At 60.3% G+C, this 49,126-nt stretch carries 47 protein-coding genes; 27 read left to right on the top strand and 20 right to left on the bottom strand.

The features are described 5' to 3' along the window. Positions 1-19: 19 nt before the first annotated feature. Positions 20-1,315, bottom strand: a complete 1,296-nt coding sequence (ispG, locus tag ACLP2E_RS21015) for a flavodoxin-dependent (E)-4-hydroxy-3-methylbut-2-enyl-diphosphate synthase (protein ID WP_442467007.1) — start codon at positions 1,313-1,315, stop codon at positions 20-22. 166 nt (positions 1,316-1,481) lie between these two features. Here ispG and ACLP2E_RS21010 point away from each other — a divergent pair, with 166 nt between their 5' ends. Both ACLP2E_RS21010 and ACLP2E_RS21005 read left to right on the top strand, forming a co-directional pair. Beyond that, entirely contained in the window at positions 1,482-2,267 is a 786-nt protein-coding gene (locus tag ACLP2E_RS21010) for a 3-hydroxybutyrate dehydrogenase (RefSeq protein ID WP_442462271.1), read from the top strand. A 73-nt stretch (positions 2,268-2,340) separates the two neighbouring features. Beyond that, the gene (locus ACLP2E_RS21005) at positions 2,341-3,366 is read left to right on the top strand and encodes a patatin-like phospholipase family protein (RefSeq protein WP_442467006.1); all 1,026 of its coding nucleotides are present in this window, start codon (positions 2,341-2,343) and stop codon (positions 3,364-3,366) included. On the opposite strand, the gene ACLP2E_RS21000 is transcribed toward ACLP2E_RS21005, so the two are convergent. Both ACLP2E_RS21000 and ACLP2E_RS20995 read right to left on the bottom strand, forming a co-directional pair. Beyond that, the gene (locus ACLP2E_RS21000) at positions 3,363-4,022 is read right to left on the bottom strand and encodes a class I SAM-dependent methyltransferase (protein ID WP_442462769.1); all 660 of its coding nucleotides are present in this window, start codon (positions 4,020-4,022) and stop codon (positions 3,363-3,365) included. The two genes, ACLP2E_RS21005 and ACLP2E_RS21000, sit on opposite strands and share 4 nt — an antisense overlap. After that, positions 4,019-5,710 (bottom strand): AMP-binding protein, encoded by a 1,692-nt coding sequence (locus ACLP2E_RS20995; RefSeq protein WP_442467005.1) that lies wholly within the window; start codon positions 5,708-5,710, stop codon positions 4,019-4,021. Before ACLP2E_RS20995 ends, ACLP2E_RS21000 begins: the two co-directional genes overlap by 4 nt. A gap of 177 nt (positions 5,711-5,887) precedes the next feature. Between ACLP2E_RS20995 and ACLP2E_RS20990 the strand changes: the two genes are divergently transcribed. The 5 genes from ACLP2E_RS20990 (at position 5,888) to trmD (ending at position 9,983) form a co-directional block, all read left to right on the top strand. Next, on the top strand, positions 5,888-6,283 hold the full coding sequence (locus ACLP2E_RS20990) for an MAPEG family protein (RefSeq protein WP_442462771.1): 396 nt from the start codon (positions 5,888-5,890) through the stop codon (positions 6,281-6,283). 300 nt (positions 6,284-6,583) lie between these two features. Beyond that, the gene (gene ffh, locus ACLP2E_RS20985) at positions 6,584-8,188 is read left to right on the top strand and encodes a signal recognition particle protein (RefSeq protein ID WP_442467004.1); all 1,605 of its coding nucleotides are present in this window, start codon (positions 6,584-6,586) and stop codon (positions 8,186-8,188) included. Positions 8,189-8,317: 129 nt separating this feature from the next. Continuing rightward, positions 8,318-8,674, top strand: a complete 357-nt coding sequence (gene rpsP / locus ACLP2E_RS20980; protein ID WP_442467003.1) for a 30S ribosomal protein S16 — start codon at positions 8,318-8,320, stop codon at positions 8,672-8,674. 76 nt (positions 8,675-8,750) lie between these two features. Continuing rightward, the gene (rimM, locus tag ACLP2E_RS20975; protein WP_442467002.1) at positions 8,751-9,287 is read left to right on the top strand and encodes a ribosome maturation factor RimM; all 537 of its coding nucleotides are present in this window, start codon (positions 8,751-8,753) and stop codon (positions 9,285-9,287) included. 3 nt (positions 9,288-9,290) lie between these two features. After that, positions 9,291-9,983, top strand: a complete 693-nt coding sequence (gene trmD / locus ACLP2E_RS20970) for a tRNA (guanosine(37)-N1)-methyltransferase TrmD (RefSeq protein WP_442467001.1) — start codon at positions 9,291-9,293, stop codon at positions 9,981-9,983. 206 nt (positions 9,984-10,189) lie between these two features. Here trmD and ACLP2E_RS20965 read toward each other — a convergent pair whose 3' ends face one another. Further along, positions 10,190-10,837, bottom strand: coding sequence for a septation protein A (locus ACLP2E_RS20965; RefSeq protein WP_442462776.1), 648 nt, complete (start codon positions 10,835-10,837; stop codon positions 10,190-10,192). A 12-nt stretch (positions 10,838-10,849) separates the two neighbouring features. Further along, entirely contained in the window at positions 10,850-11,995 is a 1,146-nt protein-coding gene (gene ftsY / locus ACLP2E_RS20960; RefSeq protein WP_442467009.1) for a signal recognition particle-docking protein FtsY, read from the bottom strand. A gap of 165 nt (positions 11,996-12,160) precedes the next feature. Here ftsY and ACLP2E_RS20955 point away from each other — a divergent pair, with 165 nt between their 5' ends. Both ACLP2E_RS20955 and ACLP2E_RS20950 read left to right on the top strand, forming a co-directional pair. Then, positions 12,161-12,937 carry an RluA family pseudouridine synthase gene (locus ACLP2E_RS20955; protein WP_442462777.1) on the top strand — a complete coding sequence of 259 codons (777 nt, stop codon included), beginning with the start codon at positions 12,161-12,163 and terminating at the stop codon, positions 12,935-12,937. An 81-nt stretch (positions 12,938-13,018) separates the two neighbouring features. Then, positions 13,019-14,053 (top strand): aspartate-semialdehyde dehydrogenase, encoded by a 1,035-nt coding sequence (locus ACLP2E_RS20950; protein WP_442462778.1) that lies wholly within the window; start codon positions 13,019-13,021, stop codon positions 14,051-14,053. Positions 14,054-14,141: 88 nt separating this feature from the next. On the opposite strand, the gene ACLP2E_RS20945 is transcribed toward ACLP2E_RS20950, so the two are convergent. Further along, positions 14,142-14,837, bottom strand: a complete 696-nt coding sequence (locus tag ACLP2E_RS20945; protein WP_442462779.1) for a carbonic anhydrase — start codon at positions 14,835-14,837, stop codon at positions 14,142-14,144. A gap of 246 nt (positions 14,838-15,083) precedes the next feature. Here ACLP2E_RS20945 and ACLP2E_RS20940 point away from each other — a divergent pair, with 246 nt between their 5' ends. The 9 genes from ACLP2E_RS20940 to ACLP2E_RS20900 all read left to right on the top strand — a co-directional run bounded on the left by ACLP2E_RS20940 (position 15,084) and on the right by ACLP2E_RS20900 (position 24,051). Continuing rightward, positions 15,084-15,965 (top strand): HpcH/HpaI aldolase/citrate lyase family protein, encoded by an 882-nt coding sequence (locus ACLP2E_RS20940; protein WP_442462780.1) that lies wholly within the window; start codon positions 15,084-15,086, stop codon positions 15,963-15,965. Positions 15,966-16,563: 598 nt separating this feature from the next. Next, positions 16,564-17,334, top strand: coding sequence for a hypothetical protein (locus tag ACLP2E_RS20935; RefSeq protein WP_442462781.1), 771 nt, complete (start codon positions 16,564-16,566; stop codon positions 17,332-17,334). Positions 17,335-17,408: 74 nt separating this feature from the next. After that, on the top strand, positions 17,409-18,941 hold the full coding sequence (locus ACLP2E_RS20930) for a heme biosynthesis HemY N-terminal domain-containing protein (RefSeq protein WP_442467000.1): 1,533 nt from the start codon (positions 17,409-17,411) through the stop codon (positions 18,939-18,941). A gap of 179 nt (positions 18,942-19,120) precedes the next feature. Further along, a complete protein-coding gene (gene rplS / locus ACLP2E_RS20925; protein WP_442462783.1) occupies positions 19,121-19,519 on the top strand; it encodes a 50S ribosomal protein L19 in 399 nt (132 codons plus the stop codon). A gap of 180 nt (positions 19,520-19,699) precedes the next feature. Then, the gene (gene leuC / locus ACLP2E_RS20920; RefSeq protein ID WP_442462784.1) at positions 19,700-21,118 is read left to right on the top strand and encodes a 3-isopropylmalate dehydratase large subunit; all 1,419 of its coding nucleotides are present in this window, start codon (positions 19,700-19,702) and stop codon (positions 21,116-21,118) included. Between the two features lie 19 nt (positions 21,119-21,137). After that, the gene (locus tag ACLP2E_RS20915) at positions 21,138-21,650 is read left to right on the top strand and encodes an OsmC family protein (protein WP_442462785.1); all 513 of its coding nucleotides are present in this window, start codon (positions 21,138-21,140) and stop codon (positions 21,648-21,650) included. A 29-nt stretch (positions 21,651-21,679) separates the two neighbouring features. Then, positions 21,680-22,105 carry a metallopeptidase family protein gene (locus ACLP2E_RS20910; protein WP_442462786.1) on the top strand — a complete coding sequence of 142 codons (426 nt, stop codon included), beginning with the start codon at positions 21,680-21,682 and terminating at the stop codon, positions 22,103-22,105. Positions 22,106-22,213: 108 nt separating this feature from the next. Continuing rightward, positions 22,214-22,819, top strand: coding sequence for a 3-isopropylmalate dehydratase small subunit (gene leuD / locus ACLP2E_RS20905; RefSeq protein ID WP_442462787.1), 606 nt, complete (start codon positions 22,214-22,216; stop codon positions 22,817-22,819). Between the two features lie 53 nt (positions 22,820-22,872). After that, on the top strand, positions 22,873-24,051 hold the full coding sequence (locus ACLP2E_RS20900; protein ID WP_442466999.1) for a lytic murein transglycosylase: 1,179 nt from the start codon (positions 22,873-22,875) through the stop codon (positions 24,049-24,051). A 3-nt stretch (positions 24,052-24,054) separates the two neighbouring features. Here the strand turns inward: ACLP2E_RS20900 and ACLP2E_RS20895 are convergent, their stop codons facing one another. The 4 genes from ACLP2E_RS20895 to ACLP2E_RS20880 all read right to left on the bottom strand — a co-directional run bounded on the left by ACLP2E_RS20895 (position 24,055) and on the right by ACLP2E_RS20880 (position 27,187). Continuing rightward, on the bottom strand, positions 24,055-24,663 hold the full coding sequence (locus tag ACLP2E_RS20895) for a TPM domain-containing protein (RefSeq protein ID WP_442462789.1): 609 nt from the start codon (positions 24,661-24,663) through the stop codon (positions 24,055-24,057). Then, the gene (locus ACLP2E_RS20890) at positions 24,663-25,487 is read right to left on the bottom strand and encodes a TPM domain-containing protein (protein ID WP_442466998.1); all 825 of its coding nucleotides are present in this window, start codon (positions 25,485-25,487) and stop codon (positions 24,663-24,665) included. The genes ACLP2E_RS20895 and ACLP2E_RS20890 overlap by 1 nt, the downstream gene beginning before the upstream one ends. Positions 25,488-25,506: 19 nt before the next feature. Continuing rightward, entirely contained in the window at positions 25,507-26,103 is a 597-nt protein-coding gene (locus ACLP2E_RS20885) for a LemA family protein (RefSeq protein ID WP_442462791.1), read from the bottom strand. Positions 26,104-26,206: 103 nt separating this feature from the next. Beyond that, positions 26,207-27,187: an NADPH:quinone oxidoreductase family protein gene (locus ACLP2E_RS20880; protein WP_442466997.1), complete on the bottom strand. Its 981-nt coding sequence runs from the start codon at positions 27,185-27,187 to the stop codon at positions 26,207-26,209. A 208-nt stretch (positions 27,188-27,395) separates the two neighbouring features. Between ACLP2E_RS20880 and ACLP2E_RS20875 the strand changes: the two genes are divergently transcribed. From ACLP2E_RS20875 to ACLP2E_RS20865, 3 genes are all read left to right on the top strand, one after another. After that, complete coding sequence (locus ACLP2E_RS20875; RefSeq protein ID WP_442462793.1) at positions 27,396-28,022, top strand: invasion associated locus B family protein; 627 nt, start codon at positions 27,396-27,398, stop codon at positions 28,020-28,022. A gap of 219 nt (positions 28,023-28,241) precedes the next feature. After that, the gene (gene acs / locus ACLP2E_RS20870) at positions 28,242-30,176 is read left to right on the top strand and encodes an acetate--CoA ligase (protein ID WP_442466996.1); all 1,935 of its coding nucleotides are present in this window, start codon (positions 28,242-28,244) and stop codon (positions 30,174-30,176) included. A gap of 207 nt (positions 30,177-30,383) precedes the next feature. Beyond that, positions 30,384-30,914 (top strand): L,D-transpeptidase, encoded by a 531-nt coding sequence (locus tag ACLP2E_RS20865; protein WP_442466995.1) that lies wholly within the window; start codon positions 30,384-30,386, stop codon positions 30,912-30,914. A gap of 80 nt (positions 30,915-30,994) precedes the next feature. Here ACLP2E_RS20865 and gluQRS read toward each other — a convergent pair whose 3' ends face one another. Together gluQRS and ACLP2E_RS20855 are read right to left on the bottom strand one after the other, a co-directional pair. Then, positions 30,995-31,903: a tRNA glutamyl-Q(34) synthetase GluQRS gene (gluQRS, locus tag ACLP2E_RS20860; RefSeq protein ID WP_442463935.1), complete on the bottom strand. Its 909-nt coding sequence runs from the start codon at positions 31,901-31,903 to the stop codon at positions 30,995-30,997. A 3-nt stretch (positions 31,904-31,906) separates the two neighbouring features. Next, positions 31,907-32,122: a DUF1674 domain-containing protein gene (locus ACLP2E_RS20855; RefSeq protein WP_442463936.1), complete on the bottom strand. Its 216-nt coding sequence runs from the start codon at positions 32,120-32,122 to the stop codon at positions 31,907-31,909. A gap of 166 nt (positions 32,123-32,288) precedes the next feature. Between ACLP2E_RS20855 and ACLP2E_RS20850 the strand changes: the two genes are divergently transcribed. The 3 genes from ACLP2E_RS20850 (at position 32,289) to purH (ending at position 37,296) form a co-directional block, all read left to right on the top strand. Next, on the top strand, positions 32,289-33,713 hold the full coding sequence (locus tag ACLP2E_RS20850) for an RsmB/NOP family class I SAM-dependent RNA methyltransferase (protein ID WP_442466994.1): 1,425 nt from the start codon (positions 32,289-32,291) through the stop codon (positions 33,711-33,713). Between the two features lie 84 nt (positions 33,714-33,797). Beyond that, positions 33,798-35,543: a heparinase II/III family protein gene (locus ACLP2E_RS20845; RefSeq protein WP_442466993.1), complete on the top strand. Its 1,746-nt coding sequence runs from the start codon at positions 33,798-33,800 to the stop codon at positions 35,541-35,543. Positions 35,544-35,706: 163 nt separating this feature from the next. After that, positions 35,707-37,296, top strand: coding sequence for a bifunctional phosphoribosylaminoimidazolecarboxamide formyltransferase/IMP cyclohydrolase (gene purH / locus ACLP2E_RS20840; protein WP_442463939.1), 1,590 nt, complete (start codon positions 35,707-35,709; stop codon positions 37,294-37,296). Positions 37,297-37,365: 69 nt separating this feature from the next. On the opposite strand, the gene ACLP2E_RS20835 is transcribed toward purH, so the two are convergent. The 4 genes from ACLP2E_RS20835 to ACLP2E_RS20820 all read right to left on the bottom strand — a co-directional run bounded on the left by ACLP2E_RS20835 (position 37,366) and on the right by ACLP2E_RS20820 (position 40,912). Beyond that, positions 37,366-38,373, bottom strand: a complete 1,008-nt coding sequence (locus tag ACLP2E_RS20835) for an adenosine kinase (RefSeq protein WP_442463940.1) — start codon at positions 38,371-38,373, stop codon at positions 37,366-37,368. A gap of 65 nt (positions 38,374-38,438) precedes the next feature. Beyond that, positions 38,439-38,858, bottom strand: a complete 420-nt coding sequence (locus ACLP2E_RS20830) for a Smr/MutS family protein (RefSeq protein WP_442463941.1) — start codon at positions 38,856-38,858, stop codon at positions 38,439-38,441. A 210-nt stretch (positions 38,859-39,068) separates the two neighbouring features. Next, on the bottom strand, positions 39,069-39,986 hold the full coding sequence (gene mltA, locus ACLP2E_RS20825; RefSeq protein ID WP_442463942.1) for a murein transglycosylase A: 918 nt from the start codon (positions 39,984-39,986) through the stop codon (positions 39,069-39,071). 278 nt (positions 39,987-40,264) lie between these two features. After that, complete coding sequence (locus ACLP2E_RS20820; RefSeq protein ID WP_442463943.1) at positions 40,265-40,912, bottom strand: Tim44/TimA family putative adaptor protein; 648 nt, start codon at positions 40,910-40,912, stop codon at positions 40,265-40,267. Positions 40,913-41,055: 143 nt separating this feature from the next. On the opposite strand from ACLP2E_RS20820, the gene ACLP2E_RS20815 reads away from it, so the two are divergent. Then, entirely contained in the window at positions 41,056-41,502 is a 447-nt protein-coding gene (locus ACLP2E_RS20815; RefSeq protein WP_442463944.1) for an FxsA family protein, read from the top strand. 207 nt (positions 41,503-41,709) lie between these two features. After that, on the top strand, positions 41,710-42,186 hold the full coding sequence (secB, locus tag ACLP2E_RS20810) for a protein-export chaperone SecB (RefSeq protein ID WP_442463945.1): 477 nt from the start codon (positions 41,710-41,712) through the stop codon (positions 42,184-42,186). Between the two features lie 65 nt (positions 42,187-42,251). Here secB and ACLP2E_RS20805 read toward each other — a convergent pair whose 3' ends face one another. The 3 genes from ACLP2E_RS20805 to ACLP2E_RS20795 form a co-directional block, all read right to left on the bottom strand. Beyond that, on the bottom strand, positions 42,252-43,199 hold the full coding sequence (locus ACLP2E_RS20805; protein ID WP_442463946.1) for a GNAT family N-acetyltransferase: 948 nt from the start codon (positions 43,197-43,199) through the stop codon (positions 42,252-42,254). A gap of 151 nt (positions 43,200-43,350) precedes the next feature. After that, positions 43,351-44,928 carry an ATP-binding protein gene (locus tag ACLP2E_RS20800; protein ID WP_442466992.1) on the bottom strand — a complete coding sequence of 526 codons (1,578 nt, stop codon included), beginning with the start codon at positions 44,926-44,928 and terminating at the stop codon, positions 43,351-43,353. A 248-nt stretch (positions 44,929-45,176) separates the two neighbouring features. After that, complete coding sequence (locus tag ACLP2E_RS20795; RefSeq protein ID WP_442467008.1) at positions 45,177-46,715, bottom strand: YifB family Mg chelatase-like AAA ATPase; 1,539 nt, start codon at positions 46,713-46,715, stop codon at positions 45,177-45,179. Between the two features lie 112 nt (positions 46,716-46,827). On the opposite strand from ACLP2E_RS20795, the gene ACLP2E_RS20790 reads away from it, so the two are divergent. Then, positions 46,828-47,760, top strand: a complete 933-nt coding sequence (locus tag ACLP2E_RS20790; protein ID WP_442463949.1) for an IS1595 family transposase — start codon at positions 46,828-46,830, stop codon at positions 47,758-47,760. Positions 47,761-47,896: 136 nt separating this feature from the next. On the opposite strand, the gene ACLP2E_RS20785 is transcribed toward ACLP2E_RS20790, so the two are convergent. Continuing rightward, positions 47,897-48,685, bottom strand: coding sequence for a DUF3800 domain-containing protein (locus ACLP2E_RS20785; RefSeq protein ID WP_442466991.1), 789 nt, complete (start codon positions 48,683-48,685; stop codon positions 47,897-47,899). Between the last annotated feature and the right edge of the window lie 441 nt (positions 48,686-49,126).

Raw genomic sequence — 49,126 nt, 5'->3', positions numbered from 1 at the left:
AGGAGGATAAGCTCGTCGCTCACTCCGCGGCGCTGGCGTTCTTGCCGCCAAAGCGCTGGGCGACATAATCCTCGACGATCTTCTCGAATTCCTTGGCGATGCCCTCGCCGCGAAGCGTCATCGCCTTATTGCCGTCGATGAACACCGGGGCGGCCGGCGTTTCGCCGGTTCCCGGCAGGGAAATGCCGATATCGGCATGTTTCGATTCGCCGGGACCGTTGACGATGCAGCCCATCACCGCGACGTTCAGCGTCTCGACGCCCGGATAGATCTTTTTCCAATCCGGCATCCGTTCGCGGATCAGTCCCTGAATATCGCGGGCCAGCTCCTGAAAGACGGTGGAAGTGGTGCGGCCGCAGCCGGGGCAGGCGGCGACCAGCGGCACGAAAGTGCGGAAGCCCATGGTCTGCAGGATTTCCTGCGCCACCTGGACTTCCACGGTGCGGTCGCCGCCGGGTTCTGGCGTTAGCGAGACGCGAATGGTGTCGCCGATGCCTTCCTGCAGCAAGATCCCGAGCGCGGCGGAGGAGGCGACGATGCCTTTCGAACCCATCCCGGCCTCGGTCAGGCCGAGATGGAGTGCGTAATCGGAGCGCCGCGCCACCATGCGATAGACCGAAATCAGGTCCTGCACGCCGGAAACCTTGGCGGAGAGGATAATGCGGTCGCGCTGCAGGCCGATTTCCTCGGCCCTTTCGGCGGAGAGAAGCGCCGAGCGGACCAGAGCCTCGCGCGTCACGGCGCGGGCGTCCACCGGATGCGCCGCCCTGGCGTTTTCGTCCATCAGGACGGTCAGCATTTCCTGGTCGAGCGAGCCCCAATTGGCGCCGATGCGCACCGCCTTGTTATGCTTGATCGCCAGTTCGACGATGGCGCCGAACTGCTTGTCCTTCTTTTCCTTGAAACCGACATTGCCGGGGTTGATGCGATATTTCGCCAAGGCTTCGGCGCAGGCGGGATGATCGGCCAGCAATTTGTGGCCGATATAATGAAAATCGCCGACCAGCGGCGTGAAAATGCCCACATTATCGAGCTTTTCGCGGATTTTCGGCACGGCGGCAGCGGCCTCGTCGCGGTCCACGGTGATGCGCACCAGTTCCGAACCGGCCTGGGCGAGGGCCGCGACTTGCTGCACCGTCGCTTCGACATCGGCGGTGTCGGTGTTGGTCATGCTCTGCACGACGACCGGCGCGTCGCCGCCGACGGTCACGGCGCCAAAACCTTCGCCGACGCGAACGCCGATGCTTTCGCGCCTCAATCGCGGCGCGGCGGCGATTTCGGTGTCGCAAAGCGGCGGAAAGCCAAGTTCGGTCATCGACCTTTTCCCATAAATGTCATAAATTCGGGCTCTTATATCAGAGGAATTTTGCAGACGCGAATTTGTTGCCGCTCCAACTTACTCCTATTGCCGAGCTGCAATTTCTCCTCCGCGCTCTATAGTCCCGCCGAAGCTCGCTTATGCCTTCAATCAGGAGATGATCATGTCGCTCGCCGCCAAAACCGCCGTCGTCACCGGTTCCACTTCGGGCATAGGCCTTGCCATCGCCCGTGCTTTCGCCAAGGAAGGCGCCAACATCGTGATCAATGGCTTTGGCGACGCCGCCGCCATCGAAGCCGAGCGCGCCGGCATCGAAAAGGATTTCGGCGTCAAGGCGATCTATGACGGCGCCGACATGTCCAAGCCGGCCGAAATCACCGCCATGATCGCCAACGCTGAAAAGACCTTCGGCTCCGTCGACCTTCTGGTCAACAATGCAGGCGTGCAGTTCGTTTCGCCGATCGAGGATTTTCCGCCGGAAAAATTCGAGCAGATCATCGCCATCAACCTCGCCTCGGCCTTCTATACCATCCGCGCCGCCGTTCCCGGGATGAAGGCGCGCAAATGGGGCCGGATCATCAATACCGCCTCGGCCCATTCGCTGGTCGCCTCGCCGTTCAAGTCGGCCTATGTCACCGCCAAGCACGGGCTGGCCGGGCTGACCAAGACGGTGGCGCTGGAACTCGCCACTTTCGGCATCACCGCCAATTGCATCTCGCCCGGCTATGTCTGGACGCCGTTGGTCGAAAAGCAGATTCCCGACACGATGAAGGCGCGCAACATGACCAAGGAGCAGGTCATGAATGACGTTCTGCTCGCCGCCCAGCCGACCAAGCAATTCGTCACCGTGGACGAACTCGCGGCTCTGGCCGTGTTCCTGGCTTCCGACTCCGCCAAGCAGATCACCGGCGCCAATATTTCGATGGACGGCGGCTGGACCGCAGCCTGATCTGCTCTAAGATCAGGCTCGCGGCGCGCGAAAGAATCGGACCCGGTTTTTTGCGCGCCGCTTGAGGAACGCCATGCCCGCCGCAAAAGAGACGCCGCACAAGAAGATCAATCTGGCGCTTCAGGGCGGCGGCGCGCACGGCGCCTTCACCTGGGGCGTGCTCGACAAGTTGCTGGAGGACGGACGCCTTCAGTTGGACGGAGTGAGCGGGACCAGCGCCGGGGCGATGAATGCGGTCAGTCTGGCCGAGGGGATGCGCAAGGAAGGGGTCGAGGGCGCCCGCGACCAGCTCGCAAAATTCTGGCGCGCGGCCAGTCTCGACGGCGGATTTGCGCCGGTGCAGCGCGATATCATGGAAGGCGTGCTGAATTTTTGGAACGCGACGCCGATCGCCACCATCTTCCAGCAGGCGGCGGGCATGCTCTCGCCCTACGAAATGAATCCGCTCAATATCAATCCGCTGCGAAATGTTCTCGCCGCCCAGGTCGATTTCGCCGCCCTGCGCGCCAGCGATCATCTGAAACTGTTCATCGCCGCCACCAATGTCGAATCGGGAAAAGTGCGGGTGTTCCACCGCCCGGAACTGACCATCGACATGGTCGTGGCTTCCGCCTGCCTGCCGACGGTTTTCCGGGCGGTGATGATTGACGGCGTTCCCTATTGGGACGGCGGCTTTATGGGCAATCCGGTACTCTTTCCCTTCTTCTACGAAACCGAGACGACCGACGTCGTCCTCGTCCAGATCAATCCGATCGAGCGCAAGGGCACGCCTGAATCGGTCGCCGAAATTTTGGGACGGATCGACGAAATCACGTTCAATTCGTCCTTGTTGCAGGAATTTCGCGCCATCGATTTCGTGGCGCGGCTGATCGCCGAAGGTCGCCTCGAGGGCACGAACTACAAATGCATTCGCCTGCACGTCATCGAAGCGCAGGACGAACTCAACAAATTCGGCGCGGCCAGCCGGATGCGGTCGGATTATGATTTCTTCGTACAATTGCGCGACATCGGCCGCCGCGCGGCGCAAAAATTTCTCGACGCGCATTTCAACGATGTCGGAGTGCGGGCGACGCTCGATCTGCGGGAGGCGTTGGTTTAACCTTCGCCCAAGAACCGCCAGACCTGGCTTTTCTTGATCTCGCAATCTTCCAGCGAACGGGTGACGGCGATGCGATATTCAGCGAGCGATTCCAGTTTTTCGCGCGCCAGATAAGCACGGCCGGGATCGCCGATCAGCACCAGCGCGCCCCGTCGCGCCAGGGTTTGCAGCCAGCCGGTCACGTCCTGCGCCATGTCGCGCTCATAGGAGACATCGCCCGCCAGCACCACGTCCCAGCCTTCGTCGTGGCCGATGAGGTTTTCCATTCGCGGCGCCAGAACGACGCCATTAGCCTCGGCGTTCAGAACCATGGCGGCGCCGGAAAAATCGTCGATGTCGCAGGCCTCGACCCTCGCCGCGCCCGCCTTGGCGGCGGCTATGGCGACGAGGCCGGAGCCCGAGGCGAAATCGAGCACGTTGCGGCCGGCGACGAGATGCGGATGATCGAGAATATAGCGGGCGAGCGCCTGGCCGCCGGCCCAGGCGAAGGCCCAGAAAGGCGGGGGCAGGCCGATTTCGCCGAGTTCGTCCTCGGTCTTCTGCCATAGTTCAGTCGCCTCGTCGGCGAGATGCAGCGAAATTTCAGGCGCGTGCGGAACCGCCAGAAGCCGCGTCTCGGCGCGGATGAAACCGGCCCGGTCCAGTATTTCGTTCACGAAGAAAGACTATCCTTCAAGCTCCGGCGCAAGATTTTGCCGACATTGGATTTGGGCAATTCGTCGCGGAAAATGAATTCGCGCGGCATTTTATAGCCGGTCAGCCTTTCGCGGCAAAAGGCGCGCAAGTCGTGTTCGGCAAGATCTTGCTCGCGCGGCACGATGAAGGCCACGACTTCCTCGCCGGTCGCCGCGAAGGGCCGGCCAATCACCGCCGCCTCCCGAACCTTGGGGTGTTCGACGAGAATTTCCTCGATTTCGTTGGGATAGACTTTGAAGCCAGACACGATGATCATGTCCTTCAGCCGGTCGACAATCTTGATCTGCCCGTCCGGCAGCATCACACCAGCGTCGCCGGTGCGGAAGAAACCGTCGGCGGTCATCGCCGCCTCGGTCGCCATTGGACGGTCCCAATAACCGGCCATGACCTGCGGCCCCCGTGCGCAGATCTCACCGGGCTCGCCCATTGGAACCGCCGCGCCGGAGGGGTCGCGGATCGAAATCTCGGTCGAGGAAACCGGATAGCCCACTGTGCCGGTGAATTCCTCGATGTCCGGGCGATTGACGCAAAGCACCGGCGAGGTTTCGGAAAGGCCATAGCCTTCGATAATCGGCTTGCCGGTCAATTGCCGCCATTTGCGCGCCACCGCGGGCTGCACCGCCATGCCCCCGGCGGCGAAGATGGCGACGGGGCCGTAATCGATGGTTCTCATGCCGGGATGATCGACCAGTGCGTTGTAAAGCGTGTTCACCCCGTTGAAGAAAGTGAAGTGGCTTTTCTGCAATGTCTTGACCAGTCCGTCGATATCGCGCGGATTGGCGATCAGCAGGCAGGATCCGCCCATCCGCAGCTGGAACCACAGGCAGGCGGTCATGGCGTAGATGTGATAGAGCGGCAGGGCGGTCACCGAGACCGAGGGTTGGTCCGACTTGAGCGTCGGCGCGAACCAGGCGATGTTCTGCTCGGCATTGGCTGCGATGTTACGATGAAGCAAAACGGCGCCCTTGGCCGTGCCGGTTGTGCCGCCGGTATATTGCAGCACCGCCAAGTCGTCACCGGATATCGCCACGGGCCGGGGCTTCAGGGCCTTGGCCTGCCGCCTCATTGCCGCGAAAGTCAGGGCGCCCGGAAGATCGGCCTTCGGAACCGCCTTTTTGATATGGCGCGAGACGAAATTGATGAGCAGACCCTTGGGTCCAAGCAGGTCGCCCGGCGCAACAAGAATGACGCGCTCGAGCTGCAGTTTTTCGCGTACGGCCGCGACTGTGGCGGCGAAATTTTCCAGCACGAACAGAAAACGCGGTGTCGCATCGAGGATCTGGCCCTCGAGTTCGCGCGACGTGTAGAGCGGATTGATGTTCACCGCTATGCCGCCCGCCTGTAGAATACCGAGCAGGATGGCGGGATAGGCCATGACATTGGGCGCCATGATCGCCGCGCGGTCGCCCTTGGCGAAACCATTGTTCTGCAGCCAGGCGGTGACGCGATCCGCCGCCGCGCCAAGTTCGGCATAGGTCATGCGCACGCCAAAACTTACCAGTGCGACGCGGGAGCCATAGAGATCGCGGCTGCGGCGCCAGAGATCGACCAGTGTCGAATTATTTTGCGGCTCGATTTCAGCCGGCACGCCGGGAGGATAATGGGCGATCCACGGCCGCGCAGCTTGAACCTGATCCGAAACGTTCATTCTTTCCTCCCGCCATCGGCCTTTTGGCCTGTTATTGGTTCACATATAAACTTTGATATCAATCCTTGGCAAGTTCATCCTGCTTGACGGCGCCGCCGACCACGGCGAAAGCTTGGCTTGTCCGTAACGATCCAGGCGGGCGTTGGTTCAAAGCGTCTCGTCCGACGAGGAGTCCCCATGTATTATTATACCGCGCTGGTCACTTTGGCCTCGGTGTTTTTCTATTCCTGGCTTGGGTTGAGCGTCGCAAAGGCGCGCGGCCAATACAGGATCGCTGCGCCGGCGACAACCGGCGATCCGGCGTTCGAGTGTATTTATCGCATCCAGATGAATACCTTGGAATGGATGGCGATCTATCTGCCCTGTCTCTGGCTGTTCGCGTATTTCGTCTCCGACGCCGGCGCCGCCGCCATCGGCTTGGTGTGGATCGTCGGGCGCTACCTTTACAAGCGCGGCTATGAGGAGGCGCCGCAAAAGCGTAGCTTGGGCTTTACGGTTCAAGGCTTGGCTGTGGTAGTGCTGTTTCTTGGAGTCCTGATCAATATTCTGGCGCGTCTGGCTCTGGGCGACTGAATTCAAACGAATTGACTCCAGGCGGCTGGAGGGCTAAAAGCGCCCACTCTCGTTAGAGACGAATTTCTGCGAAAGCTGACCCGCGCCGAATGCGGGAGGCCAACGCCCGGCAGCGCGATGCGCCCCCGGGCGCGTTTTGCTTTGCAGGATCGCTTTGCGAGAGGCCGCGTTTCACTGGCGGCTTCGGAAACCTGCCCGTACCCGAAAGGGGCGGCCTAGGAGCGAACGCGACGCCGAGCTGATGCGAGGAACTCGCAGACCACGACTTCGTGGTCTGCGAAAACAAAGAAGGATTTTTTCATGTTCGAGGGCCTTTCCGAAAAGCTCTCCGGCATATTCGACGGCCTGACGCGTCGCGGCGCCCTCAGCGAGGAGGACGTCAACGCCGCCATGCGCGAAGTGCGCCGCGCCCTGCTCGAAGCGGACGTCGCCCTCGACGTGGTGCGCTCCTTCGTCGACAAGGCGCGCGCCCGCGCCGTCGGCGCAGAAGTGGTGAAGTCGATCAAGCCCGGCCAGATGGTCGTGAAGATCGTCAATGACGTGCTGATCGAGACCCTCGGCTCCGACGCCGAGCCGATCGACCTCAACGCCGCCTCGCCGGTGGCGATCATGATGGTCGGCCTGCAGGGCGCGGGCAAGACCACGACCTCGGCGAAAATAGCCAAGCGCCTGAAGGATCGTTTCAACAAGCGGGTGCTGATGGCCTCGCTCGACGTGAAGCGTCCGGCGGCGCAGGAACAGCTTGCGGTGCTCGGCCGCCAGGTCGGCGTCGACACTTTGCCGATCGTCGCCGGGCAGACCCCGGTGCAGATCTCCCGCCGCGCCGAAGAGGCTGCGCGTCTGCAAGGCTATGACGTCGTGCTGTTCGATACCGCGGGCCGCACCCATATCGACGAGCCGCTGATGTTGGAGATGGCCGAGATCAAGGCCGCCGCCAAGCCGCATGAAATCCTGCTCGTCGCCGACGCCCTGACCGGTCAGGACGCGGTCAACCTGGCCAAGAATTTCGACGACCGCGTTGGCATCACCGGCATCGTCCTCACCCGCGTCGACGGCGACGGTCGCGGCGGCGCCGCCCTGTCGATGCGCGCTGTGACGGGAAAGCCGATCAAATTGATCGGCACCGGCGAAAAAATGGACGCGCTAGACGATTTCCACCCCCAGCGTATCGCCAACCGCATTCTCGGCATGGGCGACATTGTCGCCCTGGTCGAAAAGGCGGCAGAAACCATCGACGCCGAAAAGGCCATGCGCATCGCCGACAAGATGCGCAAGGGCAAGTTCGACCTTCAGGACATGGCCGATCAGCTGGCGCAGGTCGAAACCATGGGCGGCCTCGGCGGCATCATGGGCCTGCTGCCCGGCATGGGCAAGATCAAGGAACAGATGGCCGCCGCCAAGATCGACAACAACATGATCAAGCGCCAGCGCGCGATCATCTTGTCGATGACGCCGGCCGAGCGGCGCAACCCGGACATTCTCAAGGCGTCGCGCAAAAAGCGCATCGCCTCGGGTTCGGGGACCAAGGTGGAAGAGGTCAACCGGCTGCTCAAGCAGCACCGCACCACCGCCGACATGATGAAGGCGATGGGCGGCGCCAAACGCGGCCCCATGGCGCAAATGGCCCAGGCCTTTGGTCTTGGCGGCGGCATGCCGCAGCCTTCGCCGGAGGAAATCGCCGAATTGCAGAAGAAATTCGGCGGTGGCGCCGGAATGGGCCTGGGGATTCCGCAAAATCCGCCGGCGGGCGCCTTTCCGGTCAAGAAACCCGAACTTCCTGGCCTGCCCGGGCTCGGGTCCGGCAAGGCGGGCGGATTGCCCGGCTTCCCAGGCGGTCTGCCGGGGGGCTTGCCAGGTCTTGGCGGCGGACTGTCGGGGCTGAATCCATTCGGCAAGAAGAAATGAGTTTTTCGCTCCGTCGTCGTTGCGGCGGGGTTTGGGACAGCCGGAAGAGGGGCCGGCCGTTTGATCATCGAAACAGTGCCCGCCCCTCGGCGTAAAACTCCCGCAAGGGAAAGCAAAAAGGAAGAGAACATGTCGTTAAAGATTCGCCTGTCGCGCGGCGGCGCCAAGAAGCGCCCGTTCTACCGCGTGGTCGTCGCCGACGCCCGTTCCCCGCGCGATGGCCGCTTCATCGAAAAGCTCGGGACGTTCGATCCGCTCGCCCCGAAGGATTGCGAGACCCGCCTCGTCCTCGACGTGGAAAAGGCCAAGGAATGGCTGACCAAGGGCGCGCAGCCGACCGATCGTGTCGCTCGCCTGCTCGACGGCGTCGGCGCGATGAAGCGCGAGCCGCGCAATAATCCGGAAAAGGCGCTGCCGAAGAAGAAGGCGCAGGAACGCACCGCCGCGGCCGCCGCCGCCGCCGAGAAAGCCGCCGCCGCCGAATAAGCGCCTCGGAACGGAAAAATTGCGCGCCGCCGCTCCTTTGTGACGCGGCGGCGCTTTTCGCTTTTGGGAGACGCCGGTGGACGACGAGGTTCTGGTCGGGGTTTTTGGCGCGCCGCACGGCGTTCGCGGTGAAATGCGGGTGAAGTCTTACATGCAGGAGCCAATGAGCATCGCCTCTTACGGGGCCTTGCACGATTCGGCTGGCCGCGAATTTATCCTCGCCGCCGCCCGCCCGTTGAAAGACGACCTGCTGGTCGTGCGGGTCAAGGGCGTCGCCGATCGCGACGCCGCGCAAAAACTCACCAATGTCCAACTGTACCTTTCGCGCGAAAAACTGCCGCCGCCCGACGATGACGAGTATTATTGCCGCGACCTGATCGGCCTGCGCGCCGAAACCGGCGAAGGCCAATTGCTGGGAACCATCCTCGACGTGCTCAATTACGGCGCCGGCGACATATTGGAAGTGGCGCCGCCGGCCGGCGAAACCCTGCTGTTTCCCTTCACGCGCGCCGTCGTGCCGCGCGTCGACCTGGAGGCGGGAATAGTGATAGTCGAGCCGCCGTTCGTCGTCGACGACGAAAGCCCGTCCGAGCCTGAACAGCCGGAAGCCTGAGCCATGTGGGCGGCGAGCGTTTTCACCCTTTATCCGGAAATGTTTCCCGGACCGCTCGGCGCCTCCATGGCGGGAACGGCGCTGACCAACGGGCTATGGGCGCTAAAGACGCACAACATCCGCGATCACGGCCTCGGCCGCCATCGCGCCGTGGATGATACCCCGGCGGGCGGCGGCCCCGGCATGGTTTTACGCGCAGACGTTCTGGCCGCCAGCCTTGACGCCGCCACGCCACTGGGCGATCCGCGCCCTCGCCTCCTGATGTCGCCGCGCGGAAAACCCTTGACGCAGGAAATGGCGCGCGAATTTGCGAGCGGGCCGGGACTGGTCATCCTGTGCGGCCGTTTCGAGGGCGTGGACGAGCGGGTCATCGAAGGGCGCGGATTGCGCGAAATTTCAATCGGCGACTATATCCTGTCCGGCGGCGAAATCGCCGCCCTGACCCTGCTCGACGCCTGCGTGCGACTGCTGCCCGGGGTGATGGGCAAGCACGAATCCGGCGACGACGAGAGTTTCGAAGGCGGCCTGCTGGAATATCCGCATTACACCCGCCCGCGCGAATGGGAAGGCAGGCCAATCCCCGACATGCTGCTTTCAGGCGATCACGCCAAAATCGCGCGCTGGCGCCGCGAACAGGCGGAAGCGCTGACAAAAGAGCGCCGCCCGGATTTATGGAAGGCGCGCGAGGGCCAATGAGCCATCGGCCCTGAAAACGGTCGATGTGAAAGATGCATTGCCGGCGAAAATGGGCAGGTCGAACCGTTGTTCTTGTTTTGTGTCAGTCCACACGTGAAACATAACGAGAATGTCGCCTATCCGACGAACTGCAGCTCCACCACGCCATTTTCACTTTTTCACCTGCCGGAAATCCGCCCTTTCCGACGCGAGGAGAGGATTCGCTCTCAAAAATGCTCCCCTTCCGCCTCCGGCTTGATCTCATGTTTCAAGATCAGCGGCGTCTGCGAAAGAGCGAAAATCACCGTCAGCGGCATGATGCCAAAGCTTTTGAAGCCGGCCCAGAAATCCCAGCTTTGCGTCAGCCGCACGAATTCGTTGAGACCCGCCAGGACAAAGAAGAACAGGCCCCATCGAAAAGTCAGCTTTCGCCAGCCCTCCTCGTCGAGATGCATGACGCTGTCCAGCGCCACTGGCAGCAGCAGTTTGCCGAAAGCCAGCCCGCCGAGCAGAGTCGCGCCGAAGAGGCAGTTCACGATGGTCGGCTTGAGCTGAATAAAGGTCTTGTCCTGAAACACGAAGGTCAGGCCGCCAAAGAAGAGCACGGCGATCGCCGTAACCACCGGCATGATCGGCAAATGTTTGGTCAGCAGCCATGAGGCCGCCAGAGCGACGACCACGGCGGCCATCAGCACCGCCGTCGCGGTCAGCATGGTGACTTTTTCCGGCGGCAGGTTTTCCGGCAAAAAGCCCCCGACCAGCCAATTGAACAAAGCGGGTTTGGAATTGGCGAGGAAAAACAGGACCAACGGCCCCATTTCCAGCACCAGTTTCAGCAGCGGATTGACTTTTTTGCGTCCGTTGTCCGGAGTCATGAAAAATTCCTGTCAGGCGGTTTCGTCGTCGAAACCGGCGATGGCGCGGGCGAAATCGCGGGCGGTGAAAGGCTCGAGATCGTCGGCCTGTTCGCCGACGCCGATGAAATGGACCGGCAGGCCGAATTTTTCGGCGATGGCGACCAATATGCCGCCGCGCGCGGTGCCGTCGAGCTTGGTCATGACCAGGCCGGTGACGCCGGCGACCTTGCCAAAGATCTCGACCTGGTTCAAGGCGTTCTGGCCGACCGTGGCGTCGAGCACCAGCAGCACCGAATGAGGCGCCTCCGCATCGATCTTTTTCATCACCCGGACGATTTTTTCCAGTTCGGCCATGAGTTCGCTGCGATTTTGCAGCCGGCCCGCCGTATCCATCAGCAAGATGTCGATGTTTTGCTCCTGCGCCGCCTTGATCGCGTCGAAAGCGAGTCCGGCGGCGTCGGCGCCGGGTTCGCGGGCGATCACCGGGACGTTCATGCGGCCGCCCCAGATGCGCAGCTGTTCAACGGCGGCGGCGCGAAAAGTGTCGCCGGCGGCGAGCATCAGACTTTTGCCCTCAGCGGTGAATTTCGCCGTCAGCTTGCCGATGGTGGTGGTCTTCCCAGAGCCATTGACCCCCACGACCAGAATGACAAAGGGCTTTTTGCCGCCATTCACTTCGAGCGGCATGGCCACCGGGGTCAGAACGCGTTCGACTTCCTCAGCCAGAATGGCGCGCACTTCTTCCGGCGCGATCTGCTTGTCATAGCGGCCCTTGCCGACAAGCGCGGCGATCCGCGTCGCGGCGGTGACGCCGAGATCCGCGCGCACCAGCACATCCTCCAAATCCTCCAGCATGTCGGCGGACAATTTGCGCTTGGTGAAGATATCCGCGACGCCCTGACCGATGGAGGAAGACGAGCGGGCAAGCCCCTGCCGCAGGCGCGACCACCAGCTTGGCCTTGCCTCCGGCGGCTCCAGTTGAGGCTCCGGCGCCGGAGGCCCAACCGTCAACTCGACCGGGGGCGGCGCTTCAACGACAGGAGGAGGCGGCTCGACCGGCGCCGGCGCGATTTCCCGCTCCAGCGGCGCCGCTTGAGGCTTGGCCTCCAGCTGGACTTCCGGCTTGGGCTCCCAAAACTCCTCTTCGGCATGGCGAAGCTTGAACAAGCGGGCCATGAATCCGGCTTTTTCCGCCTTGTCTTTCGATTCTGCGTTCATTCGCCAAAAATCCGCTTTTTGTGATCGGGCAAGACGCCCTTCTCATAAGCTCGGGATTTTGCGATAAGCAGCCATGCCGCCTTTCGCCGAAAATCCATTCCGCCCCTCGATAGCCTTTCCCGCATGACGCCGGAAGAGATTTGTGCGCGTCTGCTTTATCGCGACGGTCTGATGCTGGTGCTCGACAAGCCCCCTGGCCTTGCCGTGCATCGCGGACCCAAGGGCGGCGAAAGCTTTGAAGATTCATTCGACCATCTGCGTTTTGGCCTGCCCCGCAGCCCTTCGCTGGCGCATCGGCTGGACAAGGACACCTCCGGATGCCTGGTGCTGGGGCGCCATCGCAAGGCGCTGGAAAAGCTGATGCTGCTTTTCAAGCAGGGCCGCATCGACAAGACCTATTGGGCCGTTGTCGAAGGCGGCCCCACTGAAGACGAAGGACTGATCGACCTTCCGCTGGGCCGGCTCGACGCCACGCGCGGCTGGTGGATGAAAGTCGATTCCAAGGGCCAGCCATCGCAAACGCGCTGGCGAGTGCTTGGCCGGGGGCGCGACGCCAATGGCGCGGAAATAACCTGGCTGGCGCTTGAGCCGCTCACTGGGCGGACGCATCAATTGCGGGTCCATTGCGCGGCTCTGGACTTTCCCATTCACGGCGATCCCATCTATGGCTCGTGCCGCGCGCCGGACGAAACACTGCACCTGCACGCGCGGGCGATCACCATTCCGCTGTCGAAAAACAAGCCGCCGATCGAGGTCGAGGCCTGCGTTCCGCCACACATGCGCACTTTGCTCGCTGCTTGCGGCTGGACCGAACGGCTGGATCACGACGTGATCTCGGCGCGGCGGCAACGCGAGGAAGCGCAGCTGAAAGGCGAAGCCCAGGCCAAAATCGAAAGTTAACCGAGCGATGCGGCGCAGAAGGCGCATTGCCCAAAGCGCAAGCTTGCTGTAGGCATTCGCCCTCAAATTGTGGAGAGCAGCATGGGTTTCAAGGTCGCTGTCGTCGGCGCCACGGGTAACGTGGGCCGCGAAATGCTGGATATTCTTGCCGAACGCCAGTTCCCGGCGGACGAGGTCGTGGCGCTAGCTTCGTCGCGCTCGATCGGCACAGAAGTGTCCTATGGCGACAAAATTCTCAAATGCCGGCACCTCGACACATATGATTTCTCCGATTGCGACATCGCCCTGATGTCGGCCGGCGGCGCCATTTCCAAGGAATGGTCGCCGCGCATCGCCGCGAAAAATTGCGTGGTGATCGATAATTCATCGGCCTGGCGCTATGATTCCGAAGTGCCGCTGATCGTGCCGGAAGTGAACGCCGATGCGCTGAAGGATTTCCGCAGGCGCAACATCATCGCCAATCCGAATTGCTCGACCGCCCAACTCGTCGTGGCGCTGAAGCCGCTTCACGATCATTTCGGAATCAAGCGGGTCGTCGTCTCTACCTATCAATCCGTCTCAGGCGCCGGCAAGGAGGGAATGGACGAGCTTTTCGCCCAGACCCGTGCAGTTTTTGTCTCCGATCAGGTCGAGAGCAAGAAATTCCCCAAGCGCATCGCCTTCAATCTCATCCCACATATCGACGTCTTCATGGAAGACGGCTTTACCAAGGAAGAGTGGAAGATGATGGCCGAGACCAAGAAAATTCTCGACCCCAAGATCAAGCTGACCGCCACTTGCGTACGTGTGCCGGTGTTCATCTCGCACTCGGAAAGCGTCAATATCGAATGCGAAAAGCCAATTACGGCGGAGGAAGCGCGAAAGATTTTGCGCGAGGCGCCTGGCATATTGGTGATCGACCGGCGCGAACCGGGCGGCTACATCACCCCGCACGAAGCGGCGGGCGAGGACGCCACCTATATTTCGCGCATTCGCGAAGACGCCACCGTCGAGAACGGGCTCGCCTTCTGGTGCGTCTCCGACAATCTCCGCAAGGGCGCGGCGCTCAATGCAGTGCAGATCGCGGAGGCGCTGATCAACCGCAAATTGCTGGTTCCGAAGCAAAAAGCGGCCTGAAAGCTTAGACAAACGCCGGGGATTTCCCCGGCGTTTTAATTTCTGCAAAGGCGCCAGCCCCCGCCGCATCCGGCTTGCTAACTCAAAACTAAAAACGCGGCGCCCTTCCCAATGCGTCTTGATGGGCTTCCGGCGCCACCTGCCGGAATACCCCGTCGGATTCGTCCAGGGCCAACAATTCCCCGCCGGCGACACCAAAATAGGCGCCGTGCAAGGTGAGCCAGCCGCGCGCCTCCAAAGTGCCTACATAAGGAAAGGTGCGCAAATTTTGCAGGCTCAGCTTGACTGATTCCAGCGCCAGACGCTCTGACCATTCCCGCAGCGGCTCGGTCGGCGGACCCAGGCTTTCCGCTGCGGGCGCCATTAATTTGATCCAGCCGCCGATGAAATCGCCCGGCGCCAGCGGCCGCATGTAGGGGTCGTTCTGCAATTCCGCATAGGCTTTGACGCCGCCGCAATGGGCGTGGCCCATGACGACGATATGTTTGACTTTCAGAGCCATGACCGCGAATTCGATCGCCGCCGAAGTGCCATGGTAATCGTCGTTGGGCTGATAGGGCGGCACCAGATTGGCGACATTCCGCAGCACGAACATTTCACCGGGTCCGGCGTCGAAGATCAATTCCGGGGAAACCCGCGAATCGCAACAGCCGACCAACAGGATTTGCGGGTTCTGGCCTCTTTCGGCCAGTTCCTCGAATCTTTGGCGTTCACGGCCGAAGCGGCCGCCGAGAAAACTCTCGTAACCTTCGGTGAGCCGTTTCGGAAAATTCGCTTCGCTCATTTCGTCCGCGTTCCCAATGCCTTCCGGGTCGAAGGCTATCGCGTTAAGCCCGCGACCGCATCGGACTGAAAAACTGGCGAAGCGCAGCTTTTCCCGAAACCCGGTTCTCTTTTGCCGCAATGCCGTGCGATGGGCAATCCTCGCCAAAAGGCCTTCTCCAATTTTCAAAATGACAATGGCGTGAATCTGGCGAAGACATTATGGTGCCGCGCGACAAATCCAGAATGGTCAAAAACCGGAGATGACATGAGCAGCCTTCGCCCCCGACGCAGCGTCCTATATATGCCCGGTTCGAACGCCCGCGCGCTGGAAAAGGCCAAGAGCATCGCCGCCGACGCCCTCATCCTCGACCTGGAAGACGCCGTCGCCCCCGACGCCAAGGAAATGGCGCGCGATCAGGTCGTCGCCGCCGTCAAGGCGGGCGGTTTCGGCCGCCGCGAAGTGGTCATTCGCGTCAATGGCTCCGCCACCCCCTGGGGCACCGCTGACCTGGCCGCCGCCGCCCACGCCGGTCCCGACGCCATTCTCGTGCCAAAAGTCTCTTCGCCGGGCGACATCATGATGACTGCGAAAGCGATCCGAGATGCCGGCGCGCCAGACCATACCCGTCTCTGGGCGATGATGGAGACGCCGGTCGCTATTCTCAACGCCGATTCGATCGTGCGCACGGCGCTCGATCCCGCCTCGCGACTGGCGGTTCTGGTTATGGGAACCAACGACATCGCCAAGGAAACGCGGGCGCGCCTGACCCCTGGCCGACCCTCGATGCTGGCCTATTTGTCGATCTGCGTCGCCGCCGCCCGGGCGCATGACGTGGAAATCGTCGACGGCGTTTACAATGACTTCTCCAACGAAGCCGGTTTCCGCGCCGAATGCGAGCAAGGCCGGGATCTGGGAATGGACGGAAAGACTCTGATCCATCCCAATCAAGTTGCAATCTGCAACGAAGTTTTCGCTCCCGCCGTTGCGGAAATCAGCTTCGCCCGCAAAATCATCGAGGTTTTCGACTTGCCGGAAAACGCCACCAAGGGCGCGCTGCAGATCGACGGCAAAATGGTCGAAAGGCTTCATGCCGATATGGCGCGGCGCACCGTCGCCATCGCCGAGGCGATCGCAACGAACGCTTGAACTTGCCGCTCCGCCAATTGCGGGTTTCCTCGCCACACGCAACAGCTATAATGACGCCGAAGGACAGGGGTATGGCATGAGCGACCAGCAGGGCGGGCAAAGCGAAAAAGGCGCGAAGCCTGAATCTTTGCCCGACGCTCTTTCAGGAAGCACTCGCTCCGCGCCGGTAATACGGGGCGAAGCCATCGAGGTTTCGAGCTCCGCAGATACGGAAGCAGCGAGCGCTGAACTACCGAAAGTTGAACCCTCGAAAGAATCGCCGCCCGAAGAGCCCGACGCGATCGCTGTCGAGACACAGCGAAAGGATTTCAACTGGCGTCCGCTTGTAGCCACTGCGGCCGCTTGCGCTATTGGCGTCGCGGGCTACTACGGCTGGACCGAATGGGCCTCGCCGCCGCCCTCAAAATCCATGCCTGCCGTCGCTATGACGCCCAAAGCCTTGGACACTCGACCGAAAATCGAGGAAAATGTCGAGGCGTCTGTGGAAAAAGCTGCGCCGCCCGCGGTCCTTGCCCCCCCTGTCGAGGCGCCCCCAGCACCGCCGTCTTCCCCTGCAGAGGAGCCGAAAAGAGCTCAAGCCCCCGTTGAACCGGAACCTGTGGCGCCAGCGAAGGGCGACGTCGTCGAGACCAAACCCGCTGAGGCGCCGATCGAACCTGCCGCCGAAAAGGCAGTGACAGAAATGACCGCGCGGTTCGCCTCGACCGAGGCTAAGCTGGAGCAACTGACCAAAAGATTGCAGGCGGTCGAAGGTCGGTTGGCCGAACCGAAAACCGAATCGCGCGCCGAACTTGAGGCGCGCGAGGCCGGCCCCTCCAACACGGGCGATGTTTCAGCGAGGATAGTTGCGGCGCAAAGCATGTTGTCCGCGATACGGCAAGGCGACGATTACGCGCCCATGCTGGCGGCGCTGCAAAACTTCGGCGGCGATTCCAATCGCCTCGCGCGCCTTCGCGCCGGCCTAAGCGCGCCCACCGCGGTCCAACTGGCAAAAGATTTCACCGCTCTGGCGCCAAAAATTATCGCCGCCGCTGCTCCGCCCGCGCCCGAAGCACAAGCCAAGGCGCCGCAAAATTTCGGCGAAGCCATCCTCGCCTTCTTGGAAAGCCACGCCGCGAAACTGGTGCGAATTCGTCCTGCTGGCGCGCCGAACGGCGACGCAACCGCCGCCCGGATCGAGCGGATCGAAAACGATCTTGCGCGCGGAAATCTCGCCGGCGCCTTGACGGAGCGGTCGCAATTTGGCGCGCCGGCCCTCGCCCTCACGGCGGATTGGGCCGCCGCCGCGCAAACGCGTCTCGACGCCGAAATGGCCGCCAAGGCCGAACTGGACGCGGCGCTGCAAGGTTTGAGCAAGAGAAAATCCTAAAAAGGCGTTTTTCCTGGCGCCCCACGGCCGCCGGCCTAAAAAATCAGCGCCGCAAATCCGATCGAGAGCCGCCTATGGTCCGCATTCTGATCTTCCTGTTCGTGATCGCCGTCGCCGCCTTGAGCTTGGGAATCCTGCTCGAACAGCCGGGTTCGCTATCATTGACTTGGTTTGGCTATCACATCGATACATCCCCGGTCGTGGGGTTGAGCGTGGTCGCGCTTTGCGCCATTGCGATCTGGAGCCTTGTGCGCTTCCTGTTCAGCATCCCAGGGTTCGTTTCCCTGACCGCCCGCGCGCGCAAACGCGCACGAGGTCATGAGGCGCTTACACGCGGAATTCTTGCCGCCGGCGTTGGCGACACGCGCAAGGCTCAGCGGGCCAGCCTGGAAGCCAAAAAACTGCTTCCGCATGAGCCGCTGACGCTGCTGCTGGAAGCGCAGGCCGCGCAACTCGCCGGCGACCGGACGAGCGCCGAACGTGTTTTCCACGCCATGACCGAGCGCCCGGACACCAAATTACTCGGGTTGCGCGGCCTGCACGCCGAAAGCCTGCGCCAGGGCGATCACGACACCGCCCATCAGATCGCCCTCGAAGCGCAGAAGCTCACCCCGCTCGCCTGGTCGGGCCAGGCCGTATTCGACCGTTATACGGCGCAAAACGACTGGGAGGCGGCGCGACTTTGTGTTGAACAGAATATTCGCGCCAAAATCGTTGATCCCTTCGCCGCCAACCGGCAGAAAGCTGTGCTCGACACCGCCTTGGCGATCGAATGCGAACTCACCGATCCCGAACGCGCCATTAAACTATTGCGCGCAGCCGTGAAAAAGGCGCCGGATCTTGTTCCCGCCACGGCTTTGCTGGGGCGGCTGTTGTCGCGGAAAGGCGAATTGCGCGCTGGCTCGAAGCTGATCGAAACCGCCTATGCCAAAAGCCCGCATCCCGATCTCGCCCAGGCTTATGTCGATATGCGGCCCGGCGATTCGTCCGGCGACCGGCTCAGTCGCGCGAAAACTCTCGCCAGATGCGCGCCCGATGACCCCGAAAGCGCGATGATGATCGCGCAGGCGGCCCTGGGCGCCCGCGATTTCGTCACAGCGCGCGCCGCCATGACCCCTTTGATCGCGGAAGGCCAGCGGCCCACAGCCCGCATGTGCCTGATCATGGCCGAACTTGAACAGCGAGAGCACGACGCGCAGGGTTTGGTGCGCGAATGGCTGTCGCGCGGCTCACGCGCCCCGCGCGACGCTGTTTGGGTCGCTGACGGCCACTGGTCAAAAAAATGGGCCCCGGTTTCGCCCCTGACCGGCAAGCTTGACGCCTATCGCTGGCTCCAGCCCAAGGAGGTATTGTCCGGCCCGATCGAGGAACCGCCGCCCTCCTACGAGCCGGCAGAGCTCACGGCGCTCGAAGCCACGCAATACCCGCAAGCTGTGCCCGCCGAAGTCGAAATCCTTCCGCCAGCGGCGGACGCGCCGGCCAGAACGGAACCGGCGCCGCAAGCCTCGTCGCGCCCCACCACTCCGCAGCCCGTCATTTTTCCGCTGCCAACGCCGCCGGACGATCCTGGACCCAAGCGCGAACCTGTGGAAGCCCGCCCTTTCTAGGATTTAGCGATTCCTCGCGCGATCGCTCGACAAAAGGCGCAAAATTCTGTATAGGGCCGCCTCCAACTCAAATTCCTGGAATTTGGTTGGAGAATCAAAAATTGCGCTCGGCTCGGGTCCGCGGCGCCAATTCACAACAGCGTTCCGAAACGCTCGCCGCAAGGCGGAACGGAGAAATTATGCCCAGCATTATAGAACAGCTCGACGCCGAGCAGGTCGCCAAACTTTCGGCGAACAAGACCATTCCGGAATTCGCCCCGGGCGACACGGTTATCGTCAATGTCAAGGTGAAGGAAGGCGAGCGCACCCGCGTGCAGGCTTATGAAGGCGTGGTGATCGCTCGCAATGGCGGCGGCCTCAACGAAAGCTTCACCGTGCGCAAGATTTCCTACGGCGAGGGCGTGGAGCGCGTATTCCCGGTCTATGGTCCGCTGATCGATTCTATCAAGGTCGTGCGTCGGGGCAAGGTGCGCCGCGCCAAGCTCTATTATCTGCGCGACCGTCGCGGCAAATCCGCGCGCATCGCCGAACGTTCGGACACCAAGGCCAAGGCCGCCAAAGCGGCGCCGAAAGCCTGAACAGGCCTCATTCGCGCTGATTTCTCGCGAAGGCTGGCCACTGCGCCGGCCTTTTCGCGTTTGAACGCAGAAAATGCGGCCTCCGGCCTTGTCCGGGCGCGGCCGCTCTCTATTCTATGTCGTAAACAACTGTTCTGGCGCAGGAATGCCGCGCCAAAATCGCGACGGGGATGAAGAATTATGGTTGAGACCTCCGGCAAGCCGCGCACCCTCTATGACAAGATTTGGGACGATCACGTCGTCGACATCCAGCCGGACGGTACGGCCCTGCTCTATATCGACCGCCATCTGGTCCATGAAGTGACCAGCCCACAGGCTTTCGAAGGGCTGCGCCTCGCCAATCGCAAGGTTCATTCCCCGCAAAAGACCTTGGCCGTGGTCGATCACAATGTGCCTACCACCGACCGGTCGCTGCCGATCCAGGATCCCGAAAGCAAAGCGCAGATCGAGCAGTTGGCGATCAACGCCCGCGATTTCGGCGTCGAATATTTCGACGAACACGATCGTCGCCAGGGTGTCGTGCACATCATCGGCCCGGAACAAGGTTTCACTCTGCCCGGCGCCACCATCGTCTGCGGCGACAGCCACACATCCACCCACGGCGCTTTCGGCGCCTTGGCGCATGGCATTGGCACGTCGGAAGTCGAGCACGTGCTTGCCACCCAGACTTTGATCCAGTCCAAGGCCAGGAACATGCTGGTCAAGGTCAATGGCAAGCTCGGCGAGGGCGTCAGCGCCAAGGACATCACTCTGGCGATCATCGGCAAGATCGGCACGGCGGGCGGCACCGGCTATGTCATCGAATATGCCGGCGAAGCCATTGAATCGCTGTCGATGGAAGGCCGGATGACGGTCTGCAACATGTCGATCGAAGGCGGAGCGCGGGCCGGCCTGATCGCGCCGGACGAAAAGACCTTCGCTTACCTCAAGGGCCGTCCCAAGGCGCCGGAAGGCGAGGCTTGGGAGCGAGCGATCCATTATTGGTCTCAGCTGAAAAGCGATGCGGGCGCGCATTACGACGCCATTGTCGAACTCGACGCCGGCAATTTGCCGCCACTGCTGACTTGGGGAACGAGCCCCGAAGACGTGGTGGCGATCGACGGAATCGTGCCAAGCGTCGAGGCTGGTCAGAGCGAGGCCTTGCGCGCCAAGATCCAACGCGCGCTGGATTACATGGGTCTCAAAGGCGGCGAAAAGCCGACCGACATCCATATCGACCGCGTCTTCATCGGCTCCTGCACCAACGGCCGCATCGAGGATTTACGCGAAGCCGCTAAAATTGCCGAGGGCCGTAAGGTCTCTGGCCATGTCAACGCCATGGTCGTTCCCGGCTCCGGTCTGGTCAAGGAGCAGGCGGAGGCGGAAGGTCTGGACAAAATTTTCCTCGCCGCCGGTTTCGAATGGCGCGAGCCAGGCTGTTCGATGTGTCTGGCGATGAATCCCGACCGTCTGGCGCCGGGCGAACGCTGCGCTTCGACCTCGAACCGCAATTTCGAGGGCCGCCAGGGTTTCAAAGGCCGCACGCATCTCGTCTCGCCCGCCATGGCGGCGGCGGCGGCGATCGCCGGTCATTTCGTTGATCTGCGCCACTTCCACTGACCAAACGATGGTGACGCTGATGGATGCCGAATCCCTGCGCGCACTGCAAGCGCCGTTGAAGGAAAAATACAAGGCGGACAGCCAATCCGCCGTGGTCACACTCAAGGCGCAGGGCGATCTGTCCGGCGAGGGGCTGGCATGCAAGGTTTCGACCTCGCGAGCGCTGATCGAGGCCGGACTGCATCCGGCGACCGGCGGCAGCGGCATGCAGGCCTGTTCCGGCGACATGCTGCTGGAAGCGTTGGTCGCCTGCGCGGGCGTCACCCTGAAGGCCGTTGCGACGTCGATCGATTTCCGCTTGTCGGGCGGCGCTGTGCGGGCGGAAGGGGATCTCGACTTTCGCGGCACGCTTGGCGTAGCCAAGGACGCCGCCGTCGGCTTCACCGACATCAGGCTCTATTTCGACCTCGACAGCGACGAACCGCAGGAGCGGATCGACGCGCTCACGAAACTGACCGAACGCTATTGCGTAGTTTTCCAGACCCTGGCCAAACCGCCGAAAATCGCCTTGACCGTCAAGACTGGGAAATGATCGCGAGCCACTGACTACAAGGAGCGAGGATGGCAAGCGCAAGACCGCCGGCGCTCGACTGGACAGCGCGAAGGGCGCCGTCGCTGGAAGAATTCGAGATTATGGCCGAGGCGGCTTTTCGCCACCTGCCCAGGAAGTTTCGACGTTACTGCGAAGATCTGGTCATCCGCGTCGAAGATTTTCCCGAAGACGACATATTGCTGGAGTTCGACGCCGAATCAGAATTCGAACTGCTCGGCCTGTTTCGCGGCCGTGATTTGGCGCATAGGGAAAGCGTGGCCACCGGCCAATTGCCTAATATGGTGCATCTTTATCGCCGTCCGATACTCGATGTTTGGGCCGAGGGCGACGATTCGCTCGGCGATCTGGTCAGGCATGTGCTGGTGCACGAAATCGGGCATCATTTTGGCCTTTCCGATGAGGATATGGAGCGCCTCGAGGAGGAGGCGCATTGAGAACGCCGATGTCGCAGCATTCCATTGCCGTCGTCGCCCCCCTTTGCTAAATCCCAAGTCAATTCCCAACCAATCCGCCGAACCGGCGTACTTATCTGGGCCTGAAAAATGGAAAAATTCATCAAATTGACTGGCGTCGCCGCGCCGTTGCCGATCACCAATATCGACACCGACATGATCATTCCCAAACAATATCTGAAGACAATCGCCCGCACCGGCCTGGGCAAGGGACTTTTTTCCGAACTGCGCTACAATGACGACGGCTCGGAAAATCCCGATTTCGTGCTGAACAGGGCCGCCTATCGCAACGCCCGGATTCTGGTGGCGGAAGATAATTTCGGCTGCGGCTCGTCACGCGAACACGCGCCCTGGGCCCTGCTCGATTTCGGCGTGCGCGCGGTTATCTCGACCAGTTTCGCCGACATTTTCTACAATAATTGCTTCAAAAATGGCATTCTGCCGATCAAAGTTTCTAAGGCCGATCTTGCCAAGCTGATGGACGACGCCAATCGCGGCGCAAACGCTACTCTGACTATCGATCTGGAAGCCCAGGAAATTCGCGGTCCCGATGGGGGCGTGGTTAAATTCGACGTCGATCCGCATCGGAAACAATGCCTGCTTGAGGGCCTCGATGATATCGGCCAAACCCTCGTCAAGGCTCCGAAGATCGCCGAGTTCGAGTCCAGGATCGCCAATGAGCGGCCGTGGATCTAGCAGCGGACGCTTTTTCAATTCTTTCGACGCGAGAATCACGGTAGACTCTGGCCATGAAGCCTTGGATTCTCGCTCTCTCTGCTGTTGTCGCCCTTAATCAGGGCGCGCGAGCCGATTTCAACTCCTGCAAGGAGCAAATCAAGGCTCAGGCCGCCGCTAGCGGCATTTCGCCCACGACGCTTTCACGCGCTCTGGACGGGCTCCAGCCCAATGACGCAACGAGCTTTCTGGGCGTCCAGCCCGAATTTTCGACCCCTATCTGGGACTATATTACCGGACTGGTCGATGACGAACGGGTACGCGACGGCAAGCAGCGTTTCGCTGAATATAGGCAGGCGGCCCTGGCGGCGCAGCACCGCTTTGGCGTCGACGCCGCCGCGGTCGTGGCGGTGTGGGGCGTTGAATCGGATTTCGGCAAAACTTATGGCGCGCGGCCGGTCATTCAATCGCTGACAACGTTGGCCTGCACTCCCAACCGTCGCTCGGACTATTTTCGGCGCGAGCTGATGGCGGCGCTGAAGATCGTTGATCACGGCGATATCGGACTCGAGGATTTCAAGGGTTCCTGGGCGGGCGCCTTTGGCAACACACAGTTCATGCCATCGACCTTTTTGAGCCTCGCCGTCGATATGGATGGTGACGGCCGCCGCGATGTCGTTGGTTCGGTTCCCGACGCACTCGGCTCGACCGCCAATTTCCTGCACAAGGCTGGCTGGATTACGGGCCTGCCCTGGGGATACGAGGTGAAACTGCCGACCAGCTACCACGGACCGTCGGGTCGTGGGGGCAAGCAGACCCTATCGGTCTGGGCTGGCCGCGGCCTCACCCGAATCAACGGCGAGCCCCTGTCCGGACCGGGCTCTTTCGGCCTGTTGCTGCCTGCGGGGCCTCATGGCCCAGCTTTTCTCGTCTCGCGCAATTTCGACGCCTTCTATTCTTATAACGCCGCCGAGTCTTATGCGCTTGCCATCGGCGTGCTCTCGGACCGGCTGAAGGGCGGGGAGGGCATCGTCACGCCATGGCCGACCGACGATCCTGGCCTTTCGCGATCCGAACGCCGCGAAGTGCAGGTTCTGCTGGAGCAGCGCGGATATGACGTCGGCGGCAAGCATGACGGCGTAATGGGGACAAAAACCCGCGAGGCCGTCGCCGATTACGAACAGAAAAACGGCATGAAACGCGACGGCCGCGCCGGCAAGAAACTGCTCGCCGCGCTGCGGGGCGGAAATTAAAGATTAGTTTATTCGCACGAGCCGATCGGGCAGATCATTGTTTCCGCCATCCGGCGGCGCAACGCGCGCCAGCAGCTCGCCCGTTTGGCCGACAGCAACGACGAAAGCTTCGGTGACGCGGCCCTCCCGCAAGCGCCTGACCAGATCGTCGATCACCGCCCGCCACTCGACCTCGGTGATTTTGCCGTTCAGGCCTTCGTCAGCGACGATCCTGGCATAATGCTCGGCCAGCGACACGAAGATCAGCACGCCGGTGCGATTTCGGGTTCGCGTCATTCCCAGCGTGAAAAACTGCTCGGCGGCGGCGCGGAATGCCTGCCGCCTTTGCTGACCGCGCGGAGTCAGCGCCAAACCGAGCCTTGTCCAGTTCAGAAGGAGCAAGGCGGCGATGAAAACCGCTGCTTGCACCGCGAAGATGTGCTGCGCCGACAACTGCGTGAAGGCGAGCAGGGGCCAGGGCGCGAGCAAAGCCAGAGTTGCCGAGTAGAGCGTTGCATGGGCGCTAGTGTCGCAGGACCGGCGCGCGAGAACGCAGACGATCTGTCCGCTGGTCCGCGTTTCCGCCGCCCGCACCGCCGCGACGATCGCAGCTTCATCCGCATATTCCCGCATCACCATCCCCCCGACGCGCCGCCGCCGCCGGACGAGCCGCCGCCGCCGGAAAAGCCGCCGCCGCCGGAAAAGCCGCCCCCAAACCCGCCGCCGCTGGAAAAACCGCCGCCGCCGTAGGAGCCTGGGCCGGGCAGGAAAATGAACGGGCCGCCGCCGCGGCCGCCCCGGCCGCCGCCGCCGCGGTTGCTCCAGATCAGGAAAATGACCAGAGCGACGATCAGAAAAGGAAGAATCGCATCAAGGACAGCGTCCTGATCGTCCGCACGAACCTGGGGCTTTTTCGTCCATTCATTGGAATCGGTGGTCAAAATGGTGATGACGTCATCGACGCCACGGTTTATGCCGCCCGGAAAATCGCCCGCCTTGAAGCGCGGCGCCATGGCGTTGGCGATCACCACTTTCGACAAGGCGTCGGTCAGCGTGCCCTCGAGGCCGTAGCCGACCTCGATGCGCACCTTTTTTTCCTTGGGCGCGACGACGAGCAGCACGCCATTGTTCTTGGTCTTTTCGCCCAAAGCCCAATGACGGAACAATTCGTTGGAATAAGGCTCGATCTCTTGATCCTGAAGGGAAGAAAGCGTGGCGACAACGAACTGAATGCCGGACTTTTCTTCCAGCGCCGCGAGTTTTTGCTCCAGCGCCTGGCGCGTGTCGGCGGGCAGGAGATTAGCCTGATCGACGACATGTCCCGTGAGGGCCGGAAAAGTCATAGCCTGGGCGAAGGCGGCGCCCGAGACGATGAGAGCCAGAAAAAAACAGAAAAAAGGCAGCCAGCGCCTCAAGGCGCCGGCTGCGAAACGACCGTGGAGCTGGGCTTGAGCCATTGGCGCGCCCGCAAACCTTTCAGAACTTGACGGTCGGCGGCGTCTGTGCGCCTTCGCTGGCGGTAAATGACGCCATGGGCTTCTTGCTGCGGAACACGGTCATCGCCCAGAGCATGGATGGGAAAGTCTGCAGAGTCAGGTTATATTCACGCACCGCGGCGATGTAATCGCGCCGCGCCACGGTGATACGGTTTTCGGTTCCCTCAAGCTGCGATTGCAGGGCAAGAAAATTCTGGTTTGATTTCAGGTCGGGATAGTTTTCGCTGACCGCCAGCAGCCGGCCAAGCGCGCCGGAAAGTTGGGCCTGCGCGTCCTGGAACTGCTTGATTTTATCGGGATCGGTGAGCTGCGATGCGTCAACATGAACCTGGGTCGCCTTGGCCCTGGCCTCGACAACGCCGGTCAGCACGTCTTTTTCCTGTTTGGCGTATCCCTGGACCGTCGCCACAAGATTGGGAATGAGGTCCGCGCGGCGCTGGTAATTGTTCTCAACGTCCGCCCAGCGCGCCTTGGCGGTCTCCTCAGCCGTGGGGATGGTATTGTAGCCGCATGCCGAAAGGCTCAGTCCGAGCAGGGCGACGGCGATGAAATTTCGCAGGCGGTTCGAGAAAGCCATTGCAGCGCATCCTCAGATAAAGGGTTCCGGACGCAGCGCGACATACGCGCTACAATGAAGACTAACCTACGAAAGCTTTGGCCGCTAAGCCAGAGCAAAAACACTATTGCCGGACGGAAAGTAGAATCTTGCCCTGAGCCTGTCGCCTCTTCAACACGTTAAGCGCCTCCGCGATCTCGGCCAAAGGATAGACGGAATGGACATGAGCAGACAGAACTTTTCGGGCGGTCCAATCGAGAATTTGGATCATATTGTCGAGATGCGCCTGCGGCTCGCGCTTGACAAATTCTCCCCAGTAGACGCCGACGATCGCGCAGCCTTTGAGCAAAGTCAGATTGAGCGGAATTTTCGGAATCTCTCCCGATGCAAAGCCGACAACAAGAAAACGCCCCTTCCACGCCATGGCGCGCAGGGCGGCTTCACTGTAAGCGCCGCCGATCGCGTCATAAATGCAATCGACGCCTTTTCCTGCAGTGCGTTTTTTAAGCCCTTCCTTGATATCTTCAACAGAATAATCAAGCCCGTCATGGGCCCCGAAATCCTGCGCGAAGCGCAGTTTTTCGGGCGAGGAGGCGCAAGCGATGACGTGCGCGCCCATTGCCGCGCCAATCTCCACCGCCGCCAGACCGACGCCGCCCGAGGCCCCGAGGACGGCGAGGGTTTCGCCCTTCCGCAAATCCGCCCGCTGGCGCAAGGCATGAAGGGTCGTGCCATAGGTGACGAAAAGGCCGGCGGCCTGATCATCGCTCACATTATCTGGAACAGCAATCAAGTTGGCTGCCGGCAGAACCAGACGAGAGCAAGCGGCGCCATAAGAGCAATAGCCCGCGACCCTTTGGCCGATCACGAAATCCTTTACCCCCGCGCCCAACGCGACGACCCGGCCGCAAAATTCGCCGCCGGGCGAAAAGGGCAGCACTGGTTTGAGCTGGTATTTGTTTTCGATAATTAAAGTGTCGAAAAAATTCAGCGCGACCCTTGCCGGCGCAATGAGAACTTCTCCTGAGCTCGGCGCGGGATCGGGCATTTCACGCAGAACGAGGTTTTCGGGCGGACCGTATTTTTCACAAAGCGCAGCGATCATTGAGTTTTTCCGTTTGAGCAGGCAACCGTCCGTCGTGGCGACTATAGGCTGTAGACGCCCGTGTTGTCAGCGGTCCGATTTTCGCCTGTTTCTCCGCTTAATGGCCCGCGTCGCCGCATTCCAGGCCGCCATTCCAGCATCACGCGGATTAGCGCTATTATCCGGCTGAATTGATTCGTTTCCTGTCCATCCAGCCCACGGTTGCTTCATGAATCTAACTTCTTCTCATCGTCTGCGCACCGTGCTGACCGGCGTCGCGATGGCCCTCGCCCTGACACTCGAGCCCGCGGGCGCCGCCCCGGCCCAGGACAGCGGCGCCAAACCCTCCCAAACCAAAGCAGACAAGAAAAAAGGGCGCGACACCAAGCCCCAGGACTCCAAAGCGGGGAAAGATTCCGGCAAGGCTGCGTCGATCGGAACCTTTGGCGAATGGGGCGCCTATGAAACCCAAGGCAAGTCGAAAACCTGCTACGCCCTCGCCCAGCCGAAAACCCGCGAACCCAGCAAGATAAAGCGCGACGCCGCCTATATTTTCATATCATACCGCCCCGCGGAAAACGTCAAAAACGAAATATCGATCATCATGGGCTTCGCCATGAAGGACGGCGGCGAAGCACAGGCCTCGATTGGCGACGACGAATTTGGTTTGATCGCCAAGGGTTCGAACGCCTGGATTAAGAATCCCGCGGAAGAAAGCCGGTTCATCGACGCAATGAAAAAAGGCTCGAAATTGATCGTGAAAGCCTCTTCGACCAAAGGCAAGATCACGACCGACACCTATCCGCTTGCCGGACTTTCCCAAGCTTTGGACAAGGTGCGCAAGGAATGTCAGTGACGCGGACGCGGCACTAGGCTTTCTCCACCGATACCTGGCTTAAGCCAATCAGAATTTAGGTATGGAAGCGATTACTCAGGCTTCCCCCAAGGTCGCAGGACCAAAGTGTGACACGATCCCGGCTTGTGAGGCTTTGAGCCGATAGGCCATAATGCGCCCCGATCAGACGGCGCGCGCTGCGGCGAAGCAGCGGCGTGGGTTTTTGGCTGGGAGGAAGTAATGTCGGAGAAAATTTATCCCGTTCCGACGGAGTGGGAAAACCGCGCCTTTATCAACAACGCCAAATATAAGGAAATGTATGCGCGCTCCATTTCCGATCCGGAAGGTTTTTGGGCAGAACACGGCAAACGCATCGACTGGATCAAACCTTTTTCCAAGGTCAAGCATACCTCGTTTGATCCACATAACGTCTCGATCAAATGGTTCGAGGACGGCACGACCAACGTCTCGATGAACTGCGTAGACCGGCATCTGGCCACGCGCGGCGATCAGGTCGCGATCATCTGGGAAGGCGACAACCCTTCCGAATCCAAGAACATCACGTACAAGCAGTTGCACGAGGAAGTGTGCCGCTTCGCCAATGTGCTGAAGTCGAAAGGCGTCGGAAAGGGCGACACGGTAACTCTTTATCTGCCAATGATACCTGAAGCGGCTTACGCCATGCTTGCCTGCGCCCGCATCGGCGCTGTCCACTCCATCGTTTTTGGCGGCTTCTCACCCGACTCGGTCGCCGGACGCATCGAGGGCTGCAAATCCAAAGTCATCGTCACCGCTGACGAGGGTCTGCGCGGCGGCCGCAAGGTGCCGTTGAAAGTCAACGCGGATCTCGCCATCGACAAGACCGGCGACATCATCGAGACCCAGATCGTGGTCAAGCGCACCGGCGGCAACGTCGCCTGGAAAGAGGGCCGCGACTGCTGGTGGCATGAAGAAGTGGCTAAAGCCTCGCCCGATTGCCCGCCCACCGAGATGAACGCAGAAGATCCGCTGTTCATCCTTTACACTTCTGGCTCGACCGGCGCTCCCAAGGGCGTCGTGCATTGCACGGGCGGCTACCTCGTCTATGCGTCGATGACCCATCAATATATTTTCGACTACCACGAAGGCGACATTTATTGGTGTACCGCTGACGTGGGTTGGGTGACCGGCCACAGCTATATCGTCTATGGCCCGCTCGCCAATGGCGCGACGACCCTGATGTTTGAAGGCATCCCGAATTATCCGTCGATCTCCCGCTTCTGGGACGTCGTGGACAAGCATCAGGTCAATATTTTCTATACCGCCCCGACCGCGATCCGCTCGCTGATGGGCGCCGGCGAAGATCCGGTGAAGAAGACTTCGCGCAAAAGCCTGCGGCTGCTTGGCTCGGTCGGTGAGCCGATCAATCCGGAAGCCTGGGAATGGTATCACCGCGTGGTCGGCGAAGAGCGTTGCCCGATCGTCGACACCTGGTGGCAGACGGAAACCGGCGGCATTCTCATCTCGCCGCTGCCCGGCGCGACAGCGCTGAAACCCGGTTCTGCGACCACGCCGTTCTTCGGCGTGCAGCCCCAGGTCGTGGACGCGTCCGGCAACGAGATCGAAGGCGCCTGCGAGGGCAATCTCGTCATCGCCGATTCCTGGCCGGGCATGATGCGCACGGTTTACGGCGACCACGAGCGCTTCCAGCAGACTTATTTTTCGACCTATCCCGGGAAATATTTTACCGGTGACGGCTGCCGCCGCGACACCGACGGCTATTATTGGATCACTGGACGCGTTGATGACGTCATCAATGTTTCCGGTCACCGCATGGGCACCGCGGAAGTCGAAAGCGCGCTGGTCGCTCACGCGGCTGTCTCGGAAGCCGCCGTTGTCGGCTATCCGCACGACCTCAAGGGCCAGGGCATTTACGCCTATGTGACGGTGATGGAAGGCATCGAGCCCACCGAGGAACTGCGCAAGGAATTGGTGGCTTGGGTGCGCAAGGAAATCGGCCCCATCGCCTCACCCGACGTGATCCAGTTCTCGCCCGGTCTGCCAAAGACCCGGTCGGGCAAGATCATGCGCCGTATCCTGCGCAAGATCGCCGAAAACGATTTCGGTTCGCTGGGTGACACTTCGACCCTCGCCGATCCGACGGTGGTCGATGACCTGATCCAGAATCGCGGCTAAATCGTCGTCGTATCTTGTGAACTTTGGAAGCCGGGCGAAAAATCGCCCGGCTTTTTTGCTGCGATTCAGTCTGGGTAACGACAATTTTACCAGTCCGGCAAATTTTGGGCAGGCTGCGGGGCCGTTACGCTAGTTTCGAAAGTTCTTGCCGGCAGTTTTGAATGATCGCCGTCCTATGGCGACGTTCCCTGTCGGAGTTAGTTGTCGATGCGTCAGCACAAGAACTTTCACGCCGCCGCGCTGATTGGCGCGTGCCTATTCGGACTGTCCGCGCCCACGGGCCCCGCTCAGGCCAATACCCACGTCGTTACCTTCCGCTCCTCTTATGATGCCGGGACGATCGTCATCAGCATGAGCCAGCGTAAGCTTTATTATATTCTCAATGATGGCACGGCGATCCAATATCCGGTCGCCGTCGCCAAGCCGGGCAAGGAATGGCTGGGTTCCGCGCGGATTCAGGGAAAATATTTTCATCCCGACTGGACCCCTCCCGCCGTCGTCAAGCACGATCATCCGGGATTGCCCAATCTGATCAAAGGGGGCTCGTCGCGCAATCCGATGGGTGTCGCCGCCATGACGTTGGATCGCGACCAGATCGCCATCCATGGCACTTCGCCGACGATGCGCGGTTCGATCGGGACCCGCGCGTCCTACGGCTGCATCCGGATGCTCAACGAAGATGTTTCCGACCTTTTCGGTCGCGTCAGCGTTGGCACGCCGGTCGTCATGCAGCCCTGAGACAAACGATACTTCGCTGTTTAAGCGGGCAGATTTCCTCGGCCTCGATACGATTTGTCCGCCATTCTTCTTCGAAATCTTTATAAAGTCCGGCCCATCCTTCGCGCGAGTTTTTGACGCAAGTTGTCCGGCGTTGCGCCTCGCGTGCGAAAATCCCGCAAAGAGATCGCCGACTTGCTTTTCGATAATTTGCGCCCCTGTTCGTCCGTCACCAGACGGTGATGGCGATAAACGGGCGTCTTTAGACCAAGCAGCGCCTGCAAAAGCCGCTGCAGTCCGGTCGCTGCCTCGAGATCGACGCCGCGCACGACATCCGTCACCCCCTGGATATCGTCGTCGACAATACAGGCGATATGATAGGAGGCAGGCACGTCGCGACGACCGATCAGCGCGTCTCCCCAGAGTACGGGTTCCGCAACGACAACCACGCCATCGTCGCTTTCATGAAATTCCCGATAGTTCAGCTGCGTTTTGGTCTCCGCCAAAGCTTTCGTCATGTCAAGCCGCAAGGAGAACCGCGCGCCGCGGGTAATTCGCGAGACTCGCTCCGCCGGCGACAGATCGCGACAGGTTCCGGGATAAAGCGCAGTGCCGTCGGGATCCCGCGGCCATTCGGTTCGTTGACCCCAGGCTTGAACAATCTCCGCTCGGGAGCAGAAACAGGGATAGGCTAAGCCGCGTCGCGACAATTCGTCCAGCGCCGCGCGATAATCGGACATATGCGCCGACTGGCGGCGCGGGGGATCCTCCCAGACCAGGCCAAGCCAGCCCAGATCCTCGAGCAGCGCTGTCTCGAAGTGGCGGCGCGAACGTTCGGGATCGATATCCTCGATGCGCAGCAACAGCCTCCCGCCGCTTTTCTCGGCAAAAAGCTGGTTGAGCAAGGCCGAATAGGCGTGACCGAGATGGAGGTAGCCATTGGGCGATGGCGCGAACCGGCAAACCGGCCGATCCGGCGTTGGCGCGAGGCTGGCGTTTTCCAGCGTCATGCTTCAAAAATCGCTGGCTATGCCCTTGCGCTCCCAGTCGCCGTATCGGATCGGCTCCGGGCCTTTGGGACCGTTGATCTCCGGTGGCAAGGCCGGCTCAAGTGCTGCCTGCCGGCGGCGCGCCTCCGCCTCCGCCAACGCGCGTTTGGCCTGCGGGCTCAAGGCCTTGTCCTTATCCTGAACATCATGTTGGCGATCAAGGCGATCTGATTCCGACATGCCGGAGCCTTTCGGTCATTGCTTTGTCCGAGGCGCTTGCGGCGTCGCCTGGGAATTAGTGCAAAGGACGCGCATGGCAAACCAGGCGCCCCTATGATAAAAATATCCTAGGCGGATTCATAAACGAAACCCGCACGCACGCAACTCCGACCTGATCACGGGGCGAATGACCCAAAACTTCGGCAAGCCTTTCGGCCGCGTCGGCAAGAGCGGCTCGGCAAAGGACAAGACGGCAGCAAGGCCTCATCAGCAGGAACATGCGGCAAGCGAAGCCTTGGCCCATCCTGGCCTTGCCGTGCGAGTCGCGGCCGCCGCGGTCATTTGCGACGTCGTTCAGGGCGGTCATGCGCTGGATGAACGTTTTGCCGCCGAAGCCACTCCGTCGCGAGTAAATGGTCTCGATGAGCGCGATCGTGGTCTAGCGCGCTCGATCGCCACCGTCGCCCTGCGCCGATTGGGCACGATACGTCTGTCATTGAGCCAGTTGGTCGAAAAGGGCCTGCCGCGCAATTGCGGGCCGCTCGAATGGATTCTCATCGCGGCCAGCGCGCAAATCCTGTTTCTCGATACACCCGACCACGCCGCAGTCGATCTAGCTGTCCGAGCAACCCGCCTCGACCCCAAAAGCGCCCCCTTCGCAAATCTGGTCAATGGCGTGTTGCGCAATCTGATACGGCGCCGAGAAGAATTTCTAAACCAGTCCGACCCTCTGGAAGACGACACGCCGCATTGGCTCTCTACACGCTGGCGGCGAATCTACGGCGGGGACCGCGCCCATTGCGTCGCCGGAGCCAATATGGACGAGCCGACGCTCGACCTTACCGTCAAGGCTGATCCATCAGTCTGGGCGGAAAAACTCGGGGGGCGCGTACTGCCGACCGGTTCAGTGCGCCTGCAGACACACGCTCCAATCCGTGAACTGGAGGGCTATGAAGAGGGCGCTTGGTGGGTGCAAGACGCCGCTGCAGCGTTGCCCGCCCGTCTGCTCGAAACGGGCCCCGGCCAGCGCGTCCTCGACCTTTGCGCCGCCCCCGGCGGCAAGACCGCCCAACTTGCTTTGACCGGCGCCCACGTGACCGCGCTCGACCGCTCGGCCGAACGGCTGAAGGTGCTTTCGGCCAATCTTTCGCGGCTGCGCCTGGAAGCCGTCATCGCCGTTGGCGACGCGGCAAGTTTCAAGGCAGAACCTTTCGACGCCATCCTGGTAGATGCGCCCTGTTCCGCGACCGGCACCGCGCGGCGCTGCCCCGATGTCGTGTGGACCAAAAAGCCCGGCGATATCACCGCGCTCGCCGCTATCCAGACCCGAATTCTAGACCGCGCGTTGAGCCTGCTCAAACCGGGGGGGCTTCTTGTCTATTGCACCTGCTCCCTGGAACCTGAAGAAGGCGAGGCGCAAATCGCCGCAATGCTGCGGCGAAACCCCGACATCATCCGCGACAAGATCGACCCCGGCTTATTCGGATTGCCCGACGAGGCGGCAACCCCGGAGGGCGACCTTCGCATTCTTCCCTATTTCCTGCCGCACGAAGACTCCCGCCAGCGCGGACTCGACGGATTTTTCATCGCGCGTCTAAAGCGGGTTAATTAGCTGTTAATTAATAATTCAGCCAATCTCCGACGTAAGGGTCGCCAGTGCGCCAAACAACTCGGCGCAGCGGAGATTGGATCGCCTTTGACGATTTCGAGCGCATCGCCTTTTTTCGAACGTCTGCACATCTTTGGTCTGCTGATCGCGCGCGGCGCCCTTAAATTACGCGCAGAAATAACCGGTTCATTTTCGATTTTCGGCCAGTGGCGGTCACGCCAGCCTGAAAGGCTACTGATCGCTCCGCAAGATGTTCGCACAGGCGACCCCACCATCGCGGCCGAAATTTATGCCGGCTACTACTGTTTTGCAGGAAAAATCGTCAACGCGCATGGCCGCTCGCCTTTCTCGCTCGATCCCCCCTCGCCGGAATGGGCGCGAATCCTGAACGGTTTCGGCTGGTTGCGTCATTTGCGCGCGGCCAACACCGCCCTGGCTCGCGCCAACGCCCGATCCCTAGTAAAGGAATTCATCACGACGTCGGGCAAGACCGGCGCTCACCCGGCCTGGGATCCAGGCGTCGTGGCGCGGCGCACCCTCTCCTGGCTTAGCCAGTCGCCCATGTTACTGGAGGGCGTCAACTATGACGATTACCGGCGCTTCATCCGTGTGCTTTCCCGCGGCTACTGGCTACTACGTCGCCATGTTCACGACGAACTGGCGGCAGAGTTCCAGTTGACCGCCGCCCTCGCCATGACCGCGTTCGCGCTTTGCGTGCAAGGTGGGACGCCTTTGTTGAAAGGCGCGGTTGCTGCCTTGAACGAACAATTGCGCGAGCAGATCCTGCTCGATGGCGGCCCGATCGGCCGCAATCCGCAAACGCTGGTCGATCTCCTCTTCGATCTTTTGCCTTTGCGTCAAGCTTTCGCTGCGCGCGGAATGTCGCCGCCGCCGGAATTGCTTAACGCCATTGACCGGATCACCCCCGCCTTGCGGATGTTCCGTCATCATGATGGAGCCCTTGCGCTGTTCAACGGCATGGGCGTGACCGCGCCTGACCGCATCGCTATTGCGCTGTCTTATGACGACACGCGCGGCAGGCCGATTTTCAATGCCCGTTATGCGGGCTATCAGCGGCTCGAAGCTTCGAACGCACTGGTCATCGTCGATACAGGCGCCCCGCCGCCGCCCCTGTTTTCCCGCGACGCTCATGCGGGCTGTCTCTCCTTCGAGTTTTCGCTAAGTATGGAGAGGATTGTGGTCAACTGCGGCAATCCGGGTCGGCGACGCCCCGATCTTCGCGCCAGTGCTCGCACCACAGCGGCGCATTCGACCGTGACCGTCAACGATGTCTCATCTTGTCTCTTCAGTGCCCGGTCCGGCGTCCAAAGCTGGTTCGCCGACGAAATCCTGTCAGGCCCCAACGCCGTCCCGGTCACCCGGGAAGATAGCGACGAAGGTACGACGGTCCGCGCGTCGCACGACGGCTATCAACGCCGCTTCGGCTTGATTCACGAAAGAACCCTGATGCTTCAAGCCGACGGAGCGCGCTTAAAAGGCCGCGATCGGCTGATCCCCTTTCCCGGCGTTGAAAGGAAGGACGTGAATTACGCCATCCGCTTCCATATCCACCCCTCCGTCACCCTTGTCCCTATCTGGGATGGCCTGGGGGTGTTGCTGCAAACCTCGCGAGGCGCCGTTCTGGCTTACGAGGCCGGTGGTTTGCCAATCGATGTGGAAGAGAGCATTTTTTTCGCGGCGCCCGAGGGCGCCCGCGCCTGCCAACAGATCGTCGTCTATGGGAATGCCGCCGATATCGATGAAATCTCCTGGTCCTTTGCGCTTCAGGCGCCGCAGGTCGCCCCCGAGCAGAGCGAGCACAAGGTTCGTTGAGAGCGGGCGTCATCGACGCATTTCCGTTTGCCTTGAAACATGCTAAGCGCCGCGCGTAGAAACACGCCTTGGCCAGTTCTCCGGCCATCCCCGATCCGCGCTGCCCCTTGGCGAAGGCTAGCTTTTTTCCAGGGCAAAACCAAAAGACTTGAAGAGTAACCCCATGTCCGACATCCGCGCCATCAAACGTGCGCTGCTTTCTGTTTCCGACAAGACGGGACTGATCGATTTCGCCCAAGCTTTGTCCAAGCGCGGCGTCGAGCTCATTTCGACCGGCGGCACGCGCAAGGCCCTCGCCGAGGCCGGGCTGCCAGTCCTCGACGTAACCGACCTGACCGGTTTTCCCGAAATGATGGACGGGAGGGTCAAGACACTGCATCCGAAAGTGCATGGCGGCCTTCTGGCGATCCGCGAAAACCCCGAACATGAGGCGGCGATGCTGGCGCATGGAATCGAGCCGATCGATCTCCTCGTCGTCAATCTTTACCCCTTCGAGGCGACGATCGCGAAAGGCGCGGACTGGGACGAAGCCATCGAAAATATCGATATCGGCGGCCCCGCAATGATACGCGCCGCGGCAAAAAATCATCACGACGTGGCCGTCGTCGTCGATATAGCGGATTATTCGATGATCTTGAGCACGATGGACGCGAAAGCCGGCGCTCTCGACCTTGGGCTGCGCCAAAAACTCGCGCAAAAAGCCTATGCGCGCACCGCCGTTTACGATGCGACCATATCGAATTGGCTCGCCCGGGCTCTTGGCGAGCAGGCCCCGGAATTCCGCGCGGTTGGCGGTCGGCTGGCCGAACCGATGCGCTATGGCGAAAATCCGCATCAGACGGCCGGATTTTACAAGACCGGCGACGAGCGGCCAGGCGTCGCCACCGCGAGGCAAATTCAGGGCAAACAGCTGTCCTATAATAATGTCAACGACACCGACGCCGCGTTCGAACTCGTCGGCGAGTTCGACCCTGCGCGAACGGCCGCCGTGGCGATCGTCAAACACGCCAATCCTTGCGGCGTCGCCGAAGGCGCAACGCTGGTGGAAGCCTATCTGCGCGCGCAGTCCTGCGATCCCATTTCAGCTTTTGGCGGGATTGTCGCCCTGAACCGCAAACTTGACGTAGCCGCGGCAGCTGAAATCGTGAAAATCTTCACCGAGGTCATCATCGCCCCTGACGCCGACGAAGAGGCGATCGCGCTCGTCGCCGCAAAGAAAAATCTTCGCCTCTTGCTGACCGGCGGCTTGCCTGATCCTCGCTCTGCGGGTGTCGGCGTTCGCTCGGTTGCCGGCGGCCTGCTGTTTCAATCGCGCGACAACGCTGTCGTTGACGATATGACCTTGAAAGTCGTCACCCGGCGCGCGCCCACCGAACAGGAGCTGGCCGATCTGAAATTCGCCTTCCGCGTGGCCAAACATGTCAAGTCCAACGCCATCGTCTATGTCAAGGATGGCGCAACGGTGGGTATCGGCGCCGGTCAGATGAGCCGCGTCGATTCGTCGCGGATCGCTGCCTGGAAAGCGGCCGAGGCTGCGAAAGCGGCGGGCGCGGCCGAAAGCTGGGCCAAGGGTTCCGTCGTCGCCTCTGACGCCTTTTTTCCGTTTGCCGACGGTCTGCTCGCCGCCGCCGAGGCGGGCGCCACCGCCATCATCCAGCCGGGCGGCTCCATGCGCGATGACGAAGTGATCAAGGCTGCCGACGAGGCCGGTCTGGCTATGGTCATGACGGGACACCGCCACTTTCGCCACTAATGCCCCGACGATTGGCGACGGATTGGCGCGACCGATCCGTCATGTCTCCGGGGTCGAGTCCCTTTGCTTTCAAAGCATCTGGAGGTAGTCGCTCTGCTCAGCGAGTTGGGCTAGCCGGATCTCCGGTCGAGCGCCGAAATGCTGGATGATTTCGCTTGCGGCCAAGGCGCCAAGGCGCGCGCAGCGATCAAGCGCTTGGCCCTGTGTAAAGCCGGTCAGAAAACCGGCGGCGAAAAGGTCGCCGGCTCCGGTTGTATCGATCAGCTTGTCGATAGGGGCCGCGGGAACCTCATGGGTTTCCTGCCCTTTGACAACGATCGCGCCTTTTTCCGATCTCGTTACCGCCGCCAGAATTTTCTCCTGGCGCAGGGCGACGAGCGCCGCGTCGAAATCCGCGGTTTCATAAAGGGCGTGCAATTCCGATTCATTGGCGAACAGAATATCGACGACGCCTTCGCGGATCAGGCGCAAAAATTCCTGTTGATGGCGATCGACGCAGAATACGTCGGAAAGGGTCAGCGCGACCCGGCGTCCAGCGTCATGGGCGATGCGCGCCGCCTCGATGAAGGCTTTTTTCGCCGCTGGCGGGTCCCACAGGTAGCCTTCGAGATAAAGGATTTTCGACGCCGAGACGTCGTCGGCGTCGATGTCGTCGCAGGTCAAATTCTGGCACGCGCCAAGAAAAGTATTCATAGTCCTTTGCCCATCGGGCGTCACCAGGACGAGACAGCGCGCGGTCGCAGGGCCCGCCGACGCCGGCGGCGTCGAGAAATGGACGCCCGCCGCTTTGATGTCATGGGCAAAGGCATGACCTGCTTCGTCAGCCCGAACCTTGCCGACAAATGCCCCTTTTCCGCCGAAACTGGCCAATCCGGCGATCGTATTGGCCGCAGAGCCCCCGGAAACGATCGTCGTCGCGCCCATCGCATCATAAAGTGATTGCGCCTGCGCTTCGTCGACCAGTTGCATCGCACCCTTGCGGAGCTGAGCCTTGATCAGAAAATCGTCGTCCACCGGCGCGATCACATCGACAATCGCATTGCCGAGGCCAAGAACGTCGAATCGATGCGTAGCCATGGGATCTCCCGAGAATTCTCCGATCCGCCACATGCCCGCACGACATTGTCCAGTCAAGCCTTTCCTCAACCAGGCAAACGTCGGCGCAATCGGACATAAAGCGCGCCCGATCCGCCATGCGGCCGCGCCGCCTCCTCCACGCTAAGAACGATGGAGCGAAGCGACGACGCACGCAGCCATTGCGGCGCGTAGCGACGAAGCACGCCTCTCTCGCCGGCGCCAGCGTCACTCTGCGGATTGCCCTTGCCGGTGACGACCAGCACGATTTTCGCGCCAGATCCGGCAGCCCGCCAAAGGAAGGACTCAAGCGCCTGATGCGCCTGCGCCTGAGTAAGGCCATGCAGATCGATCACGTCGTCGACATCCGCCCTGCCGGAAGACAAACGCCTTTTCAGCCGGCGATCCAGGGGCGCGAGCGGCGTGAGGGCCGGGTTGAGCGGCGATTTGGTCCGCTGTAGCGCCGCTGAAGCGCCCGATTGCTCCAAAGGGTTTTTTTTGGCTGGAACTAATTCGGACATTGGCGGCGGAGAAGGCGACTCGGACTTGGGCAGTGGTTTTTTTACCCGCGGTTTCACATCGGCTGTGGCGTGGCGCCACAAGACCATCTCCTCCTGCGAAGGGAGCCGCATGCGTAAGGTGCGTTTCTTTTCAACGCCGCTTTTCATCGCCGAAATTCCATGGCGTCGTGCTGGCTTTCATTCCTTGGGCAAAAGCAGGAAGAATTGGCCATGATGGCGTGTTTCGCCCGCACGCACTCCGGCGGCGTCGCCCAGGCCGTAAAATATGTCCGCGCGCGCAGGCCCCACGATAGCCGAACCGGTATCTTGCGCAATCATTAGCCGTTGGAAGGATTCAAGCTCGGCGCCGCGCCAGGGCAAACGCGCATCGATATAGAACGGCAGGCCATAGGGCCAGATATGCGAATCGATGGCGATAGAGCGCAGCGGCGACAGCGCGACGCCGCCGCCGCCCAGAGGTTGTTTGCCCGCGTCCTTGTCGATGCTCGCGCTGAAAAAAACGTAGGACCGATTGAGGCGTAGCAATTCATCGCCAGCCTGCCCAGTTCCGAGGCCATTCTGGCGCAGCCAATCGATCAAACGGCGCATAGTCATTTCGGCTGGAGGCGCCACGCCGCGCTGAACCAAAACGCGGGCCAGCGCCGTATAAGGCTGACCATTGCGACCGGCAAAAGCCAAACGGAGAATCCGCCCGTCTGGCAGCCGAACCCGCGCCGAGCCTTGAACCTGCGCGAGGAAGAGATCCGCCTTGTCTTTGAGATAGACCACCTTCCTGACGCCTGGAACCTTGTCCAGCGCTCCGTCCTCGATAGCGCCGCGATCGGGATAGGGCGACAGACTTCCGTCCGATCGCCGTCGCGCGGCGGTCAATTCGGCGAGAACGCCAGTGCGATCCTTCACTGGCAGCGCGGTCAAATCCGGGGGCGGAGCGTAGACCGGCGTTGGAAAATCCGCGCTTTGGGAAAGCGAACCGGAAATTTCCGGCTGGTAATAGCCGGTAAAAAATGCATCAGGCGTTTTTTCGGCGATAATTCTGAACGGTTGAAATTGTCGTTCAAAGAACGCGCGGGGGTTTTTTGCGCTTTCTTCGGACATACCCGCCACGCAGGCTTTTTTGAGGGCGCTCGACCTGAGCGCCGAAACCGTTGCTGGCGAGTGCGGCGGAGTGGCGCAGGATGTCAGAAAAAGTCGCAAAGCTTCGCCGTGCTTGTCGGCTGCAAATCCAGGCAATTCGCCAAAGCTGACAGCTTCAAGTCGGTAAGGCGGCTCGTCCGCTCGGCAGCGCACTACAAAGCTTGCGCAGACGTAGCCGAACATAACGCAGCTTGTGAGAATACGAGCGGTCTTTATGGCAGCTAGGCGCGGGTGCGTGATCATTGAGCGGGAGAAGTTGCAACCAAGGTCCAATTCGGTCCGCTCGCGTCGTTGCGCCGGGCGAAGGTCCAGACGTCGACGATGTTGGACGGCCTTGTTGGGTCGCCTTCGATCACAGCGCCATTCTTGTCGTGTGTGACGGTGATGAATTGTGAATCGAATCGGACGGCGATCAGGCCACTGCCGCGCTCAACCCGCGCCTCGACGATCTTGACCGAGTTGAAACCCACAAAAGTCGTCTCCAAAGTTTCTCCGCTGCGGCTGCGCTCTTCCAATGCGCCCTTGAAGCTGGCGAAAACTTCGTCGCTGGTCAGGGAATGCAGCGCGGCTTCGTCGCCGCGCGAAAATGCTTGCACCACCATTTCATAGGCGGAGGAGGCGCCGTCCAGAAAGGGACGAGGCGCAAAGCCAGGCTGCGCGCGCGCAATATCGTCGAGCCCTGTCCATGCCTGACTTCCGCGCTCGGCGAAATCCGCCCAACGTTCATCATTGGCCCCGGACGGTTGCGGCGGCGCCGCCGGAAACGGAGCTGGGCCATCGTTGCGCTTGTTCTCAAATCCGCTCCGTTCACCCAGGACCGAACGGAGCCTCCACAGGACGAAAAGCGCCAGAAAGGCAAAAATGATCATCGCCGGGTCAAGTTGCATGGCGTCGCCTCGAAATGTCGTTCGGGACCGCTATTGCGCAGGGGAGCCCGTCCGACCATATTGTTCGCGTCGATGGGTAACATCGACGCGCGGCGCCAGCAAGGACGCCTCTTCAGCTGATGGTATCGGATAGGAACCGCTAGATGATCCTTCCGGCTCACTTTATTTTCGGATTTTGCGCCTGGCTGGGATTGGAATTCGCTGCTTTCATCGCCGTAGTTCAAAATATTGGCTTCAGCGGCGCCTTGCTGCTCGGCCTCGCGACGTCGCTCGCCGGATTCGCGTTGATGCGCCAAACCGGTCGGGGAGCTTGGGAACATTTGCGTTCCTCCATTTCCGGCGCGGGGAGCCCGCAGGGCGACATCGTCGACGGCCTGATTCGCGCACTTGCCGCCATTTTACTCATTCTTCCGGGCTTCGTTTCAGACTTGGTCGGTCTTGCCCTCGCCGCTCCATCCGTCCGGCAAATATTGGCGCGTCGGTTCGGAGCCTCTTGGGGCGCCACTGCTTCCGTTCATCGCCGGGGGCGCCCTGAGATTGTCGAACTCGCGCCTGGAGAATGGGTTTCCCATGATCCAGTGCGACGGTGATTTCGGCAAGCCGTTGGACGCGGAAAACCTTTCTCGTTGCTTGTTTTTTGCTGGCGTTTCGTGCTACCGGGCAGCGGGGTTTTGTTCGGGTCGGACATGGCTTCGGCTTGCACTTTCCCCGCAAGTCGAAGCTTTGGGCGTCGCCATATTTGACAAAGCCTAGGTGGTCTTTCAGTCCGCCATCCCAAGAATTCGCAGGAGATTTTGATGACTGATGCCAACGGCGGACAGAACAGCGGCGCGCCGGCGCTGAACTGCCTGGTGCAATATTGCAAGGATCTTTCGTTCGAAAATCCCAATGCGCCGCGCTCGCTCGGCCCCCAGGAAGGAGGCCCGAACATTTCCATCCAGGTTAATGTCAACGCCAAACAGCTTGCGGAAAAAGACTTCGAGGTGGAAGTGCTTCTCGAAGGCTCGGCCGGAGAGGGCGCCAATGTTCTTTTCAAATTCGAGCTGACTTATTCGGGCGTGTTCCGGTTAGTGAACATCCCGGAGGAACAGAGTCACCCGGTGGTGATGATCGAATGCCCACGCTTGCTATTCCCCTTCGCTCGCCAGATCGTCGCGGACGCCGTGCGAAATGGTGGCTTCCCACCGCTTTATCTCGATCCCATCGATTTCGCGGCTCTCTATACGCAGCGCATGCAGCAAGCCCAGGCGACCCAGCCTCAACATCTATCCTGAAGATTTTCAGATCAGCAAAAAAACCCGCCTTGCCGCGGGTTTTTTTTTATTTTAGCTCGGAATGCTCAGGCCACTTTGCGGGCTAAATCGTCCGGGCTGCCAAAATACTCGATGTAGCGCCCTTCGATTTCGTTGATCGGCATGACGACGAACACGTCCGTCACCCCAAATTGACGATCGATCACCGCGCCTTCGCCAAATTTGGCGCCAACGCGCATATAGCCTTTAACGAGAGGCGGCAGAGAGGCCAGGGCGCGCTTGACGTCGACCTCGTTCGCAGCCATCCGGTCCATAGAGGTGAATTTGTTCGGCAACGGCCGCACCCGCCACTGCGCGTCGGCTTTGGCGTGATGAAAGAGAAAACTCAGTTGTGGCGCCAGTTTGACGGGATCGATCCCTTCCAGACTGGCGCAACCGATCATCGCATCGATGCGGTAGTGTTTGACATAAGTCCAGATGCCGCGCCAAAGCATTTCAATGGTTCGCTTGCCGCGATAATCTGCTAGAACGCACGAGCGGCCCAGTTCAAGGAAACGTGACTTCGGGTGCTGGGCGAGCAACGGTCCGATATCGAATTCCTGCGCGCTGTAAAAGCCGAAATTGGCCTGTGCCACTTCCTGTCGCAATAATCGGTACGCGCCAACAACACGGGGTTTGATCTTGCCGAAACGATTTCGCGCGGCATGGTCGATGACCAGCAGATGGTCGCAGACTTTGTCGAAGCGGCAAATATCGCGCCGAACGAGCGCGGTCGCGCCATCCGGCGTGGCGCCGCCTTCCTCAAAAAAAACATGAAAGCGTAATTTCTGCGCCTTGCGGATTTCGGATTTTTTCGTCGCAAGACGGAGTTCGAGCGAACCGGACCGACCCAACGAGGGGCCAAGGCCGGAATGCGAAAATTTGGGCGCCCAGCCGCCGAAAGGCCGTATTCCGTGCGGAATGTTCTGTCGGCTTCTCTTGGGCAGCCAGTGAATTTTCGACGACAGACCCGCAATGACGGCCAATCCGCTCATGCAACACTTCCTCGAATGACGGTAGCCTCGGCATTCATTCTCGCATAACGCCGAATCGTCCTCCAAGCCGGAGGCGTCCCTGTAAAAGGGCGTTTTGCAGAAATAAAGCAATCTCGATACGAAAATATGACAAAGTCATTTGCAGAAATATTTACTTGGCCGCGAATCGATCCTTCGGAATGATGGCGTCGACCATTGCGTCGAGATCCACCGGCTTGGTCAAAAAATGGTTCAGACCCGCGTCGAGCGCCGCCTGTCTATCCTCGTCGAAAGCATTGGCGGTCATGGCGATCATGCGCGTCGGCGACGTTCCTTCCCTCGCCTCGGCGGCACGCACAAGCCGCGCCGCCGCCAAGCCATCTAGCCTCGGCATTCGTATATCCATCAAGACCGCGTCGAACCGGCCGCCTTTGCCTCGGATCGCCTCGCCAGCCAATGTTACGGCCTCGACGCCATCATGAGCGCGCACCATTTCAGCACCCAAGCGGCGCAGATGTCGCTCTACCAAAAGCGCATTCACGTCATTGTCTTCCGCCAGCAGAATTCGGCGCCCCTCAAGGCGGCTCCCGGCCGAGATGATCGGAGAAGCCTCCCCGCCTTGGCGCAAGGCCATAGGTTTCAAATAGAGTCTTGTGTGGAGGGATTCGAGCCGAACCGGCTTAACCAGCCACCCGTCGAAATTATGGACGATGGCTTCGCCAAACGCGCGCCGCTCGAAAGGGGAAAAAAGCGCGAGACTTTTTCCGGCGCCCGCTGCGCGTGCGGCGACTGCGAGACGTTGGGTGGCCGCTTCGCCGAAGGCGCAATCGACTATAACCAGATCTGGGGCTGTTCGACTTAACGCTTTGATTGCTTCGGCCTCGTCCTCTTCGCGCGCGACTTTAGCGCCAAGTTCGACCAGACGCCGACTCAAATAGGGAGCGCCGAACGGCGACGCGGCGATAACGAGCGCGGACTTGCCACGCAGGTCATTTTTAAAATCGCGGATTTGATCGTCAGGCGCGCAGGGCAGGTCGATCGTGAAAGCAAAAATGCACCCGTCCTGCTCCGCCCGTTCCAGCCGCAAGTCGCCGCCCATCAATGCGACGAGGCGACGCGAAATTGTCAGACCAAGGCCCGTGCCCTCATGTTGCCGCGACAGCGACCCGTCGGCCTGTTCGAATTCCTGAAAAATAGACTGTCGTTGTTCGAGCGGAACACCGGGGCCTGTGTCGGAGACCGAAAATAGAAGCCCTGCCGCGGCGCGAAATTCTACGCGCAAGCCAACGCCACCGCTTTGCGTGAATTTGACGGCGTTGCCTGCCAAATTGAGGAGAACCTGGCCCAGGCGAACGGAATCGCCGACCACCATGCGTGGCGCCTCCGGATCGACCCAACTCGCGATCTCAATTCCCTTGCCCTGGGCGCGTGGCGCCAAAAGTTCGGCAACGCCTTCGACCAAAGCCGGCAAATCGAATGGCGCCGATCCTAGTTCGAGCTTGCCGGCCTCGATCTTGGAAAAATCAAGAATTTCGTTGATCAACAACGAGAGCGACGCGCCTGAAGCACGGATAGTTTCGAGATAGTATGATTGCTCGGCGGTCAGAGGTGTCGAGGAAAGAACTTCGGTCATGCCCAAAATGCCGTTCAAAGGCGTGCGAAACTCATGGCTGACCGTCGCAAGAAAACGCGATTTTGCTTCGCTGGCCGCTTCCGCCTTGTCCAGTGCGATCGTCGTCGCGGACTTCAATTTCCGAATTTCGTCAAGCAGACGCTCTTGCTCCGCTTCCGCGTGTTTCTGCTCCCGACGGGCTTTATGAATAAGAAAAGCCGACAAGCCGACTGCGCCAAACATGATGACCGCTAGGAGGAAGCTGACCGTTGTCATCAACGACATGGAAAATACAACGATTGCTTGAAAGATGGACGTAAATCCGAGGCCTCGCCGTATGGCGACTTCATTCCATCCTAATGCCGATCGCTGAACGTTTCGTTGCTTCAGGCTGCCCTGTTATTGCGATCGGAAGCGGGGCGGTAGGATAGAGCTTCAGCCAGATGCGGCCGCAAGACATGTGGCGCGGCCTGCAAATCCGCGATGGTGCGGGCCAGCTTGAGAATGCGGTGAAAGCCCCGCGCAGAAAGGCGCAGCCGGTCCGACGCGTCGCGTACAAGATTACGACCTGCATCGTCCAGTTGAACAACCTGTTCGACCAGAGCGGCAGAAGCAGCGGCATTGCATGAGATATTTGGCTGGCCAAGGCGATGATAACGATCGCGCTGAATCTCCCGCGCCGCAGCGACCCGCGCCGCCACTTCCTCCGATCCTTCCGAGGGCGCGGGCAGGATGAGGTCCGAAGCGCGGATGGCGGCGACTTCAAGATGAAGGTCGATCCGGTCGAGCAACGGACCGGATAGTCGCGTCTGATAAGCCTGCTCGCAACTTTTCGGGTCGCCCCGGCGACAGGAATATCCTGACTCTTGCGCGTGGCCGCAGCGGCAGGGATTCATCGCGGCGATCAATTGGAACCGCGCTGGATAGACACATCGGTGGTTTGCGCGGGCGATAGCGACCTCGCCAGTTTCCAGAGGTTGACGAAGCGCATCAAGCGCCTGCGCCTGAAATTCTGGCAGTTCGTCAAGAAATAAAACGCCGTTATGCGCCAATGAAATTTCGCCGGGCCGTGCGCGCGAGCCTCCTCCCACTAGGGCGGGCATCGAGGCGGAATGATGCGGCGCCCGGAAAGGACGCCGGTCCGTGAGTTCTCCGCCCGCCAAAGCCCCGGCAACGGAATAAATCATTGAGACTTCCAACAATTCCCGCGGCGTCAGCGGTGGCAAAATTGAGGGAAGGCGGGCCGCTAACATGCTCTTTCCGGCGCCGGGCGGCCCGTTGAAAAGCAGATTGTGCCCGCCTGCCGCCGCAATTTCGAGGGCACGCTTGGCGCTTTCCTGGCCCTTGATGTCGCGCAGATCCGTCAGTTCTCGGCTTGCAGCGCGAATGGCTGGCGCGGGACGCGAAAGAACCTGCGTGCCGTGGAAGTGGTTGGCCAGCTGAATCAGTGATCGCGGCGCCAGAATCGGAATATCGCTCGATGCCCAGGCGGCTTCGGGTCCGCATTCGGCGGGACAAATAAGGCCGCGTCCACGCGCATTCGCCGCAACGGCCGCGGGTAGCACGCCCGCCACCGGACTGAGAGTTCCATCCAGCGCCAGTTCGCCAAGCACCGTGAAGCCATCCAGAGCATCGAAAGGTATCGCGCCGATCGCCGCCATCACCCCCAAGGCAATAGGCAAATCGTAATGACTGCCTTCCTTCGGCAGATCTGCCGGCGCAAGATTGACGGTAATGCGTTTGGGGGGAAGAGCCAGGCCGGATGCCACCAGCGCCGAGCGAACCCGCTCGCGTGATTCGGCGACCGCCTTGTCGCCTAAGCCGACAACATTGAATACTACGGTGCCGTTGGAAATCTGCACTTGCACATCGACGGGCCGCGCTTCTACTCCCTCGAAAGCCACCGTCGATACGCGTACGACCATTTTCCCTCTCCCGAGCGTAGGCTTGAGCTTATTGAACGGCGCTAACCTTGGGCAATTATGTACTTTACAAACCACATGGCTTGAGCTAGAGTTATGACATGGAGTTAAGCCCATGTCTGTCCTGTCGAAGCCCTATTTTCACGATGAAGCCGCAGCCTTCGCCCACCTTGAAGGCGTTTTGTGGCCGGAAGGTCCGGTTTGCCCCCATTGTGGCAGCGTGAGCGGCAAGCATTACGATCTGCGCAAAACCCGCCTTGGCCTTCGCAAGTGCTCGGACTGCCGCAAGCAGTTCACCGTCAAGGTCGGAACGGTTTTCGAATCGGCGCATATCCCGCTGAACAAGATGCTTCAGGCTGTGTATCTGATGACTTCCTCCAAGAAGGGCATCAGCGCGCACCAGCTTCACCGCGTTCTGGAGGTCACGTACAAGTCGGCTTGGTTCCTGGCCCATCGCATCCGCGAAGCCATGCGCTCGGGCGATCTGTCCCCTTTAGGCAGCCTTGGCGGCACGGTTGAGGTTGACGAAACCTACATTGGCCGCGTCGAGGGCGTTCCGAAGCAGCGTTCCGGCGGCGCGCACAAGAACATTGTCTTGACGCTGGTGGAGCGCGGCGGTTCGGCTCGCTCTTTCCATGTCGATAGCACGTCCATTGCCGACATTATCCCGGTTGTGAAAGAGAACATCGTCCGCGAAACGGCGATCATGACCGACACCGCCAGCACCTATAAAAACATGAATAAAGAAGGTCACTTCGCCAGCCACGACACCGTGAACCATATCAAAGACGAATATGTCCGCCGCGAAGGTGAAAAGGTCATTACTACCAATACGGTGGAGGGCTTTTTCTCGATCTTCAAGCGCGGCATGAAGGGCGTCTATCAGCACTGCGGAGAAAAGCACCTTCACCGTTATCTGGCTGAGTTCGACTTCCGGTATTCGAACCGGTCTGCGCTCGGTTGCGAAGATGGCGAACGCACCTCCCGCGCGCTGGGTGGAGTGAAAGGCAAGCGTCTTAAATATTGCCAGTCACCTTGTGCACAATAAAAAATCTCCTTGACTCTTGAAAGAATCGACCGATTCGGGTAGAATCAGCTTAATTCGATTGATAAGCCAGTGGCGAATCATGAGAAGGGAGATCGTAAATGCGCGATCGCCGGGGGCTTTAGGCCCCCGTCTTCGTTTATGGGAGCCATTTTAGGCCGTAGCCGTCAATTCTGAAGGTTCTCGGGTCTCGCCTGTATTTTTTATCAATCAGCATCTTGGCAATCTTAGTGCCGAAGTCCTCTGGATGAGGCACCCCTTCTCGTTCAAAGCGCATATGCCGTGCGCTAGGATGCGCAAGTAAGTCAGCGATTTGAAGACCTGCGATATTCGCTGTTTTCGGTTTCATCATAATGTCTTTCGACAGGAGAACGCGACGGATCGATCTCCCATTCATATTTTCTGTGCCGGTTTCGTAAATATTTGCAAATGAGGCTTTAAGCTTTTTATCGGAATTTTTATTCCTTGCTTCAATCATAACGTCACCTTTTAACTTGTTATATTGAAGATAAAGAGCATATCTTTCAATCATGCACCTTAAGCAATAATGATATGGGTCGAAATGCCATATATTATAATTTTCTAAATGTGCTTGCTTGTCAATTTGAATGGTAATAACACGATAGCTAAATTTCTCTAAAGAAGCGAATAACTCATAATTGAATTCATCAAGAACACTATTCTTATGCAAAACAGAAAACGGCCCTTCTTTCCTCATTATCTCCCTTCTATGAAGAACAACGGGAATTTGAGGAGTGTGGCCAAATAATCTATGTTTTAGGCTGTCGATTTCTGGTTGGATAACTTTCTCATGAATATCTGTCCGGGTGAGGACGCCGGTAAGCGAAAGAAATCGAACGTTTGGGTCTTTTGCGGCTCCTTTTAGGTCGCCGTTCCCCACCTCGTCGATATAAAGGCGAAATTTCATGAGAAAAAGCGCTCAGTTTGCGATAGAGTGTTCGGTCATGACGAGATCGCCAAAACGGACAAACATCGACGCGCAACTTGCAACGTTTATTGACGCTGCGCGTCAATTAGGCTGTGACGAATCGGAGACTAGCTTTGATGCGGCCCTAAAGAAAGTGGGTGCGCATAGGCCGGCGAGCGATCCGCCTCCAGCCAAAAAGCCAGAGATGAAAAAACCCGCCAAGTAGGCGGGTTTTGTGCGTTAGGGAGACGAATTGATCGAGTTATTCAATTTTGATCAATTATGGGTTGCTCAGCCACGATCACGCGCCGAATCTATGCAGATACCCATTGTGTATTCCGCTATTGCAACATTCGAGAGCGGCCCATCTTTGATGCTGTCCCAATTCTGGCGCGCAGAATTAACGTCATAACTACGCCTTTTGAAGCTTTCTTTCAACAT

The sequence above is a fragment of the Rhodoblastus sp. genome, from assembly GCF_052145335.1.
Taxonomy (GTDB): Bacteria; Pseudomonadota; Alphaproteobacteria; order Rhizobiales; family Beijerinckiaceae; genus Rhodoblastus.
This window is presented reverse-complemented; position numbering and strand designations above follow the sequence as displayed.

Coding starts and splice junctions, on each gene's coding strand:
- ACLP2E_RS20885 (WP_442462791.1), bottom strand. CDS start 26,103: ATGGCTTTCTCGAACCGCCTGCGAAATTTCATCGCCGTCGCCCTGCTC.
- ACLP2E_RS20930 (WP_442467000.1), top strand. CDS start 17,409: ATGGTCCGCATTCTGATCTTCCTGTTCGTGATCGCCGTCGCCGCCTTG.
- ispG (WP_442467007.1), bottom strand. CDS start 1,315: ATGACCGAACTTGGCTTTCCGCCGCTTTGCGACACCGAAATCGCCGCC.
- rpsP (WP_442467003.1), top strand. CDS start 8,318: ATGTCGTTAAAGATTCGCCTGTCGCGCGGCGGCGCCAAGAAGCGCCCG.
- acs (WP_442466996.1), top strand. CDS start 28,242: ATGTCGGAGAAAATTTATCCCGTTCCGACGGAGTGGGAAAACCGCGCC.
- ACLP2E_RS20890 (WP_442466998.1), bottom strand. CDS start 25,487: ATGGCTCAAGCCCAGCTCCACGGTCGTTTCGCAGCCGGCGCCTTGAGG.
- ACLP2E_RS20965 (WP_442462776.1), bottom strand. CDS start 10,837: ATGACTCCGGACAACGGACGCAAAAAAGTCAATCCGCTGCTGAAACTG.
- purH (WP_442463939.1), top strand. CDS start 35,707: ATGTCCGACATCCGCGCCATCAAACGTGCGCTGCTTTCTGTTTCCGAC.
- ACLP2E_RS20915 (WP_442462785.1), top strand. CDS start 21,138: ATGGATGCCGAATCCCTGCGCGCACTGCAAGCGCCGTTGAAGGAAAAA.
- ACLP2E_RS20880 (WP_442466997.1), bottom strand. CDS start 27,187: ATGATCGCTGCGCTTTGTGAAAAATACGGTCCGCCCGAAAACCTCGTT.
- ffh (WP_442467004.1), top strand. CDS start 6,584: ATGTTCGAGGGCCTTTCCGAAAAGCTCTCCGGCATATTCGACGGCCTG.
- rplS (WP_442462783.1), top strand. CDS start 19,121: ATGCCCAGCATTATAGAACAGCTCGACGCCGAGCAGGTCGCCAAACTT.
- ACLP2E_RS20990 (WP_442462771.1), top strand. CDS start 5,888: ATGTATTATTATACCGCGCTGGTCACTTTGGCCTCGGTGTTTTTCTAT.
- leuD (WP_442462787.1), top strand. CDS start 22,214: ATGGAAAAATTCATCAAATTGACTGGCGTCGCCGCGCCGTTGCCGATC.
- ACLP2E_RS20805 (WP_442463946.1), bottom strand. CDS start 43,199: ATGAGCGGATTGGCCGTCATTGCGGGTCTGTCGTCGAAAATTCACTGG.
- ACLP2E_RS20835 (WP_442463940.1), bottom strand. CDS start 38,373: ATGGCTACGCATCGATTCGACGTTCTTGGCCTCGGCAATGCGATTGTC.
- ACLP2E_RS20790 (WP_442463949.1), top strand. CDS start 46,828: ATGTCTGTCCTGTCGAAGCCCTATTTTCACGATGAAGCCGCAGCCTTC.
- ACLP2E_RS20955 (WP_442462777.1), top strand. CDS start 12,161: ATGACGCCGGAAGAGATTTGTGCGCGTCTGCTTTATCGCGACGGTCTG.
- mltA (WP_442463942.1), bottom strand. CDS start 39,986: ATGTCCGAAGAAAGCGCAAAAAACCCCCGCGCGTTCTTTGAACGACAA.
- ACLP2E_RS20900 (WP_442466999.1), top strand. CDS start 22,873: ATGAAGCCTTGGATTCTCGCTCTCTCTGCTGTTGTCGCCCTTAATCAG.
- ACLP2E_RS20945 (WP_442462779.1), bottom strand. CDS start 14,837: ATGAGCGAAGCGAATTTTCCGAAACGGCTCACCGAAGGTTACGAGAGT.
- ftsY (WP_442467009.1), bottom strand. CDS start 11,995: ATGGCCCGCTTGTTCAAGCTTCGCCATGCCGAAGAGGAGTTTTGGGAG.
- ACLP2E_RS20910 (WP_442462786.1), top strand. CDS start 21,680: ATGGCAAGCGCAAGACCGCCGGCGCTCGACTGGACAGCGCGAAGGGCG.
- ACLP2E_RS20995 (WP_442467005.1), bottom strand. CDS start 5,710: ATGAACGTTTCGGATCAGGTTCAAGCTGCGCGGCCGTGGATCGCCCAT.
- leuC (WP_442462784.1), top strand. CDS start 19,700: ATGGTTGAGACCTCCGGCAAGCCGCGCACCCTCTATGACAAGATTTGG.
- ACLP2E_RS20815 (WP_442463944.1), top strand. CDS start 41,056: ATGATCCTTCCGGCTCACTTTATTTTCGGATTTTGCGCCTGGCTGGGA.
- secB (WP_442463945.1), top strand. CDS start 41,710: ATGACTGATGCCAACGGCGGACAGAACAGCGGCGCGCCGGCGCTGAAC.
- ACLP2E_RS20940 (WP_442462780.1), top strand. CDS start 15,084: ATGAGCAGCCTTCGCCCCCGACGCAGCGTCCTATATATGCCCGGTTCG.
- ACLP2E_RS20855 (WP_442463936.1), bottom strand. CDS start 32,122: ATGTCGGAATCAGATCGCCTTGATCGCCAACATGATGTTCAGGATAAG.
- ACLP2E_RS21005 (WP_442467006.1), top strand. CDS start 2,341: ATGCCCGCCGCAAAAGAGACGCCGCACAAGAAGATCAATCTGGCGCTT.
- trmD (WP_442467001.1), top strand. CDS start 9,291: ATGTGGGCGGCGAGCGTTTTCACCCTTTATCCGGAAATGTTTCCCGGA.
- ACLP2E_RS21010 (WP_442462271.1), top strand. CDS start 1,482: ATGTCGCTCGCCGCCAAAACCGCCGTCGTCACCGGTTCCACTTCGGGC.
- ACLP2E_RS20820 (WP_442463943.1), bottom strand. CDS start 40,912: ATGCAACTTGACCCGGCGATGATCATTTTTGCCTTTCTGGCGCTTTTC.
- ACLP2E_RS20895 (WP_442462789.1), bottom strand. CDS start 24,663: ATGCGGGAATATGCGGATGAAGCTGCGATCGTCGCGGCGGTGCGGGCG.
- ACLP2E_RS20865 (WP_442466995.1), top strand. CDS start 30,384: ATGCGTCAGCACAAGAACTTTCACGCCGCCGCGCTGATTGGCGCGTGC.
- gluQRS (WP_442463935.1), bottom strand. CDS start 31,903: ATGACGCTGGAAAACGCCAGCCTCGCGCCAACGCCGGATCGGCCGGTT.
- ACLP2E_RS20875 (WP_442462793.1), top strand. CDS start 27,396: ATGAATCTAACTTCTTCTCATCGTCTGCGCACCGTGCTGACCGGCGTC.
- ACLP2E_RS20850 (WP_442466994.1), top strand. CDS start 32,289: ATGACCCAAAACTTCGGCAAGCCTTTCGGCCGCGTCGGCAAGAGCGGC.
- ACLP2E_RS20785 (WP_442466991.1), bottom strand. CDS start 48,685: ATGAAATTTCGCCTTTATATCGACGAGGTGGGGAACGGCGACCTAAAA.
- ACLP2E_RS20950 (WP_442462778.1), top strand. CDS start 13,019: ATGGGTTTCAAGGTCGCTGTCGTCGGCGCCACGGGTAACGTGGGCCGC.
- ACLP2E_RS20795 (WP_442467008.1), bottom strand. CDS start 46,715: ATGGTCGTACGCGTATCGACGGTGGCTTTCGAGGGAGTAGAAGCGCGG.